This is a genomic window from Shewanella sp. CAL98-MNA-CIBAN-0140 (genome assembly GCF_040309905.1).
Taxonomy (GTDB): Bacteria; Pseudomonadota; Gammaproteobacteria; order Enterobacterales; family Shewanellaceae; genus Shewanella; species Shewanella psychromarinicola.
In genome coordinates, this window is sequence record NZ_JBEOPI010000013.1 from 57,672 (window position 1) to 115,342 (window position 57,671).

43 protein-coding genes, 1 tRNA gene and 1 pseudogene (1 of these 45 only partly in view) are annotated in these 57,671 nt (G+C 41.4%); 19 read left to right on the plus strand and 26 right to left on the minus strand.

Annotated features, from left to right (window positions below):
• The first annotated feature begins 1,160 nt into the window (after positions 1–1,160).
• Positions 1,161–2,720: an arylsulfatase gene (locus AAEY93_RS08820; protein ID WP_124011590.1), complete on the plus strand. Its 1,560-nt coding sequence runs from the start codon at positions 1,161–1,163 to the stop codon at positions 2,718–2,720.
• A 234-nt stretch (positions 2,721–2,954) separates the two neighbouring features.
• A complete protein-coding gene (locus tag AAEY93_RS08825) occupies positions 2,955–5,099 on the plus strand; it encodes a tetratricopeptide repeat protein (RefSeq protein WP_124011591.1) in 2,145 nt (714 codons plus the stop codon).
• A 596-nt stretch (positions 5,100–5,695) separates the two neighbouring features.
• On the opposite strand, the gene AAEY93_RS08830 is transcribed toward AAEY93_RS08825, so the two are convergent.
• Positions 5,696–6,145 (minus strand): host attachment protein, encoded by a 450-nt coding sequence (locus AAEY93_RS08830; protein ID WP_101031852.1) that lies wholly within the window; start codon positions 6,143–6,145, stop codon positions 5,696–5,698.
• Between the two features lie 853 nt (positions 6,146–6,998).
• Between AAEY93_RS08830 and AAEY93_RS08835 the strand changes: the two genes are divergently transcribed.
• Both AAEY93_RS08835 and AAEY93_RS08840 read left to right on the plus strand, forming a co-directional pair.
• Positions 6,999–8,876, plus strand: a complete 1,878-nt coding sequence (locus AAEY93_RS08835) for a DUF294 nucleotidyltransferase-like domain-containing protein (RefSeq protein WP_124011593.1) — start codon at positions 6,999–7,001, stop codon at positions 8,874–8,876.
• A gap of 10 nt (positions 8,877–8,886) precedes the next feature.
• Positions 8,887–9,603, plus strand: coding sequence for a 3'-5' exonuclease (locus AAEY93_RS08840; protein ID WP_124011594.1), 717 nt, complete (start codon positions 8,887–8,889; stop codon positions 9,601–9,603).
• Between the two features lie 84 nt (positions 9,604–9,687).
• On the opposite strand, the gene AAEY93_RS08845 is transcribed toward AAEY93_RS08840, so the two are convergent.
• The 3 genes from AAEY93_RS08845 to AAEY93_RS08855 all read right to left on the minus strand — a co-directional run bounded on the left by AAEY93_RS08845 (position 9,688) and on the right by AAEY93_RS08855 (position 12,402).
• The gene (locus AAEY93_RS08845) at positions 9,688–11,268 is read right to left on the minus strand and encodes a BCCT family transporter (RefSeq protein ID WP_124011595.1); all 1,581 of its coding nucleotides are present in this window, start codon (positions 11,266–11,268) and stop codon (positions 9,688–9,690) included.
• A gap of 676 nt (positions 11,269–11,944) precedes the next feature.
• Entirely contained in the window at positions 11,945–12,244 is a 300-nt protein-coding gene (locus AAEY93_RS08850; protein WP_124011597.1) for a bestrophin-like domain, read from the minus strand.
• Positions 12,244–12,402: a hypothetical protein gene (locus tag AAEY93_RS08855; protein ID WP_351076216.1), complete on the minus strand. Its 159-nt coding sequence runs from the start codon at positions 12,400–12,402 to the stop codon at positions 12,244–12,246. Before AAEY93_RS08855 ends, AAEY93_RS08850 begins: the two co-directional genes overlap by 1 nt.
• A gap of 980 nt (positions 12,403–13,382) precedes the next feature.
• Between AAEY93_RS08855 and AAEY93_RS08860 the strand changes: the two genes are divergently transcribed.
• From AAEY93_RS08860 to AAEY93_RS08885, 6 genes are all read left to right on the plus strand, one after another.
• Positions 13,383–14,033: a TetR/AcrR family transcriptional regulator gene (locus AAEY93_RS08860; protein ID WP_164839492.1), complete on the plus strand. Its 651-nt coding sequence runs from the start codon at positions 13,383–13,385 to the stop codon at positions 14,031–14,033.
• A complete protein-coding gene (locus AAEY93_RS08865; protein WP_124011600.1) occupies positions 14,033–14,977 on the plus strand; it encodes an HlyD family secretion protein in 945 nt (314 codons plus the stop codon). The genes AAEY93_RS08860 and AAEY93_RS08865 overlap by 1 nt, the downstream gene beginning before the upstream one ends.
• Complete coding sequence (locus AAEY93_RS08870) at positions 14,974–15,891, plus strand: ABC transporter ATP-binding protein (protein ID WP_124011601.1); 918 nt, start codon at positions 14,974–14,976, stop codon at positions 15,889–15,891. The genes AAEY93_RS08865 and AAEY93_RS08870 overlap by 4 nt, the downstream gene beginning before the upstream one ends.
• Complete coding sequence (locus tag AAEY93_RS08875) at positions 15,881–17,008, plus strand: ABC transporter permease (RefSeq protein WP_124011602.1); 1,128 nt, start codon at positions 15,881–15,883, stop codon at positions 17,006–17,008. Before AAEY93_RS08870 ends, AAEY93_RS08875 begins: the two co-directional genes overlap by 11 nt.
• A 502-nt stretch (positions 17,009–17,510) precedes the next feature.
• Complete coding sequence (locus tag AAEY93_RS08880) at positions 17,511–18,239, plus strand: lysophospholipid acyltransferase family protein (RefSeq protein WP_233768540.1); 729 nt, start codon at positions 17,511–17,513, stop codon at positions 18,237–18,239.
• Between the two features lie 1,810 nt (positions 18,240–20,049).
• Positions 20,050–20,985, plus strand: a complete 936-nt coding sequence (locus AAEY93_RS08885; protein ID WP_124011603.1) for a DUF5692 family protein — start codon at positions 20,050–20,052, stop codon at positions 20,983–20,985.
• Between the two features lie 516 nt (positions 20,986–21,501).
• On the opposite strand, the gene AAEY93_RS08890 is transcribed toward AAEY93_RS08885, so the two are convergent.
• The gene (locus AAEY93_RS08890; protein WP_101031869.1) at positions 21,502–22,119 is read right to left on the minus strand and encodes a TetR/AcrR family transcriptional regulator; all 618 of its coding nucleotides are present in this window, start codon (positions 22,117–22,119) and stop codon (positions 21,502–21,504) included.
• A gap of 390 nt (positions 22,120–22,509) precedes the next feature.
• On the opposite strand from AAEY93_RS08890, the gene AAEY93_RS08895 reads away from it, so the two are divergent.
• Positions 22,510–23,424, plus strand: coding sequence for a DUF5692 family protein (locus AAEY93_RS08895; protein ID WP_351076225.1), 915 nt, complete (start codon positions 22,510–22,512; stop codon positions 23,422–23,424).
• A 701-nt stretch (positions 23,425–24,125) separates the two neighbouring features.
• Here the strand turns inward: AAEY93_RS08895 and AAEY93_RS08900 are convergent.
• Positions 24,126–25,808: an ABC1 kinase family protein gene (locus AAEY93_RS08900; protein WP_124011605.1), complete on the minus strand. Its 1,683-nt coding sequence runs from the start codon at positions 25,806–25,808 to the stop codon at positions 24,126–24,128.
• Between the two features lie 125 nt (positions 25,809–25,933).
• Positions 25,934–27,367 (minus strand): Na+/H+ antiporter NhaC, encoded by a 1,434-nt coding sequence (gene nhaC, locus AAEY93_RS08905; RefSeq protein WP_351076228.1) that lies wholly within the window; start codon positions 27,365–27,367, stop codon positions 25,934–25,936.
• 480 nt (positions 27,368–27,847) lie between these two features.
• Here nhaC and AAEY93_RS08910 point away from each other — a divergent pair, with 480 nt between their 5' ends.
• A complete protein-coding gene (locus AAEY93_RS08910; RefSeq protein ID WP_351076261.1) occupies positions 27,848–28,981 on the plus strand; it encodes an ADP-ribosylglycohydrolase family protein in 1,134 nt (377 codons plus the stop codon).
• Here the strand turns inward: AAEY93_RS08910 and ovoA are convergent.
• The 6 genes and pseudogenes from ovoA to AAEY93_RS08940 form a co-directional block, all read right to left on the minus strand.
• Positions 28,953–31,115 (minus strand): 5-histidylcysteine sulfoxide synthase, encoded by a 2,163-nt coding sequence (ovoA, locus tag AAEY93_RS08915; protein WP_351076231.1) that lies wholly within the window; start codon positions 31,113–31,115, stop codon positions 28,953–28,955. The two genes, AAEY93_RS08910 and ovoA, sit on opposite strands and share 29 nt — an antisense overlap.
• Positions 31,116–31,244: 129 nt before the next feature.
• Positions 31,245–32,369 (minus strand): MalY/PatB family protein, encoded by a 1,125-nt coding sequence (locus tag AAEY93_RS08920; RefSeq protein WP_124011607.1) that lies wholly within the window; start codon positions 32,367–32,369, stop codon positions 31,245–31,247.
• A gap of 596 nt (positions 32,370–32,965) precedes the next feature.
• Positions 32,966–34,219 carry a YeeE/YedE family protein gene (locus AAEY93_RS08925; RefSeq protein ID WP_124011608.1) on the minus strand — a complete coding sequence of 418 codons (1,254 nt, stop codon included), beginning with the start codon at positions 34,217–34,219 and terminating at the stop codon, positions 32,966–32,968.
• Positions 34,220–34,889: 670 nt separating this feature from the next.
• Positions 34,890–35,267 carry a hypothetical protein gene (locus AAEY93_RS08930; RefSeq protein ID WP_124011609.1) on the minus strand — a complete coding sequence of 126 codons (378 nt, stop codon included), beginning with the start codon at positions 35,265–35,267 and terminating at the stop codon, positions 34,890–34,892.
• 402 nt (positions 35,268–35,669) lie between these two features.
• Positions 35,670–36,646: pseudogene (locus tag AAEY93_RS08935) on the minus strand (transposase).
• 391 nt (positions 36,647–37,037) lie between these two features.
• A tRNA-Ser gene (locus AAEY93_RS08940) sits at positions 37,038–37,127 on the minus strand.
• 325 nt (positions 37,128–37,452) lie between these two features.
• Here AAEY93_RS08940 and punR point away from each other — a divergent pair.
• The 6 genes from punR to AAEY93_RS08970 all read left to right on the plus strand — a co-directional run bounded on the left by punR (position 37,453) and on the right by AAEY93_RS08970 (position 40,683).
• On the plus strand, positions 37,453–38,355 hold the full coding sequence (gene punR / locus AAEY93_RS08945; RefSeq protein ID WP_101031875.1) for a DNA-binding transcriptional activator PunR: 903 nt from the start codon (positions 37,453–37,455) through the stop codon (positions 38,353–38,355).
• A 203-nt stretch (positions 38,356–38,558) separates the two neighbouring features.
• Positions 38,559–39,218: a Bax inhibitor-1/YccA family protein gene (locus AAEY93_RS08950; protein WP_124011618.1), complete on the plus strand. Its 660-nt coding sequence runs from the start codon at positions 38,559–38,561 to the stop codon at positions 39,216–39,218.
• Between the two features lie 65 nt (positions 39,219–39,283).
• Positions 39,284–39,673, plus strand: a complete 390-nt coding sequence (gene tusD / locus AAEY93_RS08955) for a sulfurtransferase complex subunit TusD (protein ID WP_124011619.1) — start codon at positions 39,284–39,286, stop codon at positions 39,671–39,673.
• Between the two features lie 19 nt (positions 39,674–39,692).
• Positions 39,693–40,049, plus strand: a complete 357-nt coding sequence (gene tusC, locus AAEY93_RS08960; protein ID WP_124011620.1) for a sulfurtransferase complex subunit TusC — start codon at positions 39,693–39,695, stop codon at positions 40,047–40,049.
• Positions 40,046–40,351 carry a sulfurtransferase complex subunit TusB gene (gene tusB / locus AAEY93_RS08965; protein ID WP_124011621.1) on the plus strand — a complete coding sequence of 102 codons (306 nt, stop codon included), beginning with the start codon at positions 40,046–40,048 and terminating at the stop codon, positions 40,349–40,351. Before tusC ends, tusB begins: the two co-directional genes overlap by 4 nt.
• Positions 40,345–40,683 (plus strand): TusE/DsrC/DsvC family sulfur relay protein, encoded by a 339-nt coding sequence (locus AAEY93_RS08970; protein WP_124011622.1) that lies wholly within the window; start codon positions 40,345–40,347, stop codon positions 40,681–40,683. The genes tusB and AAEY93_RS08970 overlap by 7 nt, the downstream gene beginning before the upstream one ends.
• Before the next feature lie 457 nt (positions 40,684–41,140).
• Here the strand turns inward: AAEY93_RS08970 and serS are convergent, their stop codons facing one another.
• From serS to lrp, 6 genes are all read right to left on the minus strand, one after another.
• The gene (gene serS / locus AAEY93_RS08975) at positions 41,141–42,427 is read right to left on the minus strand and encodes a serine--tRNA ligase (protein WP_124011623.1); all 1,287 of its coding nucleotides are present in this window, start codon (positions 42,425–42,427) and stop codon (positions 41,141–41,143) included.
• Positions 42,428–42,445: 18 nt separating this feature from the next.
• Entirely contained in the window at positions 42,446–42,820 is a 375-nt protein-coding gene (crcB, locus tag AAEY93_RS08980; RefSeq protein WP_101031882.1) for a fluoride efflux transporter CrcB, read from the minus strand.
• Positions 42,813–44,144 carry a replication-associated recombination protein A gene (locus AAEY93_RS08985; RefSeq protein ID WP_351076243.1) on the minus strand — a complete coding sequence of 444 codons (1,332 nt, stop codon included), beginning with the start codon at positions 44,142–44,144 and terminating at the stop codon, positions 42,813–42,815. The genes crcB and AAEY93_RS08985 overlap by 8 nt, the downstream gene beginning before the upstream one ends.
• A gap of 8 nt (positions 44,145–44,152) precedes the next feature.
• Positions 44,153–44,797, minus strand: coding sequence for an outer membrane lipoprotein periplasmic chaperone LolA (gene lolA / locus AAEY93_RS08990; protein WP_124011625.1), 645 nt, complete (start codon positions 44,795–44,797; stop codon positions 44,153–44,155).
• Between the two features lie 11 nt (positions 44,798–44,808).
• Positions 44,809–47,433, minus strand: coding sequence for a DNA translocase FtsK (locus AAEY93_RS08995; protein WP_351076247.1), 2,625 nt, complete (start codon positions 47,431–47,433; stop codon positions 44,809–44,811).
• 274 nt (positions 47,434–47,707) lie between these two features.
• Positions 47,708–48,205, minus strand: coding sequence for a leucine-responsive transcriptional regulator Lrp (lrp, locus tag AAEY93_RS09000; protein ID WP_101031886.1), 498 nt, complete (start codon positions 48,203–48,205; stop codon positions 47,708–47,710).
• A 178-nt stretch (positions 48,206–48,383) separates the two neighbouring features.
• Between lrp and ald the strand changes: the two genes are divergently transcribed.
• Positions 48,384–49,499, plus strand: a complete 1,116-nt coding sequence (gene ald, locus AAEY93_RS09005; RefSeq protein ID WP_101031887.1) for an alanine dehydrogenase — start codon at positions 48,384–48,386, stop codon at positions 49,497–49,499.
• Between the two features lie 158 nt (positions 49,500–49,657).
• Here ald and AAEY93_RS09010 read toward each other — a convergent pair whose 3' ends face one another.
• The 7 genes from AAEY93_RS09010 to AAEY93_RS09040 form a co-directional block, all read right to left on the minus strand.
• A complete protein-coding gene (locus tag AAEY93_RS09010; protein WP_124011627.1) occupies positions 49,658–51,901 on the minus strand; it encodes a bifunctional diguanylate cyclase/phosphodiesterase in 2,244 nt (747 codons plus the stop codon).
• 223 nt (positions 51,902–52,124) lie between these two features.
• A complete protein-coding gene (locus tag AAEY93_RS09015) occupies positions 52,125–53,339 on the minus strand; it encodes an RsmB/NOP family class I SAM-dependent RNA methyltransferase (RefSeq protein WP_124011628.1) in 1,215 nt (404 codons plus the stop codon).
• A gap of 420 nt (positions 53,340–53,759) precedes the next feature.
• Positions 53,760–54,317 (minus strand): hypothetical protein, encoded by a 558-nt coding sequence (locus tag AAEY93_RS09020; protein WP_351076254.1) that lies wholly within the window; start codon positions 54,315–54,317, stop codon positions 53,760–53,762.
• A gap of 251 nt (positions 54,318–54,568) precedes the next feature.
• Entirely contained in the window at positions 54,569–55,000 is a 432-nt protein-coding gene (locus tag AAEY93_RS09025) for a hypothetical protein (protein ID WP_124011630.1), read from the minus strand.
• A 1-nt stretch (position 55,001) separates the two neighbouring features.
• A complete protein-coding gene (locus AAEY93_RS09030) occupies positions 55,002–55,430 on the minus strand; it encodes a hypothetical protein (protein WP_123778305.1) in 429 nt (142 codons plus the stop codon).
• Positions 55,431–55,941: 511 nt separating this feature from the next.
• A complete protein-coding gene (locus tag AAEY93_RS09035; protein WP_124011631.1) occupies positions 55,942–56,466 on the minus strand; it encodes a hypothetical protein in 525 nt (174 codons plus the stop codon).
• Between the two features lie 85 nt (positions 56,467–56,551).
• On the minus strand, positions 56,552–57,671 hold the 3' portion of the coding sequence (locus AAEY93_RS09040) for a hypothetical protein (RefSeq protein WP_124011632.1). It continues 374 nt past the right edge of the window; only the last 1,120 of its 1,494 coding nucleotides appear in the window; its start codon lies off the right edge, out of view — the gene reads right to left on this strand; the stop codon is at positions 56,552–56,554.

Consider the following 57,671-nt stretch of genomic DNA (forward strand, 5'->3'; position numbering starts at 1 on the left):
CAAGTTTGCAACGGATCATCAGACGGCTTGGAACTAATCAACATTAATAAGTTTAGGCCCAGAGAGAAAGAACACGCTTGATCTTGATCAACTCTATTACAATATCTCTAGTTTAGCTAATAAGCATCAAGTGATGACAAAAATAACTGTTAACTGAAAAGATATTGCATATTAAAGATCATATACAACTAATTATATTAATAATAAATTACCGCCGCCCTTGGCATTAATAGTCTAGGCGCTCACCTTCAATATCAAGCTTATTCAGTAAAGAAAACGGCAAACAATGCAGTTACAGCAATTAATGCCACCCTTTTTGTCATCACGGTTAAAGATATCAAGCGAGTAAGTAAAGATAAGCTTAAGGAACTGAGATCTGTCAGTCTAGTCGGATCAGGTAAAGGGTTCAGGTTATCTTCGCTACTAAATATTATAAGGTAAAAACAGATATGGAAAAATCACCTGTCTTGTTAATCAACTAAACAAGGCGAGTTAACACTAGCTTGGTTTTTAGTCTAAGCCCGATAATAGAACGCCCTATATTGTCGATTTTTTACATTGCTTTTATTTTTCAAATTCCTCGCAAGAAACGAATAATACAATAACATCTGCTTAAACAATCCTGACACAAGGGGCTTGCACAACCCACTATGCCGACGTTGCTGATTAATTGGTATTAAGAGGCTGGAATGATAACAATAGCATTCTAACGCATTGCAATGAATTACAAGGTGTTAAACAGTCACCAAGCCTCATCATTATTGTACCCTTCCAGCGCTAGGCGTATCGGCTTAGGAGCAGTGATACCAATGCGCATATCTATTTGAGCAATCTAGAGGGTTAACATAAACGATAACGTCCTTGTTTTCATTCGTAATAGCCAGCTATTAGTTAATAAAATACCAAGCTGTCACTTATTATTTTGTGCAACTTTAGGCCATTTATTGATGCGAATTGGTATTAAATGCCTCCTTAACTGCCGGTGTAAATACAACATAAAAATTTATCAAAAATAAAGATTTTTGATAAAAAATATCTGCAAATAAAAAAACATAACCTAAACTTGAATTGTTTTATTTTGAAAACACATGGTTAATCAACATTATTAACTAACATTGGAAGTTTAAAACCGAATAAATAACAATCGGTTGGAGGTTGGGATGATCCATTCACGCAACAACAAAATTAAAAGGTTGGGTCTAATCCTCGCCGCTTCGTTGGGGTGCGCTGCAGTAAACTTGAGCGCAGCCGAAAAACCTAATATTTTAGTTATTTGGGGGGATGATATTGGCCAATCTAATATCAGTGCCTATACCTTTGGGTTAATGGGATACAAAACCCCGAATATCGACAGCATCGCCAAAGAAGGCATGATGTTTACCGATTATTATGCTGAACAATCATGCACCGCCGGACGTTCAACATTTATTACCGGGCAAAGTGTACTGCGTACTGGGTTAAGTAAAGTAGGATTACCCGGAGCCGATCTTGGATTACAAGCTGAAGATGCCACTATTGCTGAGATCCTCAAACCTATGGGTTATGCAACGGGTCAGTTTGGTAAAAATCATTTGGGTGATAAAGATGAATTTTTACCCACCGCACATGGTTTTGATGAATTTTTAGGTAACTTATACCATTTAAATGCCGAAGAAGAGCCTGAAAATATTGATTACCCTAAAGATCCGGCATTCCGTAAAAAATTTGGCCCTCGTGGTGTCATTAAATCCTTTGCTGATGGAAAAATCGAAGATACCGGCCCGCTAACGAAAAAAAGGATGGAAACCATAGATGATGAAACCGTGGCCGCGGCGATGGACTTTATGGAACGTACTGTAAAAACCGAAAAACCATTCTTTGTCTGGTGGAATGGTACCCGTATGCATTTTCGAACTCATATTAAACCTGAATTACAAGGTAGCTCGAATGTAAGTAATTATGCCGACGGAATGATTGAACATGATAAACACGTCGGCCAGCTATTGAAAAAAGTCGATGACCTGGGTATCAAAGATAACACCATTGTTTTTTACTCTACCGATAATGGCCCGCACATGAATACCTGGCCGGATGCCGGTTTAACACCTTTTAGAAGTGAGAAAAACACCAACTGGGAAGGCGCCTACCGTGTTCCAGCCATGGTGAGATGGCCTGGTAAGATCGAAGCAAGTTCAGTTTCGAACCAGATTATGCACCACATGGATTGGTTGCCGACCTTCGCAGCGATTGCTGGCGAAGACAAGGTGAAAGAAAAATTACTCAAAGGCTATAAAGCTAACGGTAAAACATTCAAAAATCATCTTGATGGTTATAACTTCTTGCCTTACCTGCTGGGTGAAGAAGACAAAGGCCGCCGTAAAGAGATCTTCTATTTCACCGATGATGGTGCTTTAGCCGCGCTGCGTTACAACAATTGGAAAGCCGTATTTTTGGAGCAAAGAGCTACCGGGACACTGCAGATTTGGGCAGAACCTTTTGTTGAATTGCGTGTGCCAAAATTATTCAATTTACGTATGGATCCCTATGAAACTGCAGATCTGACTTCTAATACCTACTATGACTGGGTGTTAGATCATGTTTATATGTTTGTCCCTGCACAGGCTTATGTCGGTGAATATCTTGCCACTTTTAAAGATTTTCCGCCTCGTCAAAAAGCCGCGAGTTTCAGCTTAGATCAGGTAATGGAAAAACTTCAACAGGGAGCCGGGAGTAGTCAGTAAATCCTCATCGAGGGTGCCTCAGCACCCTCTTTTTCACCCACGCCTAAGCTAATATCTGACTCACTACATTACCGGATCCAGACCCTAATACGATGAAATTTATACTATTTTCGGCACAAAGTCGATTTACTTCACGATTGATTAAACAAATTGCCGCTTTTTTTATTTATGATCATACAGTTACTGCTAATATTATTGAAAGTATTATGCTAATAATATTAAAATGAGGCAAAAATGGTTTTAAGAATAACACTCCTTGGACTGCTTTTTCTGTTTACACCCCAGCTCGTTGCCGCAGAGCAATATATCGGCAATAAAAGTTGTATCGATTGCCATCAAACTGAAGTGTCCAACTGGCAACAATCCCACCATGCAAAGGCAATGTTAGCCGCAACGGATGAAACGGTATTAGGTAACTTTAATAATGTAAAGTTTGAATCAGAAAATGCTTGGACTGTTTTTAACCGAGATGAGCAAGGATTTTATATACAAACAGGTAATAAAGGTGAAGACGGTAAACGTTATGCCGTGCCTTATGTATTTGGTTTTTATCCACTGCAACAGATATTAGTCGACATAGGCTCAGGTAAACTTCAGGCTTATACCGTCACTTGGGATTCGCGTTCATTGGCAGACGGCGGGCAGCGCTGGTATAACCTTTACAGTGACACACATATTCCGGATACGCCATTTGATTGGCAAGGCCAGTTTAATAATTGGAATACGCGCTGCGCCGAGTGTCATTCCACGGACTTAACACGGGGCTATGACGTTAACACCGACAGTTACAATACGACTTGGAGCGAAATCAATGTCAGCTGTGAAGCTTGTCATGGCCCAGCTTCACAACATCTTGCGTTAAAAAAATCTAAAAAAAATGCCGTCAATTCGGGGTTTGAAAAGCCACTGCAGAAACACAATGACTGGGTCTTTGCCGACGGTAAAACCACAGCGGTACGCTTGCAAAAAACCGACATTTCCTTAGACCACGGTCAAATGGATCAATGTGCGGCCTGTCACAGTCGGCGGGTAGCATTAACCGATGGTGCAGGGGTCGGGAATTTCAGCCAACACTATATTCCGCGCCTTGCCGTAACCGATCTTTATCATGTCGATGGGCAAATTCTCGATGAGGTCTATGTCTATGGTTCATTTAGTCAAAGTAAAATGGCCAGTGCCGGTGTGGTCTGCAGTAATTGTCATGAAGCCCATAGCGGAAAAATATTAAGCCAAGATAACACGCTCTGTTTACAGTGCCATTTACCCGCCGCTTTTGCGACACCCGAGCATACGTTACATGCTCAGGATTCCAAGGGCTCGCTCTGCATAGACTGCCATATGCCTACCAAACGATATATGGGCGTAGATGACAGACGTGACCACGCCTATCGCGTACCAAATCCTTGGGTGAACGAAATATTAGGCACCCCGGATGTTTGCCTAGGTTGTCATCAGGATAAGGATCCGCACTGGTCTCAAGCACAGCTACAGGATAAAAAAGGTCAGATTTTTGCAGATTTTTCAGATATCGGCCCCGCAATTTTGCTTAATCAGCAGGATCCGCACAAAGGACAAGCATTAATCGCTAAGCTGGTGGCAGATGAAAATCAGCCAGCCATGCGCCGTGCTGTCCTGTTAGGTTATCTGGATCTGCAGCAAACCGCTAACCTAGAGGTATTGAATAATGCGGCAAACGACCGGCAGAGTCTGGTTAAACTCGGCGTGATCCGTGCACTTGAATCTGCTCCCTACCCGATGCAGCTGCAGATCGGTTTTGGTCTGTTATATGATGAACACAAAAATGTCCGTTTACAGGCGATTAGATTATTAGCCCCGGCTTTGAGACAGAGTGTACCGGAAAAGGCGCAAAAACAGCTGCAAGAGGCCCTGATGGAAGCGGTAGTCACTTACCAGCAGCAGCCGGATCTGTTATCTGCACAACTAGCCCTAGCAGATCTAGCTTACAAAATTGGCGAGCTGCAGCAAGCACAAATCCAGTACCTTAATGCGCTTACATTACAACCGAGTTTTCTGCCCGCCAAATTGAATCTGGCCAGTATCTACCGTGAGACAAACCAGCTTGAAAAAGCCAAAGCCTTGTTACAGCAAATTTTAGCGTTTGAAGAAAACCATGCCATGGCATTACATAATTTAGGGCTAATCTTTGTTATCGAAAAACAATGGCCGCAGGCGCTGGATGCGTTGCAACGAGCAACACAAATCGAACCTGCCAACCTGAGATTTGCCTTTGTGTATATTTTGGGATTAGAAGCAAGCGGGAAAGTCGATGAAGCACTTAGCGAAGTGAATAAACTGCAGATAAAAACGCCCAACGATCCCGCATTGCAAGCGCTGAGCAAAAGGCTCAAGGAATATTAAGCCGTTAGCCATGTTCAGGCGTTAATTACCGACAAACGGCAGTCATACCTTTGGCTGTTCACCTTGTATGGCTGAGTGAATTTGGCGTTGAATTGGGTGTGATGTGTTTTGTGCTGCAGTCGGCGTCATCTTTGGTTACTTCCCTGCCCGTAAGGCCGCGCAACTAGACTCGATAGAAACCTTGCGTCATGAATAGACTGGTTGATGATCGCTGCTTTTTTCAACGAAATGAACAAAGGCTTTATGTTGTTTTTGTGGACTTATTTAGTAGATGTACTCCATGCTTGAAGCGTCCATTTTAGGTATCATGCATTGCTTATGTGCATCTTTTTTATGTCTACTATAGCAACTGGTATGGATACCCCCATCTAATAACAAATAATTCTCCTTTCGGGAAATATGAGACCCAGGCTTTAGCTGCAACTAAAGCTTTTTTTGTCGTCGTTCGATTCAGTGCAGGCAACTCTACAAACAAACCGATACCAACAACAAACGCGACAAAGAACTGTAAGCATTACCCTCGAATAGTCTACTGGGTCTTATTAAATTTTGTTGCCTCCACTGTATATGGGTTAATAAAAAATGCTTTGGCCGCATTATGAGGTTAAAAGTGGAAGAATAGTGGGCAGGTGACCTCGAATCGTGGCAATGTCCTGCTTAACTATGTCTTTGTCTATTTCTAGGGTAATAAGCTTAGCGACGTTGTCGCTCATTACCTTGCGTAAGTTGCCAAGGAACTGAGGTTCAGCAACTACGATCAATTGGCTAAATTTTTGCGCATTATATTCAGCCTCAAGGTATCTACATATATCTCTAGCAAATTCTACCGCCTCATACTCTTTGGGCTCTGTTTTACCTCCCACAGCATGGTGACTAAACGTTGCACCACCAGCCTGACGTCCTGGTAGATCAGAGGTTAGCTTCTGTTCATGTTGTCTTGATTCGGGGTGGATCATGCTCTTAATCTCATTTAATGCAGATTTTGCTGTTTCGGCGTTAAATAGACGTGCATGAGCGCTATCTGCGACTAAAATCCAACTGCTCATGATTTATCTCCCATTAAGTTCATCATTAAGTTCATCATTAAGTTCATCATTAATAGATTGTCTTATTAAAAATAAGACAATCGAGTCACTTAATTATAGACAATATTCTTGTTAATTCTTTGGAATCGATTGCTATTATCTTGTATCTTTGAATTAACGTCTTTCTCAGCAGTAAAGTTTGCTGGTGCATATTTTGCCTATCTTTCAAAGACCACTACGGTGCACAAAATCCGTTGCAGCACTTGTTCGCTATCCTTTTTACGGTAGAACTCCATCTTAAAACCCTGCTGTTCAGTTTCTGATACCGTACAAATACACTGATATTGTTTGTCTCAATTAACGTGTAGATTAACGTGTAGGTAAATTTTTGTGAACAATCGTGTTTACGGTTCTCCAATACCTCCGCATTATCGGGTTATCATCACAGTAGGTTAGTTTACATAAATGGGAGATCTATCAAGATTATCATGTCATATATGAACAATTTACTTATCACCGCATAAACATAGCGTTCATTCACCAAGATGGTTGCCAGTAAAAAATTTATCCATTTTTGGCGATGTTCATAGTTAATATATAGGTGTAATTCTCCTGTCATATTATCAGCCCCCCAGAAATGCTTAAGTACAATACGCCAACACAGTGATAGTATGGTGTGTCATTTAAACTGACGATTGTTTATCTTGGTCTAACGATTATTTGTTACTGACAAGCAAATCAAGGTAACTAAAGACGAGACCAACAGTTAAATATTCAGCAAAAATTATGGCTGCTCATATTTTAGCTTTACTCGTATAATATCTAAATCGATATAAACAAAAGCTCCAGTCATCACCAACTAGCAGGCCTATTAATGTCAGCCGAACTACACGAAATTAAAAGCTTTATCGCTCAGTACGCCCCTTTTGATCAGCTTCCAGAACAAGTCATAATCGACATTGCGCAAAGTGTTGAGATTTCTTATTACCGTACCGATAGCATGATTATTAACTTTAATGACAAAATCAGTGAACTGTATATGATCCGCAGCGGGGTAGTAGAGTTATATCGCCGTAAAGGTGAACTGTACAATCGTCTAGATCAGGGACAGTTATTTGGCCAAATGGGCTTACTCACCAATAATAAAGTGCGTTTCCCAGCCAAAGCGGTAAAAGATACCTTGGTATACTGTATTCCAGAATCGGTATTCACTAACTTATGCGAGCTTTATGACGATTTTGCTGATTTTGTTGAAGTAGAAGATACTACCCGTTTAAAACAGGCGGTAAAAGGTAAAAGCGATGATGCTAATGCGCTGACCACTTCCAAAGTGAAAACATTATTGACGAGAGAAGCAGTCGTTATTTCCTGTAATAGCACTATTCAAGCGGCAGCTAAGATAATGGCCGAAGAAAATGTTTCTGCTGCATTAATAAATGATCCTGATATAGAAGACCCGCAGGATAGCAGTTTCGTTGGTATTATTACTGAACATGATCTCTGCGCTAACGTCATTGCAGCTGGGGTAAATGTTGATAATCCTATTTCACAAGTCATGTCGACCAATTTGATTTCACTGGATCATAACGCTTATATTTTTGAAGCAATGCTACTCATGCTGCGTTATAACATTCATCATCTACCTATTCTAAAAAATAAAAAGCCCATTGGTCTGATTGAAGTTGCAGATATTATCCGTTACGAATCGCAAAATAGTTTGTTATTTGTAAGCAGTATTTTTCAGCAGAAAAGTAGTGAGGATTTAGTGCTGCTTTCTGCACAGTTAAAAAACTGTTTTGTGCGCATGGTTAACGAAGATGCCAATTCACATATGGTCGGGCGGGCAATGTCTGAAATCGGTCGCAACTTTAAACAGCGTTTATTAGAACTTGCCGAAGAGATGTTCGGCCCCCCGCCGGTTCCCTACTGCTTTTTAGCATTGGGCTCTATGGCTCGTGATGAGCAACTGATGGTAACCGATCAAGATAATGCCATAATCCTTGATAATAGCTATCAAGTCGCGTTGCATGGTGCCTATTTTGAAAAGCTAGCCAATTTTGTTTGTGATGGTTTGGCTGCCTGCGGTTACAGTTACTGCACTGGTGATATTATGGCAAGCAACCCTGAGTTTCGCAAAACACGATCTCAGTGGGAAGATTGTTTCGGTGATTGGATAGATAATCCAAACCCTCAAGCTTTATTAAACTGCTCTATTTTCTTTGATCTTACGGGTGTCTATGGCCGAGTAAAATGGGCTGAGCAATTAAATGCATTTATCCTTCGCAAGACCAAGAAAAACAACCGATTTTTAGCCTGTTTGGCGCACAATGCCCTTAATCGTAAACCCCCTCTGGGATTTTTTAAAGATTTTGTGATGGAAAAAGATGGCCGCCATAATAACGCTATTAATTTAAAACGTCGTGGTACTGCACCATTGGCGGATCTGATCCGAGTGCATGCCTTGGCGATCGGCTCACAATCGCAAAACTCATTTCAACGCTTAGATGATATTATCGAAGCAGGTATTTTGCCTAAATCAAAGGGCGAAGATTTACAACATGCAATGGAGCTTATCTCTTTGGTACGATTGCGTCATCAGTCATCCGATATAGAGTCTGGGATTGAGCCTGATAATAATATTGAACCGGAAAGTATGTCTGATTTTGAAAGACGCAATCTTAAAGATGCTTTTTTAGTATTAAGCAATGCACAAAACTTTTTAAAATATCGCTATACTTCAAACAAACTTTAAAGGTTAACTCATGAACAATTTCAGTAACCAGGAGATTTTAAACTGGGCAGCCTTGCTAAAATTAAAAGCTAAAAACAGTAAAGATCCACGCTTGGTTGATTTTTATAATACCGGTACCTATAGCAATGAAACGCCGTTAAATGATATTGATTTTGTCGCGCTTGATTTTGAAACGACAGGCTTAGATTCACAGCAAAACGGCATCATTAGCATTGGTTTGGTACCCTTTAATTTACAGCGTATTTTTTGCCGCAAAGCAAAAGAATGGTATCTCAATCCACAGGATAAATTACAAGAAAACTCAATTATTATTCATGGTATCACCCACTCGGATTTACAAGATGCACCTGATCTGTTGCGTATTTTAGAGCAGCTTTTAGCTGAACTGGCAGGAAAAGTGGTGGTGGTACATTACCGGCATATTGAGCGTGATTTTCTTGATCACACTTTACGCTTGTTGATTAATGAAGGTATTATCTTTCCGGTTATAGATACCATGCAGATTGAGGCTAATTTGCAACGGGTTAATACGTCGGGCTTGCTTAATTTCTTTAAAAGAAAACGCCCAGAGTCCATTCGTCTTGCTAATAGTCGTGATCGCTACAACTTACCCGCTTACGCGCCTCACGATGCTTTAACCGATGCAATTGCCACCGCAGAATTACTGCAGGCTCAAATTAAATATCATTTTAGTCCCGACACTGCGATTAAAAAATTGTGGTTATAACGTCTCTGTGATGAGAGCACAATAAATACTAGACAAAAAAAAAGCCGATGATTCAATCATCGGCTTTTTTGTAGCAAGTAGAAACTAGCTTTTATTATGCTTTTCGGTACGCATACCCATCAACAAACTGACACACATTACCAATAAAATAATGGTAAAGGGTAGCGCCGTCGAAATGGCACCTGCTTGGAGTGCCTCAATCGCCTCAGTACCACCAACCCACAGTAGCACAGCGGCAATAGCGCCCTCGATTGATGCCCAAAAAATACGTTGCGGAACCGGCGCATCAATTTTACCACCGGCAGTAATACTGTCTATGACCAACGACCCTGAATCGGAAGAGGTAATAAAGAAAACCAGTACCAGTAGTACAGCTATCATTGATAAAATATTACCTAATGGCAGCGCATCAAACATCTGGAACATCGCAAGCGGAACGTCCGTTAACCCTTCACTACCTAATATGCCGACTTCATTGACAACTTGGTCAATAGCGACACCACCAAAGACAGACATCCATAAGATAGTCACTGATGTTGGTATAATCAATACTGCGGTAAGAAATTCACGTACCGTACGGCCGCGCGAAATACGAGCAATAAACATACCCACAAATGGAGACCATGAAATCCACCATGCCCAATAGAAGACGGTCCAGCCGTGCATCCAAGCTTCATCTTCACGGCCAATTGGATTACTCAAGGGGATAATATTCTTAACATAACCCATTATGGTGGTGGGAATAGTACCCATAGAAACAGCAGCGGTCACAAGTGCAACAAAAATAACTAAAACAGCAGCAAGTAACATATTGATATTACTAATTACTTTAACACCACCTTCAAGGCCGCGTACCACAGAGACAATCGCCAGCATAGTCACTACCACAATAATAATGATTTGCAAGGAGAGGTCTCCTTCAATGCCAAACACGTGCTGGAAACCACCCGCAGCTTGTTGGGCACCTAAACCTAAGGATGTTGCCAGACCAAATAATGTGGCTATCACAGCTACAATATCAATGATATGTCCCGGCCAACCCCAAGTGCGGTCGCCTAATATCGGATAAAAAGCAGACCGTATGGAAAGTGGTAAGCCTTTGTTGTAAGCAAAGAAAGATAACGATAAGGCAACTACGCCATAAACCGCCCAAGGGTGTAATCCCCAATGGAACATAGTTGCACCCAGTGCAAGTTCTGCTGCTGCCGGGGTATTGGCGACGACATTGAGTGGCGTTTCATACCAGCCAGTGTAATACGCTACGGGCTCAGCTACGCCCCAAAACATCAAACCAATGCCCATACCTGCAGCAAAAAGCATCGCTATCCAGGAAAGTCTTGAATGGTCGGCTTTTGCGCCGTCACCACCTAGGCGAATTTTACCAAAAGGTGAGACAATTAATGCCAGACAGAAGATCACAAAAATATTCATAGACCACATAAAGAGGCCGTCAAATGCACCTATAATCTGCCATTTTATACCATCTAAAAATTCTTTTGATGTTGCCGGGTCGATAATTAAAATAGCAATTAAAAAAGCCGCGATTAAGCCTGCACTCGTTCCAAATACAGGGTTATGTATATCAAAACCCCATTTTTGAATGTTATCTTGCCCGACAGTATAATCGGTATTATCTATACTGTATTTGTCCTTATTTATCTTCATAAATCCTCGATTAGAGCGGCCTTGCCCTGTTAATTTAACAGTCGATTTAACAGTCGATTGAATATTGTGGAAGGATGTTAACAAAATCAGGCGCTAATTTCAGGCTTATTTCAAAATAAAAAATAAACAGGCATCTATATTTCTTATCATTATAAGTGAAGAAAGGGAGCCAAATAAAATTAACCAATCGCTCATATTCACCCATTGCGTCGACAGCAAACAACGCCAGCCAGAGTTTTAACCCTGAATGTCTGGCTAATAAAAATATCCTTCAAAGCATTAAAGGCATTGGTAATATCACCGCGGTATCCATTATGAGTAACTTGTCAGCATTAGGTTAAATCAACAATAATGAAGCCAGCGCACCAAACCTATGTAAGTATAGCTATACCCACTTAAAGTCATCATTTAAAATTTTAAATTCAATAAAGTGTATGAGTCTTTCATTTCAGCATAACGCCTTTGCTTTGGCCCACGCTGACATTCTGAAACGGATTTTATTCGCCGTCGTTAATTAACTGACACCTCTTAACAAACAGAAACACGGCTTGCTAAATACTCTTGGTCACTTTTACAGCGTCTGCACTTTTTCGATGCCACGGTTTCAATAAAGTGACGTGTTCGCTGTGCAAATTGTTAGCTATAGCGGCATGCCCAACGTCATTGGCTATTTATATTATCGACTCATGCTGCGCTGCAGATCGACCATCGACTGCTGCCCTACTGTTATTAACCCGCTTTGAGGGCGATTAAGATCCACAACGAGCGCCACAAGCACTGCAAAAGCCAGTACCAAAGGGATCATTGCCACCAATCTTCGCTTGCCAGTAAGCCCAACCTCAGCACCCATAGCTATCATTGCGAGTGCGATGATGCCTATGAGCGCCATCCAGACACTGCTGGGGATTCGATTGCGCAGCCCAGCGGTCACTCGTTTTTGGTGCATATCGATTATGTCATTGATGGATTGGATCATTAGTGAGGTGTTTGTATTGGGCGATCTTTCGCTGCTGCAGACACCAGTGCCCACAGGTGGTCATGGATCTCAACGGATCCTGCCATGGCCGTGTCTAGGGTGCTGCCACTTGCGGCCTTTAGGCGAATGTCGACATATTCTCGCAACAGGTGTTTCACTTTTATTGCGTATTGCTTATCAAGCAAGTCAGCTCGCAGGTATGCCGTGCCAATTGAATTCGCTTCTTCGAGAACGCTCTGTTTTCTGAGATCGTGCTGATGAGAAGCGATAGAAAATGTGAAGGCGAGGACAAAAGCGAGCATGGCTAACAACCCCCAACCATTGAGCCTAACGAGCTCGGAGCCTCCTTGTCTTGACTCGTTCGCGCATGTGCCCCGAACTGATAGCCCACTTCGTTGAAAACCAACATGAGTATCGAGACACCAACATAGCCGCCAGCGATAGGAAAGGAGTCAAACAGGTTTAGATTCATTTAGTCCCCTGTGTTATTTGTTAGCTAACCAATGTTATGGACTCCCCTGACCAAATGGCACTATGTGCCATATTACAAGTGCAAACATTCAATCAAAGAGAGTCCGTACATTGTTAATTAAAGCCGTTGGTATCGATTTAGCAAATTAGTTTTTAGTCTTCACTGTGTGGACAAACACGGCAACAGCAAACTAAATAAAAAACAATCTATAAACAGATCTCCATCGCATCGTTATAAGTTAATAAAGGGAGTCAAATTAGAGTCGCCACAGGCTTATATTCATCCACAGCTGTGATGGTGAATATTCTGCAGGTAGGATATTAGATTTTATCTGATCGGGGGCTAGCGTTTTATGCCTTCAACTACTCAATCCGTTTATTAACGATTCATCGCTTTATAAACAACAATATATTGTCTGATTTAACCCCGACGAAGATCGCCACAAATACCAACAATAATTATCGCGGCCCCCTTTTTTGTGCTCCCCTCCAGTGGCTTTGGTCATAAAATGATTTTTTCACCTCATTGTCGACTATTTATTAATGTTGATAAGACACCGTTCCTTGATGTAATTCCGCACGGGAACATACATTGTGGAATTAATGTTCTATTTTCTTTGCCCATTTTTGCTATTATTCATCAACAGATGAATTAATGGAGTTTGAGATGGCAGATAAACCGGGAAGACCCAAAGGAGAGACCCAAACTCGCGCTGCACTCATCGACGCGGCACAAGGATGTTTTCTTCACAACAGCTATGATCGAGTGTCTATTCGCGAACTGGCTCGGCGTGCTGGTGTCGATGCCGCGATGATCCGTTACTACTTTGATTCCAAAGCAGGTTTATTTGAAACCATGGTGAGAGAAACGATTGCCCCCGTGGCCATTGTGTTTAAACATGATGTAAAAAATCAAAAAGACTCTCCAGAAGCACTAATGCGGGCTTATTATCGAATGATGGAAAGAACCCCTGCACTGCCTAGATTAATTTTCCAATCATTGAATCAACAGGATAGTGATGAAGCGTTCACCATTGTATCGAATGTAATTCATGAGATGATCGGTTATGCCGGAGACTGGATTAAGGAATTATCCGATCAACAAAAACTCAATCCACAGCTTGATCCCAAATGGGTACGTTTAAGTTTTATCAGCTTAATGGTCTTTCCACTGATTGCGCCCAAAGTATTACTCAAAGAATTGGATTTACCCCTTAGCGAGTCCATGTTAGACCAACTGCTTGCACACAATATGCTGGTGATGAATCAAGGATTATTCCAAGAGTCATCGATACGAGCTTCAGGATCAGGAGTTTAATGATGAAACGTCTGCTATTTTGGTTACCTATTATGCTTCTATTCGCGGGTTGTTCTGGGGAAGAAGGTAATCGCGCAATGGGGTTAGTTGAACGAGACCGAATGATGCTTTCTGCACCTGTTGCGGAACAGATCCGCTCGGTTTTGGTTGAAGAGGGACAAAAAGTGAACGCTGGAGACTTGTTGCTTCAACTTGATCCCCGGCATGCGCAATGGCTGATTGACCAGCGACAAGCAACCCTAGTCCAAGCACAAGCAAAGCTAAATCAACTGCAAACGGGCACTCGTTTAGAGCAGCTTGCTGCGGCCTATGCCGCGATGCTTGCAGTGCAAGCACAAGCGCAAGATGCAGAAAAAAGCTATCTGCGAATGAAAGATCTTTGGTTTAAAAAAATAGTGGCAAAAGCCGATTTTGATTCTGCCAAAGCAATAAGAGATCAAACGGCAGCGCAATTGACTCAAGCTAAGCAGCAATGGCTTGAGCTTAAAAATGGCACCCGCAGTGAAGAAGTGGCGCAGGCGCAAGCGCAAGCTGACGTAGCACAAGCTTCATTAGCCGATGCACAACAATCTTTAGCCGAGTTAAGCATACGAGCACCCAAAGCGGGAGTGGTAGATGTTTTACCTTGGAAGCTTGGCGACCGCGTCGCGGCCAACATTCAATTAGTGACACTGCTGGCCAGTGACCGACTTTATGCGCGGGTGTATTTGCCTGCCACTGCTTTGGGTAAAATTAGCCAAGGAGACACAGTAGCGGTATGGATTGATGGTCAAGAACAACCTGTCATGGGAACCGTGCGTAACATTCGAAGTACTCCAGCTTTTACGCCCTACTTCGCACTGAACGAGCGAGATCGTGCCCGGTTAATGTATTTAACTGAGATTGACTTACCGAGCGATCAAAACTTACCCATAGGGATTGGTGTCGAGGTTCGATTACCATGAAACAACCCGCATATGTGATCGAAACACAAGGATTAACCCGTCGATTTGGTGATTTAGTCGCGGTAGATCAACTGGATTTACAGGTTACGAAAGGCAGTATTTATGGTTTTCTTGGTCCCAATGGCTGTGGTAAGTCAACACTCATACGGATGTTAACTGGGTTATTAACACCCAGTGCAGGCAAGGCCACTATTTTAGGCTTACCACTGCAAGGTAATGAAGAGTCGCTCAAAAGCCGAATTGGCTATATGACGCAGAAATTTTCCTTGTATGACAATTTAACGGTATTGGAAAATATGCGCTTCGTTGCGGCCATCTATAGTGTTAAAGATAAAACCCGCGTGGCAAGCTTATTGGAACAATATGGCCTCGAGCCGCAACAAAAGCAGTTAGCCGGCACCATGAGCGGTGGACAAAAACAACGCTTGGCGCTGGCGTGCGCCACCATGCACCGCCCTGAACTGCTGTTTCTTGATGAACCTACTTCTGCTGTCGACCCGCAAAATCGACGGGACTTTTGGGAGCACCTGTTTGATCTTAGTGACAGTGGCACAACGATTTTGGTGTCGACGCACTATATGGATGAGGCAGAGCGCTGTCATCAATTGGCCATTTTAGAAAATGGCATCAAACGGGCAAATGGAACCCCGCGTGAGTTAATGCAATCAATGGGGGCCACGGTTATCGAAGTCAGTGGCGATAATATAAGGGAGTTAAAACAAAAACTAACTGCTGTGGACGCGGTTATTTCAGCATCCCAATCTGGTACTCGCTTAAGAGTACTGGTCAATGAGTCTATAACGGAGCCTTTGCAGTTTCTGAGCACTGTTTGTGATCAACATCAGCTTGAAATCGTTCGTCCGAGTCTTGAAGATGTATTTGTCACCAGTACCGGAGGTCGACATGTGGGGTAGATTAGTTGCCATTGTCTTCAAAGAAATGAAACAGCTGTCTCGAGATCGGATGACATTTGGCATGATTGTGATGATCCCATTACTGCAATTAATGTTATTTGGTTATGCCATCAATACCGATATTCGCCATGTGCCCGCTGGCATTATCGACATGAGTCAAACCACCTATAGCCGGGCAATCAAACAGACAGTAATTGCTACGCAAGCAGTTGACTTTAAACATCAATATTACTCTATCGATCAAGCTGAAAAAGCCATTACTAATGGCGAAGTCAAAGCCGTGCTTTATTTACCCGTCGATTTACCTCAACGACTGTTAATTCACCCTGCATTTGATCCAAAACAGGGATCATCGCAAATTACTCGACCCGTTGGACAATGGCTATTGGACGGTTCCGATACCATGGTTGCCGCAACAATCCGATCGCTAAGAAAACTACCACTGGATGAAGTGGCTAACCGCTCAATCACAATGAGTGTACCGACATTTGAAGTGGTTGAATACTTTAATCCAGAGCAGCGCTCAGTGGTCAATATTGTGCCCGGTTTACTGGCGGTGATCCTAACGATGACGATGATTATGTTCACCTCTGCGGCGATTGTTCGTGAGCAAGAGCTGGGAAATATGGAGTTTTTAATTGTAACGCCGGTTCGCCCACTGGAACTTATGCTGGGTAAAATCATTCCGTATATCTTGGTTGGACTCATCCAAGTGGCGATTATTCTCAGTGCTGGACACTGGATATTTTCAGTACCGGTCCGCGGCGGCTTAGATTCGTTACTACTCGCTTCTTTCTTGTTTATCTGCGCCAGTTTAGCATTGGGCTTGGTCATTAGTACCATTGCGAAAACCCAGCTTCAAGCGATGCAGTTAACCATTTTTGTGCTGATGCCATCAATTTTGTTATCTGGATTTATGTTCCCTTATGAAGCTATGCCCATTGGAGCCCAATGGGTAGCGGAAGCTCTGCCTGCAACCCATTTTATTCGTATGGTGCGAGGCATTGTGCTTAGAGAAGCCGAAGTCATGTCACTAGGCCAGGATGCACTGTGGTTACTCGGCTTTACCTGTATTGGGGTGTTGCTAGCGGCCAAGCGTTTTAATAAACATTTATAAATGGCTTAAAGAAGCGGTGAGTGGTGAAACAACTAGGGAGTGTTTATCTTTGGGGCTCACATGTTGTTAAAATAAACCAAGGCTAATCGTGTTTCAAGGGTGACACCGAGTCATTTTAAGCTATTAGCTTGTAATAATTCCCCCTTGCTTATAAATATGTACAACCATTTAGCTGCATTTTTCGGGCGGAATGGGCCTGTAAATTATGTATTGGATTGGTGCTGCGTTATAGATTGCTGATGTAGAAAACCATACTTCATAAGCTCTGCCTTAGACAAAATGGCCACACATTGCAGCAAAATACTCCAAAATTCATCTCAAAAGATCAATAGCTCATAGTCTCTTGGCAAGTAGGTCTTTAGCAGCTGTTATTATACCTTTGTCTTAACGACTGACTATCACATAAGACGTTAACATGGCTAAACGTCTTAGCAAGTAGGTCTTCAACCGAGTCAAACTCATTGACAGTAGAAAGTAAAGACCCGCCCCTGACGAAACTGTTATGATGCAGCAACTTTTATGGCAGTCATTTTCTGGAGCGCCCTTGACACTGAATCAAATTAAACAAGCAATATACGCCCTTTATTTAACCAATAAGTTCGGTATTAAGCTAAAAGGTGATCACACACCCGATGACATGACGAGAATTCGGTTGGAGTATGCAGAAACGCTATTATCTCGCTTGAATATTAGTGTAGAGGTTGAAGGCATTGAGAAGGTTAATCAAGGTGGTCAATATCTTATCGTGTCGAATCATCGAAGTATTATCGATCCATTAATTGTCGAGATTGCTCTAAAGCATAAGGGAATTAACAGTTTATGGATTGCGAAGAAAGAACTTTATAATTCGTTTTTCTTTGGTATGTTTACCAGAAATGCTGGCACAGTATTGCTAGATAGAGAATCAAGTAAAATGAGTTCGTTTTTCACGGACATTAAAAACAAGGTTTCCAAAGGTTACTCTATTAGTGTGTTCGCTGAAGGTACGCGTAACAAGAGTGATGAAACATTGACTGAGTTTAAAGAAGGCGCTCAAATCATCGCGATGAAAAATAGATTGCCGATATTACCAGTATTTATAAAAACCAATGCCAATGAAGTCTTGGGTGAGTCGGTGAAAAATAATACTAAAGATTTAAAAATCATCATCAATATTGGTGACATGATTGATTATAAAGATCGTTCTAAAACACTGCAAGACTCGTATAAGTCGCGGTTTAATCTCCTCTAGCCGTTATGACGTTGACTGTACCCTCTGCACACGCCAATCTATTAAAGTGGTGAAGTTAACAAGCTCAGCGCCTTTGTAACTCAACCGAAAATAGATCGCATACGGTGGCTTACCTTCGCGCAGAACGAGGAATCGTATTTTATTTGGTCATCACGGTGCAATTTATTAAGCTATTAAACTAAAAAGTAAATATGAAAATTGTTATTCGGCATGATTAAAATGAGCAAGGCCTGATGAACGGATCATTGTAATGGCTAGCATTAATGGCTCACTCATTTAGCGTTTAATGCTCAGTATTTTTAAGCCACAATCACCCCGCTTTGCGACTTAAAAAAGATGCTCATGATCAAAAAAAGGCGAACACAAAGACTTGACCTTCAGCCATAGGCTGACCACTTGCGCTACAGTATCAAGAAGGGAGCCCTTCGGCGGGTCTTCGACCTTGCTACTTTCGCAGGTAAACCTTGAGCAACAACAAGATCAACATCGATATTCTTCAAATTGTGAACCCGCCCCCTCACCTGAATGTAATGGTCAAGATCACAGAGAACATTGTTAATTTTGTTTCGAGCGATTGTTGTGTTTTTTGCTATGACCATAAAACTGTTGCACCAGTTGTGTCGCGCCTTTCAAGTTCTGATCTACTTTGGCGGCGTCCGTCAATGCATGGGTTGGTTTAATTGGGTCTTAACGCACCATAAAAAATAATCTGCAATGCTCTGCAGCGTTGTCCTCGATTAGTTGATGACCCATTGACTGATCTTAGATTGGGTCAGTACAACATCTTCAGGCAGACTGGTCATACTAATGCCGCGACCTCGAGATATGTTTCCACTGAACGACAATTAGGTTAACACCAGCAACTGCGTGCAAAAAATGGTCCGCTGGCTTTGAATTTGCCTGCTTCTCGACATAAATAGTGCTCTTTTCTTTAATGGCTTTCAATCCATTGGGTAGTTCTAAAAAATGAGGCATTATCACTCTCTCTAATTGTACTTCCAATTATACTTACTATATTGTTCTGACCAACGAAAGCGGTTACTAGCAATGAATACGGCAAAGAAAAATCTTGCACTTTTAGTCTACCCGTTAAAAAAAGCCGTAGACACAAACCTAATCCATCAAAAATGAAATATTTACAACCACAGCAGTTTATAAAATTTTATTAAAGAGAAATTTAATTAAACTTTAGATTATAAACATCCTGAACCCTTTTTTATTTTACTTCTTGAAGTGCTTTTTTAGTAATCGGTAATATAAAGTGTTCGAGTACAACTCACTCCAAAAAATTAAACCTCGATGTTTTATTAGTGATTTATTATATAAACCACTCCATAGAAATATTAGTTCTTTTTACGTTTATTTTATCGTAAAAAATTGATAATAGTCTAGCCACGACATCGATTTCCACTCTATAATTCAATTTAAATAATAATATTAAAACCTTTAAAAACAGAAAGATATAGTGGTTTACATATATTTTTAGAGTAAATACACTAATTTGTGATTTAGATTATTGAAAATCGTTGATTATAGGAGTAAGTTACTCGCCACTTGATGGTTATTGTTGATACTTGAGATTAGTAATTTTTCACCATCTCAAAAAAATGTACCATTGCTTTTTGCTATAAATACTGCTCGACGTTATTCGAGTTAAGCGATTTTATGCAACTGCAGATAGTATCGATTTAATAAGAGAGATATTTAGCTTGCTAATGTTAAGGCCAATTAAATTTCCAGTTAATAAACCGAATGACGTTAAGTAGAAAACAACTCTGATTATTTTTAAATTATAAGGAAGTGAAATACTATGGGTTTTTTATATAATATGCCAAATATTGAAGGTTGGGGGATCGCGATTGCGGTTCTCTTTACCTTAATGGCTTTCAATGAATTTGCTCGTACTACCCGTTGGGGTGGGATCTCTATGTTTATAGTGCTTCCTATCATCTTGACCATCTTCATTTGGCCAACCACTGCAGCACCTGGTAATGAGTACGGTACAGGCAACTGGTTTAACTGGGTAAAAACCTACTCTTGTCTTGCTGGTGCAATTGGTTTTATGGCCATTCGCTTCATTCCTGGTCTTTCTAAAAATAAGTATGTGTTAATTTTCCCCGCGGCTATTCTTGCTCTTAATATCTTCGAAGCCTGTATTCGTGATTTCCAAGTCTATAGCTATGGTGCATGGGATGGCGAAATCATTAACCAACTTTGGATGATGTCAGGTTCATGGAACATCATGAATGGTATTGCAGGTCTACTTAACATTGTTGCTATTTGTGGTTGGGCTGGAATTATTATTTCAAAAGATAAGTCAAAAGATATGATCTGGCCTGATATGATCTGGCCTTGGATCATTGCTTATGATTTCTGGAATTTCGCTTACACTTATAATTGTATCTCGGATCACTCTTTCTACGCGGGTGTTGTACTGTTACTATCTTGTACTATCCCTGCATTCTTCATCAAGAAAGGTGCTTGGCTACAGCATCGCGCTTCAACATTAGCCTTGTGGATCATGTTTGTCATGTCTGTTCCTCAGTTCGCAGATAAAATTGCACCAGTTCCAACAACGCATGATCCAAAAGCATTCTTCATTGTAAGTTTGGTCGCACTACTGGCAAATGTTGCCCTTGTGGTATACCAGTTTAATAAGATCCGTAAACACAAACTGAATCCTTTAAAAGATGAAATATTCACAGATTCAAAAGACTATAAACTAGTTATTAAAGAAAATACTTAATTAAACTCTTTATAACAAAGACTCAGAGCCCTTCATGAATTTAATTCTTGAAGGGCTTTTTTGTAGCGATTCGATCATTAAAACTAGACGATATCTTTATTTGATAACTCAGTAATCAAATAAAGATATTTTAGCGGGGTATTGCGTCATATTGGTGTTTATTCACATTGTTCCAAAAATACGAGCTAACAGGTTATCTAACCGAGCCGGTTCATCATTGTCTAAAAATTTATGCCACATATGCAACCCCATCGGTGGGTCAAGGCAATAATGTGTTCACCGATGGCCTTAGGTATCTATTCTACAGTTCACTCTTGTCATTGCTTTGATGCGACTCATGTACCGCAACAAGCGGTTGTACTGCCTTGATATTTATAAACATAGGCGTTGACAGTCCAGCTACGCCTCTACTGAAATCCGTAGCAGTGGCCCTATAAACGTGGGACACCCATGCAGATTAGCCGTTGGAATGGGTGCCCATGTATTCCGACATTGGTAATCAGGCGCGCCTCTCTCTTATTCTATATAATTAGCCATACCAGACATAACCGTATCAACATATATCTTCTTTAGCTGTTCCGGTGTACTCGCATCACTAGAAAAACACAGGCGTATGACGGAGCTAAATAGAAGACTCATCAATAAAATAAATTGTTTTAACTGTATCTCATCCTTAGGACGGGCGACTTTGAGTACGCTTTGAAATATTTTGTCGGCTTTGACATTACTTTCTAAGGTCGCAAGATTAACAAGATCGGTATCAATCGACTCAAACCAAATTTGACGTAGTGCCGACTCATTTTTATGTAATAAATAAATATCATCAAAATTATTATTTAGCACCATCTCTAGGTCTTCAAGTGTTTTCAGAGCAATAACATGTTTATCCACGATAAGCTGGATTTTTTCCATAAAATGTTCAGCTAAAGAAAGAATGATTGCTTCTTTATCTGAAAAATATCGATAAATCGAAGCTGGGGATGTATTCGCACGTTTAGCTATATCGGTAATTTTAAGGTTACCGATATTTCTTTCTTCAATTAACCCCTTCACGGCTTCAAGGATTATTGCCACTCGTTCTTTACTACGATTTTGACTAGGATTTTTTCGGTTGGTGGCTTGTTTTAAATTCATCTGATTAAGCTCTTGCTCATAATATAGAATAAATAATTGGCTCAATATAGCATATTAAAAAATCAGATTCAGCTTGGTAATTATGTTGCGGCATTTGAGTAAAAGTGATCTTACAAGTATTAATTAGAGATCTAGAACACAAAATAAACAGAAGTAGAATTTATATTTTGACATTTAGTCGAGAACTCGAGATCATAAAAACGTGACGTTTAATCACGTTTTATGGTTTGGGGATATTGAGCTATTTGATTAACGACTAATTAATCATTTTCACTCATTAAATTACCAACAATAAGCAAAGATTTCACACTACCAACTGTGAATTGTAATGGTCGTTTTTATCCACAAAGGAAGCTTTACTTTAGCTACACAAAATAAAGGAATATATATATGTTTTTTGAAACAATCCCTTGGCAATCTGCGCTTGTTGGTGTGGCAGTCACACTCGCGCTAATTGTGCTCAATGAAATATCTAGACGCAGTAAATGGGCTGCAATATGCTGTTTCATTGTCTTACCGATTATTTTAACCATCTTCGTATGGCCAACAACAGCTGCCGAAGGTACTACTGTAGGCAGTTGGTTTGCTTGGGTTAAAGTTTACTCTTGTCTTGCTGGTGTCATTGGTTTTATGGCTATCCGTTATATTAAAGGTGCAGTTAATAATAAATATTTGTTGTTTTTTCCTGCCTTTATTTTAGGTTTCAATATTTTTGAAGCTGTTATGCGTGAATTCCAGACTTCTGGTTTCAATGGTATGCACGATGGTATGCTTATTATTGGCGGCCAGTGGAACATCCTTAACGCTATTGCGGGTATCTTAAACATCGTTACAATCTGTGGTTGGGCTGGTATCTACATCAGTAAAAATAAATCTCAAGATATGATGTGGCCAGATATGCTTTGGTTCTGGATCATCGCGTATGACCTATGGAACTTTGCTTACGTGTACAACTGTGTACCAGATCATTCATTCTATGCCGGTATGTGTCTACTTCTTTCTTGTACTATTCCGGCCTTCTTTATCAAAAAAGGTGCATGGTTACAGCACAGAGCATCAACACTAGGTTTCTGGATGATGTTTGTAATGACGTTCCCTTCATTCGTAGATACTAGCGCATATGCGGTTAAATCTTCGCATAATACTGATGCAATGTGGTTAATTAGTATTATCAGTATTGCATTTAATCTCGGCGTATTTGTTTACCAGTTTGCTAAAATCCGTAAATTTAAACTGAGTCCTCTTAAAGACGAAATACACACAGATCTTAAAGTTTACCAAGATGTTGCAGCGGTAAATAACTAGATAGTAAATAGATTTTATTTGTTCTATAAATAAAAAAGCCTCTCGATTTTGAGGCTTTTTTGCATGCCAAAAATTTAAATGTGCCAACTAAAAATTGTTACTACGTAGAGCAGACCCAATTGATGACATCCGCATAGACAGTTTCTGTATTCTTCTCATTCAACATTTATTAACGCTCTTGTAGATATAAATGATGCGTTACCTTTTCGCAAAAAAGAAGAAAACCCAAGCGACCCATTTTAATGATGAATTAACAGAATGTTGTTCAACTTTGATTGCGATAGTATTTATCACTATTTAAATGTATAAATTGAACGGGAATTAGCGAAAAATTGAGCTTTAGATGAAAATCGATGAGCATTATGGCAGATTCAAACATCACAAGCGGTTTGATATTAATCAAGGATGAAATGGGATAATTGATGTTAAACGTTAAGCCTTAAACCTTAAGCACACCACTAGGCATTGGCAGATTGTTGCACCTTGTCGCCGTTTTAGCGCTAAATGCTCACTGTATTCTGTTTATTTTTAAGTGGCATAATTATTTTTCCACACAATAGAACTGTCATCAATGTTGCGCAAAACAAAAATGCCTGATTAAGTGGTTATCAATTATCGCCCCGTAATGTTAATGCGATGACCCTGCAATGTAGCGCCAACGGTTACGGCCATGTTTATCTATTGAATGGGAAAAAAGCGACTCATCTCCCCCGTCCGCTTGACCAGATAGAGAACACTAACCATATTCCACCAACGACAGCACTCAGAAATCCAAGTACGCCAAATAACGGCAAACCAAACAAGGTCGGGCCACCATCAACCGTCATCACAATAGAAGAGCCAATAATCATGGCCGCTACAACATTACCTATTGCCACTCGGCTAGCAGCACGGTCAAGTTGATTGCCAAAGGCTTTTAACCTCGTTACATCAACATGTAGCTGAAATCTCCCGCTACGCGCTGAGCGAAAAAGTTGCTGTAAATCATGCGGTAATCCGGTTAACAGTTCGGCGGTACCGACAATAGCTTGCCAACCTCTTTTGGCCATTGCATCTGGTGCATATCGGTCTAACATTAGCTGGTGTAATAATGGCTCTGCTTCAAAAACCATATCAAAGTCAGGATCTAACTGCAGGGCAACGCCTTCAAGCGTTATCAATGCTTTAATCAATATAATTAAATCAGGGGGTAAGTTAAGGCTATATTCTCTAAGTAATGACATCAGCTCAGTAAGCATCATGCCCAAATTGAAGTTCTTTAATGAAACGCCATGATATTTATCAACAAACTCTTCTACTTCAAAAGTAAGATTTTCACAATTTAATGGCGGATCTCCAGCCCAAGTCAGTAATACTTCAACAACTCTAGGCGCATCCAACTCAACCATGCTATGTAAAAGCTGTACCAATTGATGTCGGCGCTCGAAAGACAGTCGTCCAACCATACCAAAATCAATAAATGCAATTCTATTTTCCGGCAGATAAAAAATATTACCTTGATGGGGATCTCCATGATAAAAACCATCAATCAACATCATTTTTAACGCCGCTTGACCGCCATGCTTGGCTAACAATTTTCTATCTAACCCTGTTTTCTCCACAGCTTCGATATTTCGCCCAGAAATACCATCAATAAATTCTTGAACATTGACACGTTCACGGCACCACGGCCAATAAACTTTAGGAATAACGATTTTTGGATCATTATTGAAATTTTTGGCGATCCTTTCAGCATTACGACACTCGGCCAACAAATCCAATTCCCGCCGCAAAGAGTGGGTAAATTGACGTACCACCTCACGAGGTCTAAAACGCCGTAAAGATGTTGACTCGGACTCCATAACTTCAGCAATGCGGGCAAGTAAACGTAAATCGGCCTCCATTATCGGTCGGATACCCGGCCTGCGGACCTTAATAATGACCTCAGTGCCATCTTGTAATCGAGCTCGATGAACTTGCGCAATGGAGGCGGCAGCGAGAGGTTTAGGATCAAATTCGGCAAAAGCCTGTTGCGGGCTACATCCTAGGTCTTCGTGTAACTGTTTACAGATTAATTCAAATGATACCGGAGGAGCTTGATCCTGTAATTTTTCAAATTCAACAATCCACTCTGGAGAAAACAGATCTGAGCGTGTCGCAAGGATCTGTCCTAGTTTAATAAAGGTTGGCCCCATTTCAGCCAGGGCATGACAAAACCTGACTGGTGAATCTACATTGGTTATTTCCGAAGCATACTTCCAATGCAGTGCCTTACCTGCGCCATTAACCACATTCGCTAGGCCAAGTCTTCGCAGCACATCGCCGAAACCATAACGGATTAAGACCGATGCAAGCTCATTAAGTCGACCAATATCTCGCGCGGTACCTAACGTATCCCAAAGCATGGCGCACCTATTTATTCTTATTTGCAGTAGAATTGGATGTTAATTTATCATCCAAGGTTTGTGCAATCCCGTCAAGAAAACCTGCTACTAAAATCTCGGAACATTTACCATCGCCAGCGGTGTGACTATAGCTCCCTTGAAGTAAAAACGGCCAAAGCTGGTTTGGTTTTCGGTTTGAGAAGACCAATGCCAAAGGCGGCCATTGCCACTGCAATGATGGCATTGAGGTAGTTGAAAAAAGCATAGGGCGCGTAGTCAAGTACGTCTACCCCTAGAGTGGCGGTATAAAAGGCACCGGCCGTGGTCCACGGAATAAGGCCTGTGGTCATAGTGGCACCTTCTTCAACTGAGCGCGAAAGAATGGCAGCCTCTAAATTTTGTTGCTCATATTTGGGCTTAAACAGTTGGCAACTTAGAATAATCGAAATATAAGCCTCTCCCATAGCAATGTTACCTAAGAAGCCGGACATAATAGTTGTGGCAATAAGGGTGGCAGTGCGTTGCACTCTTTTTATGATACCGGCTAATAGTGCAGTGAGAAATCCCGCGCCGTGCAAAATTCCGCCTAGCGCGATAGCCATTAAAGCCAGCAGCAAGGTCCAGCTCATGCTGCTAATGCCGCCGCGACCAAGCAAAGCATCTAAACTGGGGATACCCGTTGATTCGGGCGTATTTTCCCACAGCGCATTAAGCACGGAGATAGCACTTTCTTGCTGATAAACAATCGCGATTAGCACGGCGAGTATAATACTGCATGACATAGTCACTTCTGCAGGCACTTTTCTAATGCTCAGTACAGCGAGTAAAATCAGTGGTAATAAGGTGATCAGCGGCGTAAGGCTATAATTGTTGGCTAGTGCCATTTGAATTGAGGTGACTTCTGTTAAGTCTATATTTTGCTCGCCATAGTTCAATCCGATCACTAAAAATATTAAGAAGGTGAGGATAAAGGTGGGCGTTGTGGTAAACAGCATGGAGTAAATGTGTCGATAAATATCGGTGCCAGCACTCATAGCGGCGAGGTTTGTGGTATCTGAAATCGGCGACATTTTATCACCGAAGGTTGCACCGCAGACAATCATACCTGCGACTAAAGGCAGGGGAATATTCATGGCAGAGCCGATGCCAATAAAAACCACGCCTAAGGTGCCGACGGTACCCCAAGATGTTCCGGTTGCTACCGACATCAAGGCGCACAGTAATAAACCGACGGCCAAAAACAAACTTGGACTCAGCCAGCTAAGGCCATAATAAATAAGCGTGGCGATGGTGCCACTGTGCATAAAACTAGCAATCACCATGCCGATCAATATAAATATATAAATGGCAGGCATGGCTCTGGTGAGGGCGCTAGTCATCAACTCGCGTATGTGTATATAGCCGTAGCCAAGACTAAAAACGTTGAGTCCTATCCACAAAAGACACAGAAACATCAGTGTATGCAGACTGATCCCTAAACCAAAAAGTCCTCCTGCAATGGTGATGATAATCACGCTAAAACAGATAAGAGACTGCAAAAAACCAGGGCTACGGGGTAAGTTAGGAGTGATTACAGGCATTGGCACACAGTATGGTAACAATTGGGATGAAGTTGAGTATATCAGTACAGATAATTGGGTAAACTATAAACAAGCAGGATATGAAAAAAAATAAACCTTTCGTCTTTTATAAGCAATGGTTTAGCTACCAAGCAAAGGCCAACTCGAAAGATATATCATCACAGAGTGCTGCACATAATTATTTATAAGCTCATTTACAAGCTCATTTACAGGCACAATGGGTTACATCCTCTACATCCTCCACATACTCAAAAAAGCTGTTGCGCTTGTCGGGTTGAAAATTATGGTTGCGAAATAAATTTAGCCTATTGCCTTAAAAAAAACGTCTACTTTTGTATAAATGACGTACCTAGTATGACCACATACGTTTTTAATCAATATTCACATGGTAAAAATTATCCATTCGTTATCGATTCACAACCTATTGTTGCGGTATCTAATGTAGATACGAATTTTTTACCATGTGAAAGAGGCATTACCATGAATACCCCCCATTCTCAGCCACTTCGTGTTACCTGGGCACTTAAGACAAGCTTTATTGCTGATGCTTTGGCTATGCCGGTACATTGGTATTATCAACCAATGGAAATAGAGCGTGCCTTTACTGGTGGTATTCAACGCTTTGAAGCCGCACCAGAGTTTCACCCCTCATCTATTATGTCATTGCACTCCAAACATAAAGGGGGTCGACAGTCTAATGACAGGTCATCTAAGGGGGATTCATCTAAAGAGCAGCCGCCGCAAGTAATAGGCGATATTATTTTAAAAGATAAGGCGCTGTTTTGGGACCGACCTAATGTGCATTATCATCAAGGCATGCAGGCGGGTGAAAACACCCTAAACGCCCATTGCGCTCGTGTACTGATGCGCAGCTTGGCGAGTTCGCCACAACGCTACGACCGACAAGTATTTGTTAGCGCCTACATTGACTTTATGACGAAGTCCCCCGCCGCTCATCCTGATACTTATGCAGAATCCTACCATAGAGGCTTTTTTGCTAACTTGGCGCAGGGTCGCGAGCCTGAAAATTGTGGCATGATAACGCACGACACCGCATCTATCGGTGCATTGGTGACAATAGCGCCTTTGGTTTTTTCAGAACGACTTAAGGGCATAAGCGAAGCCGAGATAAAGATTGCCTGCCGAGCACATCTGGCCTTAACCCATCCTGATGAATCCTTAATGCAGGTGTGTGATCGCTACGTGCAACTCTTGTGTGGTCTGATGGATGGGCCTGATGAGGCAGGCGTTAAGGCACTTTTACTTGAAGCAAGTAAAGGCTTAACCAGTACTAATTTAGCCGGTCTGTTAAAACGTAACGTGCCCGACAATCAGGTCGTCGGCCAGATATTTTCAAGGGCATGTTATATTTCAGATTCTTGGCCTGTCGTCTTGTATCTAGCCTGTAAATACCAAAATGACCCTTGGCAAGCACTGCGAATCAATACTAACTTAGGCGGTGACAACGTACATCGCGGCATAGTGCTGGGAACCTTGCTTGGATTGCAAAGCGATATTGTGGCCACCAGCTGGTTTGAACAACTGGTAGACCACAAATTGATTGCTCAGGAAATTGAGGCGCTTATCAGCGTGGCAAGCGCTCCCAAACCGTAAGTTCAGACAAGGTATGCTGAAACTTGTGCTGAGTTTCACGGATCACAAACGGCACTTTGCGCGGTTCACCCACTAACGTAAAGTGGCTTGATAGTTGATCTTTCAAGCCATCTAATGTGCTGTAGTTTTCGCCATCTTTTTTGAAACCCCCGATCCACTCTTCCTTGGGGGTATGCTCTTCTAACCACGTATAAGGCGATGCAATAATAAGCAAGCCGCCATCATTGATACGCTGCGCGATATCCGCTAAAAAACGGCTCGGCTGGTAAAGCCTATCAATCAAATTAGCGGCGAGTACTAAATCATAAGCCGTAAATTGAGGTTTAAGGTTACAGGCGTCGCCTTGATGAAATGCGACACGGTTTGCATACGCTTCTAACCCTAGTTCTTGCAGGGTACGAGTATGGTAGCTAACTAATTCGCCTTCTTCGGCACGGGCGTAACGCACTGCGCCTTGCTGCGCCATTTTAGCCGCTAGGCGGGTAAAGTTTGCTGAGAAATCAATACCGTCTACTTCATCGAACTGACGGGCCAACTCAAAACTTGCTCGACCACACGCACAGCCTAAGTCAAGTGCTTTACCGGTGGTTTTGCCCTTCATTGCCTCAAGTGCAATATCAGCTAAGGCTTTAGGAAAATTGTCTACGCCATACCAGGTGTCACCAAAGTGAAACTCTGCATATTCTGACAGAAGCTGATCACTTTCATAGTAAGCCTTAGGAGACATTGCCTCAACTTCGGAGGCAATATAGCGAAATCCGGCGTGCTGCGAAAAGTGACGTCTAAACGCATAACGTGCACTAAGGCGCGCTTCGTTACCACTTGAAATCCATGAACCACCTTTGATTATATTGTGTTTACCATCAAAAGTTGGCGTGGTGAAATCGTCATACAGTGGGTGTACTTTAAAGTTATCGAAGGGATAAATAGGCGTTTCAGTCCATTGCCACACATTGCCCACCACATCAAACCAACTGCCATGTTGATAGCGCGTTACCGGGCAGCATGATGCAAAATGGTCAAGATGCAAGTTTGCATCGGCCGCGCTATTACTCAGCTCTTCAACGCCCGCTAGTGAGCATAGACGATGCCATTCGTCTTCCGTTGGCATCCGAATTTGTTGCCCAGTTTCTACGGTTTTCCATTCACAAAACGCTTTCGCTTCATGGTAGTTAACTTCAGCAGGCCAGTCCCAAGCCATATCAATTTCTTGTGTCATCAGGCGCAAACGCCAACCATTGTGCCAACGCCAAAATACCGGGTGTTTCGCCTCAGTAAACTGCCGCCAAGCCAGGCCTTCATCGCTCCAAAAACGATTTTGCTCATAACCACCGTCCTCAACAAACTCGAGGAACTCTTGATTGCTGACTAAATATTGGCTGGCTTTAAATTCGGCTACCTCTGCCTGATGTTGGCCATATTCGTTGTCCCATCCATAGAAGGCACTATCAAAGGATTTTCCAAGATTAACTGAGCCGGCAGTAACGCTTATCAGTTTGTTTTTTGGCGCTTGGCCAGTATCTTTGCAAGCTGGCCATTGAGGTAATGGCTGGACTTTGGCAAGTTCATGTTGGCGAATGAGAACAGACGACGTCTCAAGGTGAATACGCTCGTGCTCAATACCCATGACGATGGGCCACCAGGTATTTTCCCAATCAATGGGTAGGACAAGGTGCAAGGTATCAATTAATGTTAATACTGTGGCACGCACTTTAGCGCGGTAGTCTTTTACCGCAGAAACACTGGGCCAGTCATAATTGTCTTCAGACAGATCATCCCAGCTCATTTCATCAACACCCACCGCAAAAATTGATTCCATATGAGGATTAATCCGATCGGGTATCAGTTTTGCCAATAGTAGCTTGTTGATGAAAAAAGTGGCCGTATGCCCAAGATAGAAAATAAGCGGGTGGCGCAAGGGTATAGGTTTTTGATAGAAAACAGCATCATCGCGCAAACAATCGAACAGTTGCGTATAGGTATCGAAGGTATTAGTAAAGTAAAGCGCTATTTCTTTGCGCTTATCATCCACGGTGCCGCTGTTCAGTGTAGGAATTCGGCGCAATGATCCAGAGTCAACAAACGTTGCGGATCGTTTAGCCATTTCTTGTGCGTTTTGTATAGGTAAGGTCATCCTGAAACACGTTCCTTTGATTTTTATTCTATAGTCATACGATTTACTACTGGATAAAGGCTCAACTTTTTTACTTTATATTAATATTACCCGTAAAAAAAACAGAAGTTTTGCCGGTGGTTAAACGTCTCAGCCCTGCAGTTTTTTAATGGCTTCGACTAAATAATCTCGTGAGCAACCGAAGTTCAAGCGAAAACAGTCTTTATCACCAAAATCTCTGCCCGCTGATGGACCAACACCTTTGGCTTCACACCAGGCTTGCGTATCGGTGACTTGCAAACCGCTGGCATCAACCCACAGCAAAAAAGTAGCCGCGGGTGAGATTGCTTTTAAACCTTCAATTTTGTTGATTTCAGTCACCAAATAATCGCGATTTTCAGTTAAATACGCCACTTGTTGTTGATGCCACTCATCGCAATGCCTGAAAGCTGCATTAGTAGCGGTAAGGCCTGTAACGGTTACCGATGGTAATCTGCCGCGGGCAGCATGGTTGAAGTCTGCTCTTAATTTTTCGTTTGGAATAATAGCGAAAGACGTACCTAATCCAGCAATATTGAAGGTTTTACTGGCGGCCATTAATGTCACTGAAGACTCAGCCAACTCTGGGTGCGCACTGGCCGGTAGATGTGGCACGTCATCTAAAATTAAATCGCAGTGTATTTCATCCGAGCACAGCATAACGCCATGTTTTCTGCATATTGCTGCAATTGTGTCTAACTCGTCTTGGTTTAAAACTGAGCCGAGCGGATTCATCGGATTACACATAATAAATAAGCTGGCTTTAGGATCCGCGGCAGCCGCTTCTAAGGCATTAAAATCGAGTGTCCAGCGACCTTCCACTTCTATCGAGCCGATACAAGTTCGGTTGAGATGATTAATTGCAGGTGCTGCCAATATCGGAGGATAATTGGGTGTTTGTACGATAATCGTATCCCCTGCTTGGCAATATGCTTGAATAGCCACATTAAATGCGGGCACCACACCCGGAGTCCACACTAGCCAACTAGGATCAATCTTCCAGTTATACTGACGTTGACACCACGCCACAACAGCCTCACTGGCATCGGTATCGTGAGCCGATAAGGTATAACCAAATAAGCCGTCATCAATGCGCTGATGTAAAGCAGATAAAATAGGCTCAGCACAGCGAAACTCAGTATCAGCAATCCACATAGGCAGTATATCGGTACCTTTGTATTTTTCCCATTTATGGGCTTTTGACGATGTGCGGTCTGGTTTATCGCTGAAGTTCATTGCGGGTCCTTTGATCGTTAATTTAGCAGTCTGCAGTAAATAGCCGATTTAGCCTGTTACTATTAACCTTTGGTTTAGGTTAAAACACAAGTCAACATAACCCAAGTACTTGTGGGAATAAAAATGCCCCCCCTTTTTATTCGCCCATTTTATTCGGTATACAAGTGATAACGCTAACGATGACACTCATGGTTAATTTTTATTGGATATTAATCTTGAGGAAGGATAGCTTGCTTTTATAAAGAGGAACTCTTGGGTTTAAAGTCCCAGAATACATAGCCAGCCATTTTTTGAAGTAGCAACATAACCCCTTTCTATTGGAGTTGCGATCACCTTTTATCATTTTCTCAACGAGCAAATTCAACAGGCTGATTTAACCAATGAGCACTCAATTGGCCAATCCATCAGTAATATGGTCGATTTAACACAGCAGAAAAGCTTGATATCAATCAAGCCTAAAAGCACAGAGCAACCGTTCTGTGCTACTTGCTAATATTCTCGTTTTATACAAAGGCATTAAAAAAAGATCGTTTATTAACTATCAAACAACCCCTATCGGCTTAAAATTGGAAATCCGCGCTGTACAGCAATCGATGTTATTTGATTAGGGAATGATGAAGTTTATTACCTAAAACCCCCCCTGAAAGTAAAAATACCAGGTAAATCCAACCGGATAGTGAAAGATTGGCAATAGGTGTGAATAAGGCGCCGACATTACAGCCGTTAGCAAAACGAGTACCGAAGCCCATCAGTAACCCCCCTAAAGCAAAAAGAGCAAATTGTTTCGCAGAATGATTGATTTTAAATGAGAATGAAAATTTACCCATCAGCAGCACCGCGATTAATGTCCCCACTATAAGAGCAAAATTCTGCACTGAAATACTATGCTCGAAAAACGGGGTAGTAAACAAACCGGCTGGTCGAGAAGTAAAGTCAGCAATATCATTTGCGCTCATGCCAAACACCATTAACACTTTACCAAACCAAATACCGAAGGGTGTTGATGCCCCCCATCCTGCACCCGTTGAGACCATCATAATACCGAAGATCAAGGATATCACTAGCGCCGCCGTTTTCATTTCCCATAGATTACCAATCCATCTATGGTAGGTTTCAACACTGAATAAAGTAAAGTGCTGCTGAGTGTGTTTTGGGTGCATTTCTTGACGTACAGTTTCAGCGTCAACACCTAAGAATGACCCTTTCGCATGACGGTAATTTTGATATTTTTTAGCGAAAATAACCACGATCAAAGCAAAAGCGATGCTCACTAGAATTGAAATAAAATAGCCGTTCAAAGGCCCCCAGGTAAACAGATCCGGCAGGTATACCCCTTTGCCAGCAAAACTACTGGAAGAGAATGATGTGGTTGTGATCCATGTTTGTGTCGCCTGCAATGGAAAACCAAAAAACACCCCGGCACCAAAAAAGAATAAGGTCGTCAAAGCACGCGGAATATCGCTCACCAATTCAACCATCACGCCCGTCGCACAGCAGCTTGAAAGGCTCATTCCAGCACCAAACATGACTCCCCCCAACACTAAGCCCAGGTTGATAGGATTAACCCATAAATTATAGCTGCCGGGGTTGGCATTCAGCAGTAAACCCGCATTAATAATGGCGGTAATAACGAACATAAACATTAATGTCTGCAGCAATTGCGTCGAACCACGGCGATACGCACGGTTAACACTACCGGCAAAACCTATAGACCCCTTTGTTAAGACAAAACCAAGGCTCAAACCGAACAATAAACGCAAAAATAGTGATGAACTGTCAAGGAAGACGGCTCCTAAAAGAAGAGAAGCGATGGCGATGACAATACCAAATGAAGCTTGTTTTTTATCCATGGTGATAATCCAGAAGAAATGAAAAGTAGGCATTCATACACTGCGGATTTTTTGAGTTGGTATGAAATGAAGCGCGGATTATTCTCTTACCGTGGATATATGTCCAACCCTTCTTTATAACTTATTGGTCTAAATTCATCGGTATCTTTATATTGGACAAAAAACCGGCTGCAACAAATCAATAATGGATGATTGAGATTTATTCAATGTGCTGTTTTTTTTAATAAAAAATGCCCGTAAAGCGTAACCCTACGGGCTTAATGAAACATTATGAGTTTCTATGAAATAATCAGATGATGGTGACATCATTCCGCCCATATGAAGGACAAGATATTGATACTTAATGTTATAATTAACCTGTAAAATCAAGATACCCCGCTTTATACCCCTACTTATTCTCAGTAGTGCATAAAAAAACACTCTAAGATGTAAACGCCCCCTAAGTAGGTGGGAAACAAAAAGCAAGTCGCTATCCCAGTGGCACATTATCTGTAATAGCCAATATTCGCTCTATCAATCAGTGTCCAATATCGACACCATATATGACCATGTTAATTGCAGAGTTTGTTGAACTTAGCCGATGCCTAACTAAATTAATACATGGCATTGATACAATGAGATATTTAAAAGTAAAGTCGATTGAGCATCAATCATTCAACCTGTTGTAGTCTCATTTAACTCTGAGCTTCGATAGGAGAATTTTTGAAGCAGCAGTAAATTTACTAAAGCCATCTTCATTTTTTGTAAAGCTGCCGTATTTATCATGACTGCCAGAGCCTTTTCTTGCTTCGCCATATTTAGCGTAGGCAAATACAATTTCCTTTGATGCCAGCTCCCCTAAAGATGCTCTAAGACGAGTTACATCTCTATCCGTTATTCCATGCTCAAAAATGCCAGCTTCAAGCTTATCCAACTGAACTATTAGAACTTCTCTAACCGGAGAAATTGCATGATTAAACTCTTTGCGTTTATCTCGACCTAGAGATAATCGATGCCCAAGAACTAAGCCAACAAAAAGGCCAAGTAAACCAGTAAAAGCTTCTAGCACAGTGCCTCCAAGAACATAACGCGTATTATTAAAAATTCCGCTAAATACCCTTATGTATTTTTCAGAACTATCATCGCTATACAGCTTTAATTATTAATATTTTTAGTACGTTATCAGTTTAGTTATATTGAATCAATCAACTTTAAATTAGGGCGAAAACTAGAAATGAAACTATTCTAAATGAAACTATGCCACCCATTTTTTGAACAAATAACATAACTCGTTTTTATGGCTTTGGCGAGGGTTACGCTCGATGTACTCAACTCATCAATTTCAATCAACATGGCTAAAACATTAGCGTTAAATTAGTGGTTTATTCATCATTTGCAGAATTCGGCACAGCAGAAAAAATTGATAGTAGTCAAGTGTAAGGTGAATTGTTATTTGAGGGGGTATTATTACTTAAGCGCACAGCCAGCGCTGACAGTTGCAGCGCCTTGTCGTCGTTTTCGGTCTAAATGTTCACAGTATTCGGTTAAGGCGGGTAATGCTCCAACAGCACCTTTAAATAATGCACCAAATTCAGTTGTGATTTTAAGCCAATTCTCTGCGGGAATGTTTAATCTATTCAGTATGTCCTGGCTGCTTGAGCTAATGGCGCCCCGCTTATCTTCTCGAATTATCCGACCGGTATCTTCAACCAGTACAATGTAGTCTTTGACGCTGAACATGAGCCCGTTAGGCATATTGAGTCTTTCATTACCCACAAACGGTATTAGTTCTGTTGGTTGCTCGCCATTCATTGCTGAATTTATTCGACGTTGAATACTGGTGTAATCTGAGGTTTCTGGGGTTGCGGCCATCATGGCACGAATTGGATTCAAATCAACATAGGCCATACAGGCTAGTGCTGCGGTTTCATCAAGTAGCGCTTGAGACTTAAAGCGTCCTTCCCAGAAGCGGCCTGAGCACTTATCTTCTTTGTTGGCCATTCTGGCGATTGGCTCACTCAGTGAACGCATAAACCAACTGATATCAATTAAGCGCCTACGGTATTCGGTAATGCATTCATTAACCGTTTGAAGTTCAAATTGGTTAAGGTCTTCCTCTTTAAGGTATTTGTGCGTGAGCAACGTGCCCTTAAAGCCTTTGTGCCACTGAATTAACACTTCTTTATCTGACCAGCATTTCGCTTTGTCTGCATCAACCTTTAACACCACATGTAAATGATTACTCATCACGGCATAAGCACAGATATCAATGGCAAAGATGGTCGCTAACTCAAGGATACGTGAATCGACCCACTCACGTCGATGCTCGAAATTCTCACCCGTTGAGTTATCAACCCCACATAAAAATGCCTTACGCACCACTCGTGAACAGCAGTGATAGTAAGGCGTATCTTCTAGGCTAATGATTGTCTGCCTTGGTCTGGCCATCTTTAATTACCATTTTCAAAGGGTAAATAAAGCGTAGTTAAGTGTTTGCTATTTGGCCAGTTGAAGTGGATGGCTATGTTAATTCTCAATCAACATGGCTAAAACATTAGCGTTATATGATCGATTTATCAGTCATCTACGCAATTCAGCACAGCAGAAAATCACGATATCAATCAAGGATAAGGAGAATTGTGGTTTTTGAGGAATTAATGCTTAAGCGCACAGCCAATGCTGGCATTTTGCAGCGCCTTATCTTTGTCGATTTTACTTTTGTCTTGGATTTTGTGGAGGGATAGCTTGCTTGTAATAAAGAGGAACCCGTGGGTTCAAAGTCCTATCTTTCGCCCAATAAAAAGGCCCGCTATAAATAGCGAGCCTTTTTATTTGAATGTGGCGGAGGGATAGGGATTTGAACCCTAGAACGGGATAAACCGTTGCCGGTTTTCAAGACCGGTGCATTCGACCACTCTGCCATCCCTCCGAGCGGGCGAATAATATGATAATGACCCTTTGGTGTAAAGGGTAAATTGCAAATAACCCGTTAAGTGTCTATTAAACACACAAATTAACTTATCATCTGCTGTTCGGTGATTCAAAATGTATTGCGCAGCTAATATTACTCAATGGTATTGACTCACTCAACACCAAAAGCACGCGACTGCGCTATCGGCTATTAAGCTGCGAATATAACAATGGGCTAAGCGAAAACATGATTAAACAGCCGATAACGGCAACTTTGCTTGATTTGATTAGGGTTAATGTTTACCTTTACTGCTAGTAATTTTGCCAATGCCAAGGATAGCGAGATGCTTTCAGAACAAGCATTCGAGATGATAGATATCGTGGCCCGTGTGGGTAGTTTTACCGCCGCAGCCAATAAATTGAATAAAGTGCCGTCTGCGGTGAGTTATGCAATTAAACAAATTGAAGATGACTTAGGGGTAATATTGTTTGAGCGTCACCATCGCAGTGTCAGTTTGACGCCCGCTGGTGAACATTTTGTGGCCCAGTCGCGTGACATTATGACCAAGCTTAATAATATTAAACGTGATACACAAAAAGTGGCTAATGGCTGGCGCCCTTCGTTATCTATTGCGATTGACAATATGGTGCGTGCTGACAAAATCAGTGGCTTAATTGCTGATTTTTATCGCCACTTTACCGACATAGAATTGATTATCCGCTTAGAAGTCTATAATGGAGTGTGGGAGGCTTTGTCCAGCGGCAAAAGCGATATCGCCATTGGTGCAACGTCAAGCATTCCTGTTGGTGGTACATTTAAGTCCCGCCATATGGGGATGATTGAGTGGTCTTTTTTAGTCGGTAAAAACCACCCTTTAGCTATCGCAGAGCATGCATTAACCGATGAAGAGTTATTGCAATATCCGTCAATTTGCCTGCAAGATACCGCCCATAATATTGCCCATCGACCTAATTGGTTGCTGAATAATCAGCGCAGAATTGTGGTACCTGATTGGATCAGAGCGATTAATTGTTTTAGAGAAGGCTTAGGCGTGGGATATATGCCATACCATTTGGCCGATATCTTTATTAAAGCCGGCGCGCTCATAGAAAAACAACTCGCCACACCAAAGCAAGACACAGCCTGCTGTTTAGCCTGGAATAATGCCAACATGAGCCCAGCAATGCAGTGGGTATTAGATCACCTAGGTGATACCGAAAAACTAAAAAAAGAATGGCTTAGTTAATCCTGTTACGCCAAATATGTTTTTTGTAATAGCATTACTTATCAAACCGTATATGTTAAATTAGCAACTATTAAGATGATGTTAGTTATGAATTAATTTTGGTTTAATATACATTGCTTACGCTATACAAATAGATTTAGCTTCAGAGTGAGAAATATTTTTTCTCGTAGAGCGAATCATTGAGTTAACACCTGGAGACGATAATGAATCAACAATCAGTTATATCACCCAGTCTATCGACTACTGATGTCAATAAACTGTTAAAAAACACCTACATGCTTCTGGCGATGACATTAGCATTCTCTGCTGTCACTGCTGGTTTTGCCATGGCGATAAACCTTGGCCCAATGATGTCAATAGGCTTATCGCTTGGTAGCTTGGTATTGTTATTTGTAACACTCAAAAAAGCTGACAGTTCTGCAGGTATTTTTTGGGTGTTTGCTTTTACGGGTATGCAAGGTGCTTCACTAGGTTACATTCTTAATCATTATGCCGGAATGGCAAATGGTCCTGGCTTAATTATGCAGGCACTAGGCTTAACCTCTATCATTTTCGTGTCGCTTTCGGCATATGCGTTAACCACGAAGAAAGACTTTTCATTTATGCGCGGCTTCTTATTTGCGGGTTTATTAGTGATGATCGGTGCGATGGTCATTAATATATTCGTCGGTAGCTCAATATTATTTATGGCAATGAACGCAGGTATTGCGTTGCTAATGACCGGTTTCATTCTTTATGACACCAGTCGTATCGTGAATGGCGGCGAAACAAACTACGTTCGGGCGACTATTTCATTGTACTTAGATTTTTTGAACTTGTTCATAAGCCTACTACATTTAATGGGTATTGGCAGCGACGACTAATCGTCGATAGAGTTCACTAGCAAATTACGTTAAAATGACCCTACATTAGGGTCATTTTTTTTATCATGAGCAAATTCATCATTCAAGTAAATGGAAGCGTTTATGGCTCTACGGCCAGCTTTCGTGCATTAGCATTTTGCCAAAGCGCATTAGCCAATGGCCATCAAATCATTAATGTCTTTTTCTATCAAGATGGCGTAACTAACAGTAATGCCCTCACCTGTCCTGCTTCTGACGAAATTGATATGCATTCCAATTGGCAATCATTGTCATTAAAACATACGATACCGCTGACCAATTGTGTCTCTGCAGCTCTGCGGCGTGGCGTATTATCGCAACAAGATGCGACGGAAAATGGTAAACCACAATGGAATAGCAGCGACGCATTTACCATGGGCGGTTTAGGTGAATTAGTGGTGGGTATTGAGCAAGCAGATAGATTAATTAGTTTTTAAGGTATTAGTGGAATAGACAATGAAATCACTGGTGATTATTTTTAGGCATGCCCCTTTTGGCACCACAAGTACCCGTGAAGGGTTAGATTTTGCCATGCTCAGCGCAAGCTTTGAGCAACAAGTGAGTCTGGTATTTACCAATGAAGCGGTATTACATTTACTGGCAGGCCAAACCCCCGAACAAGCAGGCTCTAAAGATTATGTGTCGGCGTTTAAAGCGCTTTCTCTTTACGATATTGATACCGTATTGGTTTGTGCTGAATCAATGACCACATTAGGAGTACACCCCAATGACTTTAGTATTGCGGCCACAGTGGCAACTCCAGAGGTGATCACCAAAACCCTGCAAGCGGCTGATGAGGTGTTAGTATTTTGATATTACATCATATCCAAACATCAACAATGAGTGACGATGCCTTAAATACTTGCTTGCGGTATATTCACCCTACTGACAGTATTTTATTGTCTAGCGATGCGGTGAATTGTTTGTTACAAACCCAGTGGCAACAACGTTTAGCAAACATTAAGCTGTTTGTGCTGCAAGATGATCTTGTAGCAAGAGGCTTATTTGAACGCTTGATGATGTTAGCGAATAAGACTGCAAGCTCTTTTGATATTATTGATTATTCACAATTTGTTGAACAATCTTTGTTACACGATAAGGTCATCACGTGGTAAATTTTTTTGAATTTAATGGTCAGCAAATTGAAACCGATCATCAAGGCTATTTAAACAACATCAATGACTGGCAAGAATCCATGGCTGTTGTTATTGCTGCCACTGAGAATATTGAGTTGACCGAACAACACTGGGAAGTGATCCGTTTTGTACGTGATTTTTATCTTGAGTACAAAACCAGTCCAGCCATTCGAGTATTAGTTAAAGCTATTGGCCAACGTTTAGGCGCGGATAAAGGTAACTCTAAATATTTGTATACCTTGTTCCCGATTGGTCCCGCAAAACAAGCAACAAAAATTGCCGGTTTGCCAAAACCGGCAAAATGTTTATAGCAGAAAAGGCTTACAAAAAAGCCCGCTTAAGTCATCTTAAGCGGGCTTTTTAAATGGCTAACCTTAACTGAGGTTATTTTGGAAATATATTTTCTATCACTATAAATACTGCTTGAGCTAGTTCAACAATTACCAACAAAATAAAAAAGAAGATAACTGATAAATAGATAAGCCTACGATTATCACGCCGACTTGAACCCATTGCTGGTTGTACCAACCCTTATAAATATGTGACCAACTCAAACTGAGTGACACAATTTCCAATACAATGTAGGAGTAAAATATGTGCTGCGATACAGTAACGCCGTTAACTCGGTTTACGGATTGCGGGGTCACTCAACGCGCAAAAACATACAGGTCTTTTTAGAAGATGAATGTCTAAGCTCTATCTTGTACAAGACTAATGATTAAAATCCTAGCCGCGCCTAAGATTGAGTACGGCTAGGGAAAAGTGATATTAACCAATCACGCTTAAGCCACCCATGTATGGACGTAATACTTCAGGTATTGTGATGGTGCCATCTTGATTTTGATAGTTTTCAAGCACGGCCACTAACGTACGACCAACCGCCAAACCTGAGCCATTTAAGGTGTGCAATAAAGCCGGTTTGTTATCGACTTTGCTACGGTACCTGGCTTGCATTCTACGGGCTTGGAAATCTTTCATGTTCGAGCAAGATGAAATTTCACGGTAAGTATTTTGCGCCGGTAACCAGACTTCAATATCAAAGGTTTTGCTTGAACCAAAGCCCATATCACCAGTACATAACACCATGGTGCGGTACGGTAATGCTAGTAACTGTAATACTTTTTCAGCATTTGCGGTGATTTCGTCAAGCGCTTGCATTGAATTATCTGGATGAACAATTTGCACTAATTCTACTTTGTCGAATTGATGCTGACGGATTAATCCGCGGGTATCACGGCCGTAAGAGCCAGCTTCACTTCTGAAACATGAGGTTAATGCGGTCATTTTCATCGGCAGTTCACTTTCATCCACAATCATGTCGCGCACATAGTTGGTTAATGGCACTTCTGCAGTGGGGATAAGAGATAAACCTTGGCCTTCTTCTGTGGCCGGTTTAGTGTGGAATAAATCTTCACCAAATTTAGGTAACTGACCTGTACCTAATAAACTGTCTTCATTAACCAATAGCGGTACATATGTTTCGGTATAGCCGTGTTCAGTGGTGTGTAGGTCTAGCATAAACTGACCTAAAGCACGATTTAAACGGGCAATTTGGCCACGCATAATAATAAAACGTGAACCGGTAATTTTTACCGCACTTTTAAAATCTAATCCACCTAACGCTTCACCTAAATCAAGATGATCTTTGACTTCGAAATCGAATACTTTTGGGGTACCCCACCGGCGTACTTCTACATTGTCATTTTCATCAGCACCCACGGGAGCCGATTCGTCTGGCAAATTTGGCATGCTCATGGCGATGCTATTGATCTGTTGCAACAACTCAGCAAGCTCAGCCTTCTTTGCATCTAACTGCGCACCTAAATCACCCACTTGCGCCATAATGGAACTGGTGTCTTCGCCGCGCGCTTTAGCTTGACCAATCGACTTCGATATCGCATTACGCGAGGCTTGTAAGTCTTCGGTAGCCACTTGAAGCGATTTACGCTTTTCTTCAAGCTTGGTCAAATTATCGACTTCAAGAATAAAGCCACGAGTGGCTAAACGCTCGGCGGTGATGTCCAGTTCATTACGCAAAAATTTTGGATCTAGCATGTTGTCAGTTCTTTTTAGTTAAACGCGAGAAAATATAAGTTGTTGACCTAAATACACCATAAATAGACATAAGGAGACATTCAACAACACATTTAAAATAGCTTTATGCCATAAGCCTTCTTGCAGCAGCAGTAAGGTTTCATTCGAGAAAGTCGAAAACGTCGTTAACGCGCCCAATAGGCCAATGCCAATAAGCGCTTTAATTTCAGGGCTAATATGACTTAATTGCCCCATCGCATAAACGGCGCCCATTAAAAACGATCCCAATAGATTGACTAACAGTGTACCAAAAGGAAAACTGCTTCCAAATAGCTGGATCATAAAAATTGACAGAAGATAGCGTAAAACTGCACCAATTGACCCACCTAGTGCCACCAAGAACACATTAGTCATAGCGTTTGTCCTCGCTTTGTTGATCAAGTTGGTTTAACTGCGCTAATTTATCTTGAATGCGTTTTTCAAAACCTCTATTAGTAGGCTGATAAAATTGGCTATGTTGCAATGATTCAGGAAAGTAATTCTCCCCAGCAGCATAAGCACCCGGTTCATTATGAGCATAACGGTATTCTTTGCCAAAGCCGATTTCTTTCATCAATTTGGTCGGGGCATTGCGAAGGTGGTTCGGCACAGGCTCGTGTCCAGTTTGCTTAGCTAACTCACGCGCAGCGTTAAATGCGCTATAAACAGCATTACTTTTAGGCGCACTAGCTAAATACAACACCGCCTGAGCAATGGCGCGCTCACCTTCAGCGGGCCCAATACGGTGGTAACAATCCCATGCATTAAGTGCAACGGTCATGGCGACAGGATCGGCGTTACCAATGTCTTCAGAGGCAATGGCTAATAAACGTCGTGCAACATACAAGGCATCGCCGCCACCTTCTAAAATGCGGCAATACCAATACAAAGCGGCATCGGGAGATGATCCTCGCACCGACTTATGCACTGCAGAAATTAAATCGTAAAATTGATCGCCATTTTTATCGTAACCCGCAGCTTGATGCCCCGCGACTTGAGTGAGCATGTCGGTGGTAAATGCGCCACCATCACTGACTAAATCACTCATTAGCTCAAGTAAATTAAGGGCTTTTCGTGCATCGCCATCACTAATGTCGGCTAATTGCTTGGCCACATCTGCAGGTAATGTTAACTGGCGTTTGCCCAAACCCCGTTCTTCATCGGTTAATGCTTGGGTAACAATCAAACTTATTTCGTCTGGTGTGAGACGATTAATCAGGTAAACCCGCGCCCGGGATAATAAGGCATTATTGATTTCAAATGAGGGGTTTTCGGTGGTGGCGCCAATAAAAATGACCGTACCGTCTTCAATAAAAGGTAAAAATGCATCTTGCTGGCTTTTATTAAACCGGTGGACTTCATCGACAAACAATAAGGTACGTTGACCGCGGCTTTGGGCGATAGCCTTGGCTTGCTCTATGGCGGCCCGGATATCCTTTACGCCCGATGTCACCGCAGAAATACGTTCAACATGGGCGTTGGCATAATGGGCAATTAACTCTGCTAAGGTGGTTTTGCCTGTACCAGGCGGCCCCCACAGTAGCATCGAATGAGCTCGGTTAGCCTCTAACGCCCTACGCAGAGGCTGACCTTCACCTAATAAATGTGCCTGACCAATATATTCGCTAATTTCCCTTGGACGCATACGAGCTGCCAAGGGGCGAAAGTCTGGGGAAAAATCAAAACCTAAATTAGCCATCAAATAACTTAGTTAGTTTGCTTTAAACGTTGATCGTCTATATCAACGTTATCGGGCACGGCAAACTCAAATATATTGGCTTCATCAGGTTTCACCGTGCGTTGCTGAGTCAATGCAAATTGGCTTAGATTACCTTGCTCGTCAGTTAAGTTAAATTTAACTAATTGACTCGCTTCAAAACACACACTTACGGCGACAACATTACTGTTGAGTTTTTTAGGTTGGATATCAAAACAACTTGCTTTAGCGTTAACGGCACGCTTGGTGACTGAATATTTAGCCCATGTGGCTTCATCTCGATGAACCAACAAGGCCATAGGTGATGCATCAACCGCTTGAGCAACATCCATTACTGTGACTTCTTCAGCAAAGGGATTATAAATCCACAAGTTAACACCATCGGCCACAATCAGTGAATCATCAGGCTCAGTTAAATGCCAGTAAAATTGATTAGGGTACGCAAGCGCAAACACGCCGCTTCCACTTTGGATTGGTTTATTGTTAATGTCGGTCACTTGCTGGGAAAATGTCGCATGCAAGCTATCAATATTAGATAGCTTTTCGCGTAATTGGGTTGCGTCATCTGCCATCGCGGCAAAGCAACTTAAGCTCGTTGTCAATAATAGGCTTAATACTATAAAACGTTTATTCATCATCATTCCTATTATGTTCTTGGTGGCGGCGGAGCCAACACTTCACGATTACCGTTGTGGCCTTGAGCCGTCACAATACCTTGTCCTTCCATCATTTCAATAATCCGGGCGGCGCGGTTGTAACCAATTTTAAATTTACGTTGTACGCTCGAAATAGAACCTCGGCGTGTTTCGGTCACAAATGCCACCGCATCATCATATAATGCATCGAGCTCTTCTTCACTATCTGAGGTTTCACCGGGTAACAATACTTGCTCACCATCAGTGGCGCCATTAAGAATTTCTTCAATATATTGCGGCTTACCACGAGCACACCAGTCGGCAACCACTTTATGTACTTCATGGTCATCAATAAATGCACCGTGAACCCGATTTGGCAACCCCGTTCCTGGCGGTAAATATAACATATCACCCATGCCTAAGAGGGTTTCTGCACCCTGTTGATCAAGAATGGTACGAGAGTCAATACGTGATGATACTTGGAAGGCTATACGGGTCGGAATGTTAGCTTTAATCAAGCCGGTGATCACATCAACTGATGGACGCTGTGTCGCTAAAATTAAATGGATCCCTGCAGCACGAGCCTTTTGCGCAATACGCGCTATCAGTTCTTCTACTTTTTTACCGACAATCATGATCATGTCAGCAAATTCATCGACCACCACCACAATAGAGGGCAGCTTTTCTAACGGTGGCGCCTCGTCCTGCATACTTTCAGATGACTTCCATAATGGATCGGGAATGTACTCCCCTTTTGCCGCCGCATCTTTAATTTTGATGTTGTAACCTTTAAGGTTACGCACACCTAATGCTGACATTAACTTGTAACGACGTTCCATTTCACCCACACACCAACGCAATGCATTAGCCGCTTCCTTCATGTCGGTAACCACTTCACAGAGTAAATGCGGAATACCTTCATATACTGACAATTCGAGCATTTTAGGATCAATCATAATAAAGCGGACATCATCTGGGCCCGATTTATACAATAAACTGGTGATCATCGCATTCACACCTACTGACTTACCAGAACCTGTGGTTCCTGCAACCAATAGATGAGGCATCTTGCCTAAATCAACCACAACCGGCTCGCCAGCAATGTCTTGACCTAACACCATAGACAATGTCGATTTGCTATTTTTAAAGACCTCAGAATCAAGTACATCACGCATAAATACGGTTTCACGGAATTTATTAGGTAACTCTAAACCTACGTAAGCTTTGCCTGGAATAACTTCCACAACACGCACGTTTTCCGATAATAGTGAACGGGCTAAATCTTTTGATAGATTGGTAATTTTAGACGCTTTAACCCCTGGAGCTAATTCAAGTTCAAAGCGAGTGATCACAGGGCCTGGATAAACCCCCACTACATTAGCGATGATGTTAAAATCGGCCAGTTTTATTTCAACCAATCGTGCTACTTGTTGTAATTCTGCTTCACTGATTGGATTTTTCTTACGATCAGGGACGTCGAGTAAGGTAATACTCGGTAAAGGATCCATTTTTTGACGAGTTTGCTGAGGCCCTTGACCATCAATCATCACGACGCCATCAACAATTTTAGCTTCTTTTTTCGGTTTTTGTTGTGCGACTAATGCCGCTGCCGAATGAGGCTTATTAGCGACTTCCTTAGATGGCTCATCCTCCATATTCAGGTTATTGACTTCATCATCAATGTTGAAGTCAATATCATCTTTAGTCGCTACCCAAGGAGCAAAATGAGTATCGTCATTATCGACTTGCATCGACGGTTCTTGTCGAACATCAATATCAAGATCTTCATCATCAATGTCTGACACGGTAATATCTTCAGTGGGTTTAGCCTTACGACTAAAAAAGCTGCGTTTCTTTTCAACAACAGGTGGACTCACTGCTGCTGGCTTAACGTGAATAGGTGCTGGGATAGACTTCTTTGGTTGATCCTGTGATGGATCATTTTGTTGATCAATTTCATTGCGACGTTGGGTAAACTTATCAACTAATGACATAAAACCTTTAGTATCTTCGGTCTCACGTTCACGTTTTAATAATCGAGGCAGTGTCCATAATTTCTTTGCGCACCAAATAGAACCTAATCCGGTTAACTCAATAATAGTCAACCAACTAATCCCTGTTGCTAAGGTGAAACCGGCACCAATAAAACACATCAATAGCAATGTGGTACCTAGCTTATTAAAGTACGGCAGCATGGCTTGACCAATCACATCACCAGCAACGCCACCAGCGGAAAACACAAACATATCGTCGGCATTCATACTGACCAGTGCAGCCAAAGCCAGCAGCATCAAAATAAACCCGATAATTCTTAGTCCAACTGAAAAATAATCTATTTCGAACAATCGATGGGCACGATTAAAAATAAACCAACCTGTGGTGGCAATCATAATAGGAATTAAAAAGGCGATGAACCCAAAAAAATAAAACAACACGTCCGCAGTCCAAGCTCCGACAGCGCCGGTCCAGTTATGAATTTCACCTTGAAAATGCGACTGGCTCCAGCCTGGGTCACTTGGATTGAAACTGGATAACGCCAATAGAATATATGTTGCAACCATGCAACATAAAATAAGGCCACCTTCGAGCAATCGTTGAAGACCGCTGAGTGTTTTTAGACTATTTTCCTGAGTCAAACGAAAGCTTCCATAAAAAGTGAAAAATAAGGGTTAAGATAACAGAATATCACTGTATTTGCAGTGATTATGCACCTTGATTGAATCAAGCTCAATCGATTGTAATGCCGAATTAATCCTGAAACTGAAAAGCGATGGGGTTTAGTCTCAAGTTGATGATTTTATATTCGAAAATGTGTAGGTTGAATATCAAGGGTGACGTTCACCCCCCATAAGTGACGACAGATTTATCACTGAGACGCTAAAGATTTGGCTGCAAATGAAACGCTACTATTTAACCTAAGTTGTACAGTGCAACTTTATTGGTTTGCTTCACTTCTTCCATGACGACATAAGTACGAGTATCTGATATTGATGGCAGTTTCAATAAGGTTTCACCTAATAATCGTCTATATGCAGACATATCTGACACACGAGTCTTTAATAAGTAGTCAAAATCACCAGAGACTAAATGGCACTCTTGAATATCATCAAGTAATTGTACTGCACGATTAAAACGGTCAAAAATATCTGGAGTATCACGATTAAGGGTGATCTCAACAAACACTAATAAAGACGCACCGAGAAAATGCGGATTCACCAATGCGGTATACCCATTTATAAACCCCTGTTTTTCAAGCCTTTTAACTCTTTCCAAACAGGGTGTAGGACTTAACCCTACTCGTTTTGATAGCTCAACATTTGAAATGCGACCATCCAGTTGAAGTTCATTTAATATATTGCGATCAATACGGTCTAAATCATTCACTGAAAAGCTTTTACTATTTACCATATATTTAACCTTGTTTTGTCCTTAAAACAATATTTATATCTATTAAAGGAGCAACTTCAGCAGCATAATCTGCTTAAGCAGCACTATACTAGAGTCCCCTGGAATAAGCACGTTCAGGTCACAATTAATAACAACTAAACCCACTTAACGTGGGTTTTATGTCAATCGAGGCTCAAAGATGATTATTGGTGTTCCAACAGAAATCAAAAACCACGAATACCGTGTAGGCATGGTACCTTCAAGCGTACGCGAATTAACAATAAAAGGTCACGATGTTTTTGTTCAATCAGATGCGGGCGTTGGTATTGGATTTACCGATCAAGACTATACTGATGCAGGCGCCTCGATTTTAGCTACTGCAGCTGAAGTGTTTGCTAAATCAGACATGATTGTAAAAGTAAAAGAGCCACAAACAGTTGAACGTGCAATGCTACGTCACGACCAGATTTTGTTTACTTACCTTCACCTTGCACCTGATTTACCACAAACAGAAGAGCTAATGACCAGCGGTGCTGTTTGTATTGCTTACGAAACCGTAACCGATGATCGTGGCGGCTTACCTTTACTCGCACCAATGTCAGAAGTGGCTGGTCGTATGTCAATTCAAGCTGGAGCTCGCGCGCTTGAGAAATCATTGGGTGGCCGAGGCATGCTGTTAGGCGGTGTGCCTGGTGTTGAACCAGCAAAAGTGGTCATTATCGGCGGCGGTATGGTCGGTACTAACGCTGCGCAAATGGCCGTTGGTATGGGTGCTGATGTGGTGGTATTAGATCGCAGCATCGATGCTTTACGTCGTTTAAATATTCAGTTTGGTTCTGCGGTTAAAGCGGTTTACTCAACAGCTGATGCGATAGAACGTCATGTTTTAGAAGCTGATCTTGTAATTGGTGGTGTATTAGTACCGGGTGCTGCGGCGCCAAAATTAATCACTAAAGACATGGTCAAGCGTATGAAACCTGGTAGTGCAATTGTTGACGTCGCTATTGACCAAGGTGGCTGTGTAGAAACATCACACGCAACCACTCACCAAGATCCAACTTACATTGTTGATGATGTTGTCCATTATTGCGTGGCTAACATGCCTGGCGCGGTTGCACGTACTTCTACGTTTGCATTGAACAACGCAACCCTTCCTTACATTATTAAGTTAGCCAACCAAGGTTACAAACAAGCATTATTAAATGACAAACATTTATTAAACGGCTTAAATGTTATCCACGGTAAATTGGTTTGTAAAGAAGTGGCTGAAGCATTAAACCTTCAGTTCACTGAACCAAAAAGTATGCTTAACTAAGTTTACTTAATTCAATAAAAATGCCGCATTAACCAATGCGGCATTTTTTATCTCCAAGACTAACCTTATCAATATGGATTTAATCTATAACTTCACCCCCTTCTGTTCAAGGCGGTTGAGGTTTTATCCGATGATTATGATGCTGGAATCAATTCAGATTACTTGGCTAACAAATCAAAAAAGGCTTCTTGTGGCATAGGTTTATAAAAGTAATAACCTTGTACCGCTTCAATATCTTGTTGCTTAATATAATCAAGCTCAACTTGGGTTTCGACCCCTTCGACGACAATCGCCAGGTCTAACGCCCGGCTCATGCTAACAATCGCTTCAATGAGTGCTTTATGACGCGGACCCGATGATATTTTTTGAATAAATGATTTATCAATTTTTATTTGATCCACTGGGAAATTGGCCAAATAAGATAATGAGGAATACCCCGTACCAAAGTCGTCGACTGAAATTTGCATACCCCGATGTCTAAGCTCAGTCAGTAATTGATTAATAGTCTCTTGCTGCTTCATCATTAATGATTCAGTTATTTCAAGGGTAATCAATGAGTAAGGAAACTCATCCAAACCAAGCTTTTGTTGTATCACATCAAAATAGGCTAAAAACCGCTGCTGTAAATCCGGGGTCCAAAATTCTATGGTAGAAACATTAATGGATAGTGGAATGGCAAGATGACGTTTTTGCAATGCCACGACAGTGGTAAGCGCTTGCATTCTAACCCATTCACCGATTTGAACAATGAGGCCGGACTCTTCAGCAATAGGAATAAATTCATCTGGCGAAATAAATTGACCATCATGTACCCAACGCAATAATACTTCCGCTTTAATGATTTGACCACTAAATGGATTCACAATCGGTTGATAATATAGCTCGAATTCATCTTGGCTTAGTGCCGTTTTGAGGTATAAGTGAAGTTCAGCATTTCGTTCTGCATCTTTTTGTATTTGCTGATTAAAAAACTGCAGGCAATTACGCCCTTGGGCTTTAGCATTATACATGGCTTGAGTAGCGCAATTTAATATTTGTTCAACATTATCTGCATCATAAGGAAATCGAGCGAGACCAGTACTCATTGATAGCATCATATCTTGACTACCAACAATAAAATGTTTTTTCAGTTCATCAGTTAGATTATTAAACAAGCTAATCAATGACTCTGTAGACATTTTACCTGGCAAAACTAAGGCAAATTCATCGGCCGCAATACGTGCAATGAGAACATTCTCGGGGATAACACTCAATAAACGCTGGGCCACAAATTTTAGTACCAGATCACCGTTATCATGTCCGATCGTGTCGTTAATTTGCTTAAAATGATCGATGTCCATCAACATTAAATTAAATTCTTGCTTACAACCATTTACGTTGTTATTTGAATCTATCATGGTTTGTAACGTATTGAATAAATACTTTCGATTAGATAATCCGGTCAATTGATCATAGTTTGTTTGAAAATTAATTAATTTTTCAGCATTTTTACGAGCTGAAATATCAGTAATCAGCCATGCGAAACAATTTTGTTGAGTAAAGCTATCTCTAATAACCGTCACGGTAAGAGCAATATCAATAATATCATTATCGCTTTTAAGGCCTTTCAACTCCCCTTGCCAAGCCTGCCCTCGGTTTAAATTTTCAAATAAATCAGCAACCACATGATGCTGAGAATGGCTTAAAAAACGATGAACATCAAAGAGTTTCAGGTTTGAATAATAGGTAGATGTTAGCGATTTAAAAATGGGATTAACGGATAAGACTGAGTTGTCTTCAGTGGTGATCACAAGCGCGATGGGCAGGCTGTTAAAAATTTGCCGACTTAACCGTTCAATGTACATTCCACGACTTCGATCAATGGCTAAACTTGCCAAACGTGCCGCTTCTTGTATTAGGTATAAATCTTGCTCTGATGGCGATTTAACCGTGTCATAGTACATGGCGAAAGTGCCCAATACCTTTTGATTACTGTCTTTTATAGGCTCAGACCAACACGCTTTCAATCCCGCTTTTAATAGTAATGCTTTATAATCTTTCCAATTAGGATGATGCTCGATATCTTCAACAATGACACTTTCACACGTAAATGCTGCAGCCCCACAAGAACCAATATTGGGACCAATTTCGATGCCATTTATAGCATTATTATATTCTTCAGGAAGATTAGGAGCCGCACCCGATAATAGCCGTTTACCGTCATCACTGAGTAAAAGTACTGATGCCCGAGTTCCTATTTTTTGTGCTTCAATCAACAAGACTAAGTCATGAAGTATTTCGCCTAACGGAAGGCCCTGCAATACCATATCAAGTATTGTACTGTAGCGTTCAACACTTGATTCACGAAAAGAATGTTGGTTGATCTCTTCCATGAAGTGATTAATATCTGTCCCTATATCCATAACGCTCCATCATCACGGCAAATGCTTAAAAATACATTTTCTAATGTAACTATTAGATTATGCATTTATAAGAACTTTATCAACGATTTATTATGAATTTGTTAAAAAAGTGCCTTTTATCAGTAAATAATTATCCATAAAAAAAAACAGTGCAGAAGATTTGCACTGTTTTTTGTTATCTACCATCAATATGATGACTCTAAAAATCAATAGCCATGAATAACTATTCAGCTATACGTTCCATTTTAGCTAAATAGAAACCATCAAATCCACGTTCTGAAACCAAGATGTTTTCATCCTCGATAAGCGTAAACTGCGGGTTTTCAGCGAGAAACGCATCGATTTGATGACGGTTTTCTTCTGGCATAATAGAGCATGTCGCATAAATGAGCATTCCGCCAACTTTGACCATACGGCAGTAACTCTGCAAAATATGCTTTTGCAATTCAACCAGCACCGGCAAACGCTCCGGCGTATCACGCCATTTAGAATCAGGATTACGTTTTAACACCCCAAGTCCCGAACAAGGCACATCTAATAACACTCGATCGGCCGATAATTTCAGACGTTTAATGGTTTTAGAGCTAGCGATAATCCGCGTTTCAACATTATGTGCGCCAGCGCGTTTAGCCCGAGTTTTAAGGTTATCGAGTTTCCATTGCTCAACATCCATCGCAAGCAAACGACCTTTACCTTGCATTTGTGCTGCAATATGTAAGGTTTTACCACCCGCACCCGCACAAGCATCGACAACCCGCATTCCTGGTTTGGCACCCACAGCGTCAGCAACCAATTGTGAACCCGCATCTTGCTGTTCAAACCAGCCGTCTTTAAATGCATCGGTTCGAAATAGTGCTGAGTCTGATGTAACCTCAATAGCAGAAGCAACATCACTTACCACTACGGCAGTTACGCCTTCTTTTTTAAGTCTTTCAATAAGGGATTCGCGATTACATTTCAGTTCATTCACGCGTAAATAACGCTTTGGCTGCTCTGCTAGTGCTGCACGTTCAGCGGGCCATTTATCACCTAACTGTGCTTGACCTATGATTTCTAACCATTCTGGACAGCCATCCCATAGCACAGGGTCTGTTTTTGCTTGTTCAAGATTAGCACTAAATGCCGCCTGCTCAATTTGCAATGAATACTGCATTTTAGGTAAATCTAAGCCATGAAAAACATGCCAACCATTGAGTAATTTAGATCCTAAACGATCAAACTCTTCCGGTTTAATATCAACCAGAAAACAATATAAGTTTAAGCGACGTAAAATATCGCCAGTGACTTGCGTGATCCGTGCTTGCTCTGATGGGTTAAGGGTTAAACCAGAAAAATGCTCTGAATAGGCTCTATCTAATGGTTTTCCTCGGGTTAACACCATGGTTAGTACATTTAATACCAACTCTGATGAACTGCCTGACAACGGATAAGTCAACATGGGGGCTCTCTATCTAATATAACAATCAATTTAAAAACGTGCTGATCATAGGGATTAAAGCTGTTGATAGCAAGGCCATATCAGGCTTTACTCCTCACTTTGACAGCATAAACTAGCCAATCATTCTACGTTTATAGGTTTTTCTGTGAATGAGATTTTGTAACATCAAGCGCACTTAATACGCTGAATTTAACCCGTCCCCTTTCACAACTGCGTGATGTTATGTTCACTAATGCAAAGCATAAAAAAAGCGGCCCGAAAGCCGCTGATGATTAATCCTAAATATCGATTAGTCTTTTCCACTCAACCAGTCTGTATAAGACTGACCCTCAACCTGGGCAAACTCATCCATTCCTAGTAGTAAACCAAACCGACCTTGTTTAAAAGGGAGGTAAGTTGCATCCTTGAAAGGTATCGCCATCAATGTGTGGTAGTCAGGGTAATGCTTTGCTGCTGGCGGAATGGTTTTAGGCCAAACAGGATCTTGGGCGAAATTATAATGCCGATAAAAAGGCAAGCCGTCTTCTTCGCGTAAGGCATCCAATAAATAGCGTTTATTGCGTAATACCCGCTGGTTTTTCGACATCCTATTTCGTATGGAAGGGACTCCACCAAAAGCACATAAGGCTCTGGCTTGGCGGTATCGATTAACAACACCTTATACTGTAATTGGCACTGGTCGGTACCCACAAAATCGGCGCTACAGAGCAAGTCATATTGGTAGGCATACACCGGCTCATCAATATTAAAGCCCATTTCAGCCATAAAGTCGATTGTTAACATGGGGGTTAAACTCACCCTTTGTACTTGCTCTGCATGGTAAGGCGTGTCACTAAAACCCAAGCTTGTTAAACGCTGCCCAATAATGGCAAACACATCTTTAGCACTGCTAGGCAGCGGGCAGATAAAACTATCAAACCACACAGAGAGCTCTGCTCTTTGATTTTCAGGATCGTCAAGAAGCACCTCATCATTCATGATAAAATCCAACCAAGCTAGATCGCTATCCTGCGATGCTAGTTGCCAAAAATCGGTTAGCTCTGGGAGTTGGAAGCCATACTCGCTACTATTTATTTAGTCATATATTTACTGACTCTTATTTAGCCACTCTATCTCTTAATTCTATAGACATATCAGGATCATTAATTGCATCAATAATATCTTGCGCCAATTTTGGATTGGTGGCCATGTTGAGTTCAGATTATCAGTCAAATATTCTGACGTTAAATTCAATTTTGATATTCACTGGGACATTTAGCTGAATCAGTAAAATCAGCAATCGAATTTACAAATAAAACTCCAATTTCCTCTATAAGCCAGTGCTCATTTTCAGCAACATATTTTATATTGAAGGATATTGGCATGTTCTCATTATCGAATCCATTAATAGATAAGCACCCGACTTTCTCATTTATTTTTTCAAAGTGTGATTTCTGCTTAAACATGTACTTTTTAAAGAGTAATTGTTCAGTTATTTCAGACTCATCTACGTTCAAATTTTTTATTAAATTTGAACTAAAAAAATCAGATTGCAACTTGTGTAGGTTATCAACACTCACAGATTGATCGTATCGATAATAGCTTGAATATAATAGTCCATTATTCATTTTTACTGCACATGCAGAAAAAAACAATAGCAAAAACAAAGTAATTGATCTCATATTATCTTCCCATTATGCTTTCTAATTCAGCTTCATAAGCCCTATTTCGACCTTTAAGAGCTCTCGCTGCTGAGCATAATAAACCTGAACATGAAGTGATAAGTTCTTCTAAATCAAAATCACCATTAACAGTTAAACTTATGACTGCTAAGTTTACTGTTGCACTATATCCAATATTCATTTCACCTTTATTTTCAAAGCTAATACTAATACGCTTGACCTTAATACCTATTTTCTCAAGAGTTGGTGTCCCGCTGAATGTTAATACACCAGCATTTCCGCTTAAGGTAGCCGTTCCACTCTGATCAACAGTAAGCTTAAAACTTCCTTTTTCAGCCATTATTTTTGTTGTTAAACCTTTATCTTTCGAATATGACGCTTCAATTAATTTAGCAACCGTAATTTTGACTTCAGCTCTAGTCATGCTCATAGTAAAAAACTCCTTTTAAGACACTATTTTTGTTTAGTGTTTATAGTTTCATCTTTAATGGTGTTAATGGTTAGGTAAAAAATCAACCTTAATGTGGATGAAGCTTTCTAATTTTACCCTATCGAAATAGCAAAACAATTATCAATTAGTATGTGATTATCTAAATATGCCGCTCGTTTTTGAAGTACTAATCCTAATTAAATGTTACCCCAATCCAATTCACGCTGTTTGAGCCAAGCAGCATCCTTGCTTAACCACACTTCTTTTGCTAATGCTAATTTTGCCATCTTATTTTACTCCTCAAGCGCTGGGATATTGTCGAGATCGGCGACACGCTGAATATCTTTTTTGTCATGTAAAAAATGCAATGCTAAAGATGCCATCTATGAATACTTGATAAAAGATTCGACATCTTTATCAAAACGGGTAACGTCCACGCTTTCAGGTTAATGGTAGTTAAAGCTGATAGCTGACAGCCGAACCGCGTGCAGCAATCTCCTTAAAAAGTAACCTAGTCTTCCATCCATTCAGGTAGAGGTAACTGCTTAAGCATTGTTTCTATTTCTTCCACCGCATCTTGTGGAATATAAAGCACGGTAAAGGCATCTTCACCATAAATGGTATACAGCCTTTGCGGGCAACGCTGCGCTGACAAGGCTAACATTTTATCGCCTACATCACTGGGCACCCAGTCTGAAGCGTATATATCGTTAATAACCAGCGTTATTTGCTCACCTGAGTCATCAAAAACAGCGGTGGCGGTTTGCCATTCATCGTCAGACTCTACACTGACAAGGGTGATGTCTTTGTCACTAATCAAGGATAAGTAATCATCGATAACATCTGCAAGGTAGTCACTTGGTGGGCAACCTTGTTCACCAAGGGCCATAGTGCCCGCAGGCGCTAAAGCAAACACCAGAAAATCATTAAGCTCAAATGAGTCATCAAACGCTCCTTCTGTTACATTTTCGTCATCCAATGCTAATTGATATTTATTAGCCCATGCCACAACATCCTGACTGCTTAACTTTGACATCTATTTTCCTTAATATTGCTATAAAATAGGCACTAACGCGTTACGTTTCCGCTTATCTCTCTTCAATAACGCTTATGGCACATGCTTAATCGCTGGGGCTGACAATCCATTCCCAACTGACCTTAATATGCGCTTTACGATTACCCGATGCGGTGCTCGACGCTTTCGCCCAATGGGATACTCGGTCCACTAACATATCGAGCATTGGCTCACATGCTAACTTCATGGCAGTAGACCCATGAATGGTTAACTGAATTTGCCCATTAAATTTTCTGTTTTTTTCTTTATTGGTCCAAATTTGTGAGCCATAGCGGGCGGCAATACGTTTGGTGTCAATTTCGGCAAAGCGAATTAAATCATCCACCCTGTTGTTTGAATGCTCATCGGCGTGTATCACTAACTGATAATACTCTGCCTTTTTATCAATCACATGGTGGAGGACTTCGCGCTCGGGGCCTTTTTCTATCTCAATGGTACAGTCGCTTGTGAGTGTCTTAGGGTCAATGACCATTACCCCTGAATCAACTAAATGAAACGCTTGGTCATCACTAAAAATGGAGATGTAACTTTTTCCATTAAGATGAAAGCATCCCGTAGCAGCGCGAAATTGATAGCCTTTTTTAAGCTGGTGTGGCCCGCTAAATAACCTACCATCCATTTGGTAGATGTGCAGTTGATTACCGCCATTACCGGTAAAATACAGATAATGACCGTCGGTCCATAAGCGGCTTTCACTGCGGGGTTGACCTAAAAAACCACCTGTTTCGCTAAAAACCGTCTCCATATCCATAATGTTATAGGGGCTAGCAAACTGCAGCGTGATAGCGCCGCTGGCGGCATCTAAGATAAAACCATGAAGGTCAGTACCCACAATGATTGAATTTTCGTGATGCATCACACTCATCACTGGGTTATCAAAAGTATGTGTCCATAGGGTATTGCCGCTGTCTAAGCACACCAGATTAACGGTATCGCCTGCCCAGGGTTGAAGGCTACTAGGCTCTTCGCGAAAAGACACATAAATTAAATAATTATCAGCAAAAAAACGACTGCGCTGAAAACCTGTAGCTTGAGAGTCATCACACTTTATTGTCCAGCGCTCAGACAGGTCATCTGAAAGCGCGATAATTTGACGAGACTCTTTTACATAAAGCCGCCCATTATGCTTAACGGCATAACCATCATAGTTAAAGATGCGCTCTTCT

What these genes read in the sequence shown, in the direction of transcription:
- ovoA (WP_351076231.1), bottom strand. Translation starts at nt 31,115, where the DNA reads ATGACCTTACCTATACAAAACGCACAAGAAATGGCTAAACGATCCGCA.
- AAEY93_RS08895 (WP_351076225.1), top strand. Translation starts at nt 22,510, where the DNA reads ATGTTTTTTGAAACAATCCCTTGGCAATCTGCGCTTGTTGGTGTGGCA.
- AAEY93_RS08850 (WP_124011597.1), bottom strand. Translation starts at nt 12,244, where the DNA reads ATGATCCAATCCATCAATGACATAATCGATATGCACCAAAAACGAGTG.
- ald (WP_101031887.1), top strand. Translation starts at nt 48,384, where the DNA reads ATGATTATTGGTGTTCCAACAGAAATCAAAAACCACGAATACCGTGTA.
- AAEY93_RS08825 (WP_124011591.1), top strand. Translation starts at nt 2,955, where the DNA reads ATGGTTTTAAGAATAACACTCCTTGGACTGCTTTTTCTGTTTACACCC.
- AAEY93_RS09030 (WP_123778305.1), bottom strand. Translation starts at nt 55,430, where the DNA reads ATGAGCATGACTAGAGCTGAAGTCAAAATTACGGTTGCTAAATTAATT.
- AAEY93_RS08885 (WP_124011603.1), top strand. Translation starts at nt 20,050, where the DNA reads ATGGGTTTTTTATATAATATGCCAAATATTGAAGGTTGGGGGATCGCG.
- AAEY93_RS08950 (WP_124011618.1), top strand. Translation starts at nt 38,559, where the DNA reads ATGAATCAACAATCAGTTATATCACCCAGTCTATCGACTACTGATGTC.
- AAEY93_RS08985 (WP_351076243.1), bottom strand. Translation starts at nt 44,144, where the DNA reads ATGGCTAATTTAGGTTTTGATTTTTCCCCAGACTTTCGCCCCTTGGCA.
- AAEY93_RS09015 (WP_124011628.1), bottom strand. Translation starts at nt 53,339, where the DNA reads ATGTTGACTTATCCGTTGTCAGGCAGTTCATCAGAGTTGGTATTAAAT.
- AAEY93_RS08865 (WP_124011600.1), top strand. Translation starts at nt 14,033, where the DNA reads ATGATGAAACGTCTGCTATTTTGGTTACCTATTATGCTTCTATTCGCG.
- AAEY93_RS08875 (WP_124011602.1), top strand. Translation starts at nt 15,881, where the DNA reads ATGTGGGGTAGATTAGTTGCCATTGTCTTCAAAGAAATGAAACAGCTG.
- lolA (WP_124011625.1), bottom strand. Translation starts at nt 44,797, where the DNA reads ATGAATAAACGTTTTATAGTATTAAGCCTATTATTGACAACGAGCTTA.
- lrp (WP_101031886.1), bottom strand. Translation starts at nt 48,205, where the DNA reads ATGGTAAATAGTAAAAGCTTTTCAGTGAATGATTTAGACCGTATTGAT.
- nhaC (WP_351076228.1), bottom strand. Translation starts at nt 27,367, where the DNA reads ATGCCTGTAATCACTCCTAACTTACCCCGTAGCCCTGGTTTTTTGCAG.
- AAEY93_RS09010 (WP_124011627.1), bottom strand. Translation starts at nt 51,901, where the DNA reads ATGGATATAGGGACAGATATTAATCACTTCATGGAAGAGATCAACCAA.
- AAEY93_RS08835 (WP_124011593.1), top strand. Translation starts at nt 6,999, where the DNA reads ATGTCAGCCGAACTACACGAAATTAAAAGCTTTATCGCTCAGTACGCC.
- AAEY93_RS08820 (WP_124011590.1), top strand. Translation starts at nt 1,161, where the DNA reads ATGATCCATTCACGCAACAACAAAATTAAAAGGTTGGGTCTAATCCTC.
- AAEY93_RS08890 (WP_101031869.1), bottom strand. Translation starts at nt 22,119, where the DNA reads ATGAATTTAAAACAAGCCACCAACCGAAAAAATCCTAGTCAAAATCGT.
- AAEY93_RS08925 (WP_124011608.1), bottom strand. Translation starts at nt 34,219, where the DNA reads ATGGATAAAAAACAAGCTTCATTTGGTATTGTCATCGCCATCGCTTCT.
- tusC (WP_124011620.1), top strand. Translation starts at nt 39,693, where the DNA reads ATGAAATCACTGGTGATTATTTTTAGGCATGCCCCTTTTGGCACCACA.
- AAEY93_RS08845 (WP_124011595.1), bottom strand. Translation starts at nt 11,268, where the DNA reads ATGAAGATAAATAAGGACAAATACAGTATAGATAATACCGATTATACT.
- AAEY93_RS09020 (WP_351076254.1), bottom strand. Translation starts at nt 54,317, where the DNA reads ATGAATGATGAGGTGCTTCTTGACGATCCTGAAAATCAAAGAGCAGAG.
- AAEY93_RS08860 (WP_164839492.1), top strand. Translation starts at nt 13,383, where the DNA reads ATGGCAGATAAACCGGGAAGACCCAAAGGAGAGACCCAAACTCGCGCT.
- AAEY93_RS09025 (WP_124011630.1), bottom strand. Translation starts at nt 55,000, where the DNA reads ATGAGATCAATTACTTTGTTTTTGCTATTGTTTTTTTCTGCATGTGCA.
- AAEY93_RS08840 (WP_124011594.1), top strand. Translation starts at nt 8,887, where the DNA reads ATGAACAATTTCAGTAACCAGGAGATTTTAAACTGGGCAGCCTTGCTA.
- punR (WP_101031875.1), top strand. Translation starts at nt 37,453, where the DNA reads ATGCTTTCAGAACAAGCATTCGAGATGATAGATATCGTGGCCCGTGTG.
- tusD (WP_124011619.1), top strand. Translation starts at nt 39,284, where the DNA reads ATGAGCAAATTCATCATTCAAGTAAATGGAAGCGTTTATGGCTCTACG.
- AAEY93_RS08910 (WP_351076261.1), top strand. Translation starts at nt 27,848, where the DNA reads ATGAATACCCCCCATTCTCAGCCACTTCGTGTTACCTGGGCACTTAAG.
- crcB (WP_101031882.1), bottom strand. Translation starts at nt 42,820, where the DNA reads ATGACTAATGTGTTCTTGGTGGCACTAGGTGGGTCAATTGGTGCAGTT.
- serS (WP_124011623.1), bottom strand. Translation starts at nt 42,427, where the DNA reads ATGCTAGATCCAAAATTTTTGCGTAATGAACTGGACATCACCGCCGAG.
- AAEY93_RS08900 (WP_124011605.1), bottom strand. Translation starts at nt 25,808, where the DNA reads ATGCTTTGGGATACGTTAGGTACCGCGCGAGATATTGGTCGACTTAAT.
- AAEY93_RS08870 (WP_124011601.1), top strand. Translation starts at nt 14,974, where the DNA reads ATGAAACAACCCGCATATGTGATCGAAACACAAGGATTAACCCGTCGA.
- AAEY93_RS08920 (WP_124011607.1), bottom strand. Translation starts at nt 32,369, where the DNA reads ATGAACTTCAGCGATAAACCAGACCGCACATCGTCAAAAGCCCATAAA.
- AAEY93_RS08880 (WP_233768540.1), top strand. Translation starts at nt 17,511, where the DNA reads ATGATGCAGCAACTTTTATGGCAGTCATTTTCTGGAGCGCCCTTGACA.
- AAEY93_RS09035 (WP_124011631.1), bottom strand. Translation starts at nt 56,466, where the DNA reads ATGTCAAAGTTAAGCAGTCAGGATGTTGTGGCATGGGCTAATAAATAT.
- AAEY93_RS08830 (WP_101031852.1), bottom strand. Translation starts at nt 6,145, where the DNA reads ATGAGCAGTTGGATTTTAGTCGCAGATAGCGCTCATGCACGTCTATTT.